Annotated in this window: 62 protein-coding genes and 1 pseudogene; 21 read left to right on the top strand and 42 right to left on the bottom strand. The window is 71.1% G+C overall.

Annotated elements, in window-relative coordinates:
- Positions 1–4: 4 nt before the first annotated feature.
- Both BM204_RS23585 and BM204_RS22380 read left to right on the top strand, forming a co-directional pair.
- Positions 5–355 (top strand): annotated as a pseudogene (locus tag BM204_RS23585) (HNH endonuclease); the annotation flags it as partial.
- A gap of 235 nt (positions 356–590) precedes the next feature.
- Positions 591–1151, top strand: coding sequence for an AAA family ATPase (locus BM204_RS22380; RefSeq protein ID WP_143099851.1), 561 nt, complete (start codon positions 591–593; stop codon positions 1149–1151).
- Positions 1152–1531: 380 nt separating this feature from the next.
- Here the strand turns inward: BM204_RS22380 and BM204_RS20065 are convergent, their stop codons facing one another.
- The 30 genes from BM204_RS20065 to BM204_RS19920 all read right to left on the bottom strand — a co-directional run bounded on the left by BM204_RS20065 (position 1532) and on the right by BM204_RS19920 (position 24697).
- Positions 1532–1828, bottom strand: a complete 297-nt coding sequence (locus tag BM204_RS20065; protein ID WP_143099850.1) for a hypothetical protein — start codon at positions 1826–1828, stop codon at positions 1532–1534.
- Positions 1825–3876, bottom strand: a complete 2052-nt coding sequence (gene flhA / locus BM204_RS20060; RefSeq protein WP_091117142.1) for a flagellar biosynthesis protein FlhA — start codon at positions 3874–3876, stop codon at positions 1825–1827. Before flhA ends, BM204_RS20065 begins: the two co-directional genes overlap by 4 nt.
- A 76-nt stretch (positions 3877–3952) precedes the next feature.
- Complete coding sequence (locus BM204_RS20055) at positions 3953–5101, bottom strand: EscU/YscU/HrcU family type III secretion system export apparatus switch protein (protein ID WP_091117141.1); 1149 nt, start codon at positions 5099–5101, stop codon at positions 3953–3955.
- 13 nt (positions 5102–5114) lie between these two features.
- Positions 5115–5882 (bottom strand): flagellar biosynthetic protein FliR, encoded by a 768-nt coding sequence (locus BM204_RS20050; protein ID WP_091117139.1) that lies wholly within the window; start codon positions 5880–5882, stop codon positions 5115–5117.
- Positions 5882–6151 carry a flagellar biosynthesis protein FliQ gene (gene fliQ / locus BM204_RS20045; protein WP_091117138.1) on the bottom strand — a complete coding sequence of 90 codons (270 nt, stop codon included), beginning with the start codon at positions 6149–6151 and terminating at the stop codon, positions 5882–5884. The genes BM204_RS20050 and fliQ overlap by 1 nt, the downstream gene beginning before the upstream one ends.
- Positions 6152–6157: 6 nt before the next feature.
- Entirely contained in the window at positions 6158–7090 is a 933-nt protein-coding gene (fliP, locus tag BM204_RS20040; protein WP_246166564.1) for a flagellar type III secretion system pore protein FliP, read from the bottom strand.
- The gene (locus BM204_RS20035; RefSeq protein ID WP_091117136.1) at positions 7087–7635 is read right to left on the bottom strand and encodes a flagellar biosynthetic protein FliO; all 549 of its coding nucleotides are present in this window, start codon (positions 7633–7635) and stop codon (positions 7087–7089) included. The genes fliP and BM204_RS20035 overlap by 4 nt, the downstream gene beginning before the upstream one ends.
- Before the next feature lie 3 nt (positions 7636–7638).
- The gene (gene fliN, locus BM204_RS20030; RefSeq protein ID WP_091117135.1) at positions 7639–8472 is read right to left on the bottom strand and encodes a flagellar motor switch protein FliN; all 834 of its coding nucleotides are present in this window, start codon (positions 8470–8472) and stop codon (positions 7639–7641) included.
- A complete protein-coding gene (locus BM204_RS20025) occupies positions 8469–9431 on the bottom strand; it encodes a flagellar motor switch protein FliM (protein ID WP_246166567.1) in 963 nt (320 codons plus the stop codon). Before BM204_RS20025 ends, fliN begins: the two co-directional genes overlap by 4 nt.
- Positions 9432–9548: 117 nt before the next feature.
- The gene (locus BM204_RS20020) at positions 9549–9998 is read right to left on the bottom strand and encodes a flagellar basal body-associated FliL family protein (RefSeq protein WP_091117130.1); all 450 of its coding nucleotides are present in this window, start codon (positions 9996–9998) and stop codon (positions 9549–9551) included.
- Entirely contained in the window at positions 9995–10882 is an 888-nt protein-coding gene (locus tag BM204_RS20015; protein WP_091117128.1) for an OmpA/MotB family protein, read from the bottom strand. The genes BM204_RS20020 and BM204_RS20015 overlap by 4 nt, the downstream gene beginning before the upstream one ends.
- A gap of 1 nt (position 10883) precedes the next feature.
- Positions 10884–11651: a motility protein A gene (locus BM204_RS20010; RefSeq protein WP_091117126.1), complete on the bottom strand. Its 768-nt coding sequence runs from the start codon at positions 11649–11651 to the stop codon at positions 10884–10886.
- A complete protein-coding gene (locus tag BM204_RS20005) occupies positions 11651–12013 on the bottom strand; it encodes a flagellar FlbD family protein (protein WP_091117123.1) in 363 nt (120 codons plus the stop codon). Before BM204_RS20005 ends, BM204_RS20010 begins: the two co-directional genes overlap by 1 nt.
- A 147-nt stretch (positions 12014–12160) precedes the next feature.
- Positions 12161–13015, bottom strand: coding sequence for a flagellar hook-basal body complex protein (locus BM204_RS20000; protein WP_091117122.1), 855 nt, complete (start codon positions 13013–13015; stop codon positions 12161–12163).
- Between the two features lie 19 nt (positions 13016–13034).
- Positions 13035–13499, bottom strand: a complete 465-nt coding sequence (locus BM204_RS19995; RefSeq protein ID WP_170259292.1) for a flagellar hook assembly protein FlgD — start codon at positions 13497–13499, stop codon at positions 13035–13037.
- A 37-nt stretch (positions 13500–13536) separates the two neighbouring features.
- Positions 13537–14769, bottom strand: a complete 1233-nt coding sequence (locus tag BM204_RS19990; RefSeq protein ID WP_170259293.1) for a flagellar hook-length control protein FliK — start codon at positions 14767–14769, stop codon at positions 13537–13539.
- 14 nt (positions 14770–14783) lie between these two features.
- On the bottom strand, positions 14784–15764 hold the full coding sequence (locus tag BM204_RS19985; protein ID WP_091117158.1) for a transglycosylase SLT domain-containing protein: 981 nt from the start codon (positions 15762–15764) through the stop codon (positions 14784–14786).
- Complete coding sequence (locus tag BM204_RS19980) at positions 15761–16204, bottom strand: flagellar FliJ family protein (RefSeq protein ID WP_170259294.1); 444 nt, start codon at positions 16202–16204, stop codon at positions 15761–15763. Before BM204_RS19980 ends, BM204_RS19985 begins: the two co-directional genes overlap by 4 nt.
- On the bottom strand, positions 16201–17508 hold the full coding sequence (locus BM204_RS19975) for a FliI/YscN family ATPase (RefSeq protein WP_218031362.1): 1308 nt from the start codon (positions 17506–17508) through the stop codon (positions 16201–16203). The genes BM204_RS19980 and BM204_RS19975 overlap by 4 nt, the downstream gene beginning before the upstream one ends.
- Entirely contained in the window at positions 17505–18230 is a 726-nt protein-coding gene (locus BM204_RS19970) for a FliH/SctL family protein (protein WP_170259295.1), read from the bottom strand. The genes BM204_RS19975 and BM204_RS19970 overlap by 4 nt, the downstream gene beginning before the upstream one ends.
- Positions 18214–19227: a flagellar motor switch protein FliG gene (fliG, locus tag BM204_RS19965; RefSeq protein WP_091117113.1), complete on the bottom strand. Its 1014-nt coding sequence runs from the start codon at positions 19225–19227 to the stop codon at positions 18214–18216. The genes BM204_RS19970 and fliG overlap by 17 nt, the downstream gene beginning before the upstream one ends.
- Positions 19227–20807: a flagellar basal-body MS-ring/collar protein FliF gene (gene fliF / locus BM204_RS19960; RefSeq protein WP_091117111.1), complete on the bottom strand. Its 1581-nt coding sequence runs from the start codon at positions 20805–20807 to the stop codon at positions 19227–19229. Before fliF ends, fliG begins: the two co-directional genes overlap by 1 nt.
- Positions 20807–21145 (bottom strand): flagellar hook-basal body complex protein FliE, encoded by a 339-nt coding sequence (gene fliE / locus BM204_RS19955; RefSeq protein WP_091117155.1) that lies wholly within the window; start codon positions 21143–21145, stop codon positions 20807–20809. Before fliE ends, fliF begins: the two co-directional genes overlap by 1 nt.
- The gene (locus tag BM204_RS19950; protein ID WP_091117109.1) at positions 21145–21537 is read right to left on the bottom strand and encodes a flagellar basal body rod protein FlgC; all 393 of its coding nucleotides are present in this window, start codon (positions 21535–21537) and stop codon (positions 21145–21147) included. The genes fliE and BM204_RS19950 overlap by 1 nt, the downstream gene beginning before the upstream one ends.
- Positions 21537–21896, bottom strand: coding sequence for a flagellar basal body rod protein FlgB (locus BM204_RS19945; protein WP_246166569.1), 360 nt, complete (start codon positions 21894–21896; stop codon positions 21537–21539). The genes BM204_RS19950 and BM204_RS19945 overlap by 1 nt, the downstream gene beginning before the upstream one ends.
- A 144-nt stretch (positions 21897–22040) precedes the next feature.
- Entirely contained in the window at positions 22041–22529 is a 489-nt protein-coding gene (locus BM204_RS19940; RefSeq protein ID WP_091117107.1) for a hypothetical protein, read from the bottom strand.
- A 4-nt stretch (positions 22530–22533) separates the two neighbouring features.
- A complete protein-coding gene (locus tag BM204_RS19935; protein ID WP_091117105.1) occupies positions 22534–22896 on the bottom strand; it encodes a response regulator in 363 nt (120 codons plus the stop codon).
- Entirely contained in the window at positions 22893–23390 is a 498-nt protein-coding gene (locus tag BM204_RS19930) for a chemotaxis protein CheX (RefSeq protein WP_091117103.1), read from the bottom strand. The genes BM204_RS19935 and BM204_RS19930 overlap by 4 nt, the downstream gene beginning before the upstream one ends.
- Positions 23387–23770 carry a response regulator gene (locus tag BM204_RS19925; protein WP_091117101.1) on the bottom strand — a complete coding sequence of 128 codons (384 nt, stop codon included), beginning with the start codon at positions 23768–23770 and terminating at the stop codon, positions 23387–23389. The genes BM204_RS19930 and BM204_RS19925 overlap by 4 nt, the downstream gene beginning before the upstream one ends.
- A 72-nt stretch (positions 23771–23842) precedes the next feature.
- Positions 23843–24697, bottom strand: coding sequence for a CheR family methyltransferase (locus tag BM204_RS19920; RefSeq protein WP_091117099.1), 855 nt, complete (start codon positions 24695–24697; stop codon positions 23843–23845).
- A 45-nt stretch (positions 24698–24742) separates the two neighbouring features.
- Here BM204_RS19920 and BM204_RS19915 point away from each other — a divergent pair, with 45 nt between their 5' ends.
- Entirely contained in the window at positions 24743–25840 is a 1098-nt protein-coding gene (locus tag BM204_RS19915; RefSeq protein WP_439895899.1) for a protein-glutamate methylesterase/protein-glutamine glutaminase, read from the top strand.
- On the opposite strand, the gene BM204_RS19910 is transcribed toward BM204_RS19915, so the two are convergent.
- The 5 genes from BM204_RS19910 to BM204_RS19890 form a co-directional block, all read right to left on the bottom strand.
- Complete coding sequence (locus BM204_RS19910; RefSeq protein ID WP_143099849.1) at positions 25830–26150, bottom strand: hypothetical protein; 321 nt, start codon at positions 26148–26150, stop codon at positions 25830–25832. The genes BM204_RS19915 and BM204_RS19910 overlap by 11 nt on opposite strands.
- Positions 26151–26181: 31 nt before the next feature.
- The gene (locus tag BM204_RS19905; RefSeq protein ID WP_091117093.1) at positions 26182–26562 is read right to left on the bottom strand and encodes a flagellar export chaperone FliS; all 381 of its coding nucleotides are present in this window, start codon (positions 26560–26562) and stop codon (positions 26182–26184) included.
- Between the two features lie 66 nt (positions 26563–26628).
- Complete coding sequence (fliD, locus tag BM204_RS19900) at positions 26629–27969, bottom strand: flagellar filament capping protein FliD (protein ID WP_091117091.1); 1341 nt, start codon at positions 27967–27969, stop codon at positions 26629–26631.
- A 130-nt stretch (positions 27970–28099) separates the two neighbouring features.
- Positions 28100–29227 (bottom strand): flagellin N-terminal helical domain-containing protein, encoded by a 1128-nt coding sequence (locus BM204_RS19895; protein ID WP_091117088.1) that lies wholly within the window; start codon positions 29225–29227, stop codon positions 28100–28102.
- A gap of 191 nt (positions 29228–29418) precedes the next feature.
- Positions 29419–30264, bottom strand: a complete 846-nt coding sequence (locus tag BM204_RS19890; protein ID WP_246166573.1) for a sigma-70 family RNA polymerase sigma factor — start codon at positions 30262–30264, stop codon at positions 29419–29421.
- A 260-nt stretch (positions 30265–30524) separates the two neighbouring features.
- Between BM204_RS19890 and flgN the strand changes: the two genes are divergently transcribed.
- The 11 genes from flgN (at position 30525) to BM204_RS19835 (ending at position 41513) form a co-directional block, all read left to right on the top strand.
- On the top strand, positions 30525–31001 hold the full coding sequence (flgN, locus tag BM204_RS19885; protein WP_091117087.1) for a flagellar export chaperone FlgN: 477 nt from the start codon (positions 30525–30527) through the stop codon (positions 30999–31001).
- Position 31002: 1 nt separating this feature from the next.
- The gene (gene flgK, locus BM204_RS19880; protein ID WP_170259296.1) at positions 31003–32397 is read left to right on the top strand and encodes a flagellar hook-associated protein FlgK; all 1395 of its coding nucleotides are present in this window, start codon (positions 31003–31005) and stop codon (positions 32395–32397) included.
- Positions 32397–33287 (top strand): flagellin N-terminal helical domain-containing protein, encoded by an 891-nt coding sequence (locus tag BM204_RS19875; RefSeq protein WP_091117082.1) that lies wholly within the window; start codon positions 32397–32399, stop codon positions 33285–33287. The genes flgK and BM204_RS19875 overlap by 1 nt, the downstream gene beginning before the upstream one ends.
- Positions 33288–33319: 32 nt before the next feature.
- Entirely contained in the window at positions 33320–33736 is a 417-nt protein-coding gene (gene fliW, locus BM204_RS19870) for a flagellar assembly protein FliW (RefSeq protein WP_091117080.1), read from the top strand.
- 106 nt (positions 33737–33842) lie between these two features.
- Positions 33843–34079, top strand: a complete 237-nt coding sequence (gene csrA / locus BM204_RS19865; protein WP_091117148.1) for a carbon storage regulator CsrA — start codon at positions 33843–33845, stop codon at positions 34077–34079.
- Positions 34080–34181: 102 nt separating this feature from the next.
- Entirely contained in the window at positions 34182–36380 is a 2199-nt protein-coding gene (locus tag BM204_RS19860; RefSeq protein ID WP_091117078.1) for a chemotaxis protein CheA, read from the top strand.
- Positions 36377–36907: a chemotaxis protein CheW gene (locus BM204_RS19855; protein WP_246166575.1), complete on the top strand. Its 531-nt coding sequence runs from the start codon at positions 36377–36379 to the stop codon at positions 36905–36907. The genes BM204_RS19860 and BM204_RS19855 overlap by 4 nt, the downstream gene beginning before the upstream one ends.
- A gap of 5 nt (positions 36908–36912) precedes the next feature.
- Complete coding sequence (locus BM204_RS19850; RefSeq protein ID WP_143099848.1) at positions 36913–37809, top strand: nitrogen regulation protein NR(II); 897 nt, start codon at positions 36913–36915, stop codon at positions 37807–37809.
- Positions 37703–39283: a methyl-accepting chemotaxis protein gene (locus BM204_RS19845; protein ID WP_091117073.1), complete on the top strand. Its 1581-nt coding sequence runs from the start codon at positions 37703–37705 to the stop codon at positions 39281–39283. Before BM204_RS19850 ends, BM204_RS19845 begins: the two co-directional genes overlap by 107 nt.
- Before the next feature lie 251 nt (positions 39284–39534).
- On the top strand, positions 39535–41073 hold the full coding sequence (locus BM204_RS19840; protein WP_091117071.1) for an MDR family MFS transporter: 1539 nt from the start codon (positions 39535–39537) through the stop codon (positions 41071–41073).
- A complete protein-coding gene (locus BM204_RS19835) occupies positions 41070–41513 on the top strand; it encodes a MarR family winged helix-turn-helix transcriptional regulator (RefSeq protein ID WP_091117069.1) in 444 nt (147 codons plus the stop codon). The genes BM204_RS19840 and BM204_RS19835 overlap by 4 nt, the downstream gene beginning before the upstream one ends.
- On the opposite strand, the gene BM204_RS19830 is transcribed toward BM204_RS19835, so the two are convergent.
- Genes BM204_RS19830 through BM204_RS19820 form a run of 3 tightly spaced genes read right to left on the bottom strand, consistent with a single transcriptional unit; the run spans position 41497 to position 45148 of the window.
- On the bottom strand, positions 41497–43086 hold the full coding sequence (locus BM204_RS19830; protein WP_091117067.1) for a glycoside hydrolase family 13 protein: 1590 nt from the start codon (positions 43084–43086) through the stop codon (positions 41497–41499). The genes BM204_RS19835 and BM204_RS19830 overlap by 17 nt on opposite strands.
- Entirely contained in the window at positions 43083–43829 is a 747-nt protein-coding gene (locus BM204_RS19825; RefSeq protein WP_091117065.1) for a hypothetical protein, read from the bottom strand. Before BM204_RS19825 ends, BM204_RS19830 begins: the two co-directional genes overlap by 4 nt.
- The gene (locus BM204_RS19820) at positions 43826–45148 is read right to left on the bottom strand and encodes a cryptochrome/photolyase family protein (RefSeq protein ID WP_091117062.1); all 1323 of its coding nucleotides are present in this window, start codon (positions 45146–45148) and stop codon (positions 43826–43828) included. The genes BM204_RS19825 and BM204_RS19820 overlap by 4 nt, the downstream gene beginning before the upstream one ends.
- 61 nt (positions 45149–45209) lie before the next feature.
- Between BM204_RS19820 and BM204_RS19815 the strand changes: the two genes are divergently transcribed.
- A complete protein-coding gene (locus BM204_RS19815; RefSeq protein ID WP_091117060.1) occupies positions 45210–45896 on the top strand; it encodes an iron-dependent transcriptional repressor DtxR in 687 nt (228 codons plus the stop codon).
- A 193-nt stretch (positions 45897–46089) separates the two neighbouring features.
- Positions 46090–46455 carry a hypothetical protein gene (locus BM204_RS19810; RefSeq protein WP_091117057.1) on the top strand — a complete coding sequence of 122 codons (366 nt, stop codon included), beginning with the start codon at positions 46090–46092 and terminating at the stop codon, positions 46453–46455.
- On the opposite strand, the gene BM204_RS19805 is transcribed toward BM204_RS19810, so the two are convergent.
- Positions 46448–47287: a Sir2 family NAD-dependent protein deacetylase gene (locus BM204_RS19805; RefSeq protein ID WP_091117055.1), complete on the bottom strand. Its 840-nt coding sequence runs from the start codon at positions 47285–47287 to the stop codon at positions 46448–46450. The genes BM204_RS19810 and BM204_RS19805 overlap by 8 nt on opposite strands.
- Complete coding sequence (locus BM204_RS19800) at positions 47284–47553, bottom strand: DUF2277 domain-containing protein (protein WP_091117053.1); 270 nt, start codon at positions 47551–47553, stop codon at positions 47284–47286. The genes BM204_RS19805 and BM204_RS19800 overlap by 4 nt, the downstream gene beginning before the upstream one ends.
- Positions 47554–47603: 50 nt before the next feature.
- Here BM204_RS19800 and BM204_RS19795 point away from each other — a divergent pair, with 50 nt between their 5' ends.
- Positions 47604–48782, top strand: coding sequence for a saccharopine dehydrogenase family protein (locus tag BM204_RS19795; protein WP_091117051.1), 1179 nt, complete (start codon positions 47604–47606; stop codon positions 48780–48782).
- 11 nt (positions 48783–48793) lie between these two features.
- Here the strand turns inward: BM204_RS19795 and BM204_RS19790 are convergent, their stop codons facing one another.
- Positions 48794–49996: a YibE/F family protein gene (locus BM204_RS19790; RefSeq protein WP_091117049.1), complete on the bottom strand. Its 1203-nt coding sequence runs from the start codon at positions 49994–49996 to the stop codon at positions 48794–48796.
- A 70-nt stretch (positions 49997–50066) separates the two neighbouring features.
- The gene (locus BM204_RS19785; protein WP_091117047.1) at positions 50067–50567 is read right to left on the bottom strand and encodes a hypothetical protein; all 501 of its coding nucleotides are present in this window, start codon (positions 50565–50567) and stop codon (positions 50067–50069) included.
- A gap of 700 nt (positions 50568–51267) precedes the next feature.
- On the opposite strand from BM204_RS19785, the gene BM204_RS23035 reads away from it, so the two are divergent.
- The 4 genes from BM204_RS23035 to BM204_RS23030 form a co-directional block, all read left to right on the top strand.
- Positions 51268–51453, top strand: a complete 186-nt coding sequence (locus tag BM204_RS23035) for a hypothetical protein (protein WP_218031403.1) — start codon at positions 51268–51270, stop codon at positions 51451–51453.
- Complete coding sequence (locus BM204_RS19775; protein ID WP_091117042.1) at positions 51446–51625, top strand: hypothetical protein; 180 nt, start codon at positions 51446–51448, stop codon at positions 51623–51625. The genes BM204_RS23035 and BM204_RS19775 overlap by 8 nt, the downstream gene beginning before the upstream one ends.
- Positions 51626–51819: 194 nt before the next feature.
- A complete protein-coding gene (locus BM204_RS23680) occupies positions 51820–52218 on the top strand; it encodes a transposase (protein ID WP_174813050.1) in 399 nt (132 codons plus the stop codon).
- On the top strand, positions 52215–52423 hold a 209-nt coding region (locus BM204_RS23030), incomplete at its 3' end, for a hypothetical protein (protein WP_439895898.1). The genes BM204_RS23680 and BM204_RS23030, both read left to right, overlap by 4 nt.

Raw genomic sequence — 52423 nt, 5'->3', positions numbered from 1 at the left:
CGTGATGACCGACCGCACCCTCTTCGACACCTCCCACGAAGCAGCCCACCTGCCCGGCTACGGCCCCGTCCCCGCCTCCTGGGCCAGGGCCTTGACCCACGACGCCCTGGACGGTGCCCAGCTCTGGGTCCGTCGGCTCTACACCACCCCCGGCACCGGGTGCCTGGTCGCGATGGACTCCCAGGCCCGCCTCGCACCGAAAGGACTCGCGAGGTTCATCGCCCGTCGCGACATGGACCTGTGCCGCACCCCCTGGTGCGGTGCCCCGCTCGCCCAGACCGACCACATCACCGACTGGGCTGAGGGCGGCCCCACCACCGTGACCAACACCCAGGGCCTCTGCACCAGGTGCAACCTCGCCAAACAAGCCCTCGGCTGGCGCGCCAGGACCCTGCCCGGCACCGGACGCACCAGGCGCCACACCGTCGCCACCACCACCCCAACCGGGCACACCTACCAATCCCGCGCCCCAGCACCACCCGGCCACATCGACATCGGCACACCCCGCGAGCAGCTCCTCCACGACCTCATCGCCGGAGGTTCATCAGGCCTGCGCGTAGGCGCGCGGTCTCGTCGTAGAGTCGCTCGTCGTGAGCCGCCTCCTCCACCTCAACGGCCCGCCCGGCATCGGGAAGTCCACGCTGGCCAGGCTCTACGTGGCCGACCACTCAGGCGTCCTGAACTGCGACATCGACGTTCTCCGGACCCTCGTCGGTGGCTGGGAGAGCGACTTCGGCGAGGCCGGTGCGCTCATCCGGCCCGCGGCGCTGGCCATGATCGAGGCCTACCTCGCCCGCGGCCACGACGTGGTGCTCCCCCAGATGTTGACCAACCCCACCGAGCTGGCGCGGTTCGAGGCGAGCGCCACCGCCGTCGGCGCGCAGTTCGTCGAACGCTTCCTCATGGACACGCCTGCGGCCTCCGTGGCGCGGTTCCACCGCCGCGGGGCGGATCCAGGGGCGGAGGCGCACGACCCGTGGCACGACCAGATCCGGGTGATCGTGGCAACGAACGGCGGGGACGAGGCGCTGACCCGGTCCCACGAGGCGCTCGAACGCCTCCTGCCGCAGCGCCCCGCCGCGGTCGTGATCGCCAGCGCCGACGGCGAGGTGGCTGAGACCTACCGCTCGCTTCTCGAGTCCCTGGGCTGAACCGCAGGACCTGGGCTGGGCAGCGAGCGTAGGAGCCGGCGGAGGTACAGCGAAGGCAACGACAGCGGCCGCGACGTCGTCATGAAGCCGAGCCGTCGCACCCCGGTCGGCGACCAGCCACCAGCTCGACCCCGGCGTTGTCGTGATGCCGAATCTTGCGCTGACGCTACTCGTGACCGGCCCCGGTGAAAAACCTCTTGAACCGCGAGCCCCGCCGACCTACCGTTGTGGCACACGGGAAAAGGAGGTGGTCCAAAGAATGATTTCTTTGAGGACGCGTGAGGTGGCTGCCCGCTAGCAGCCATGCACCATGTCGGGCCGGAATGCCCGACCTGCTGCTGGCGAATTCCTAGCAGCTACCCGACCCGCAGGTGATCCGGCTACACGTCCGCCGGAGCGGTCTCTCCGGAGGCCACGCCTGCGGGTCGTCCCATGTCCGAACCAGGTGGCTGCCCGCCACCAGCTCGTACGTCGGACCCGGGCGCCGGTGCCTCTGCCGGCCCCCAGGTCACCAGCGAGCCGACCATCGACAGGGCGGCCCAGGTGACGACCACGGCCGCCAGGTAGCGGATGACGGCGACGTCGAAGGGCACGGTCCCGGTCATGGCGGTATGCCACAGGGCCGGTGAGGCCAGCACACCTGCCGCGACCAGAACGGGCAGGGAGAGCAGTCTCATGCGGTCACTTCCATCATGCGCTCACCGGTCACGATGCCGACCGACCGGATCTGCGCGTTGCCGTTGAGCTCGGAGTAGGACAGGACGGGGAGCCGGTCGACCGCCAAGGTGACCATCCGGTGCACGGCCGCCCGGACCTGCGGGGCGCACACGAGCACCGGACGGATGTTGCGGTTCTCCGCGTCGACCAGCAGCTGCGACAGCGAGCCGAGCACGGCCTGGGCGGTGGCCGGGTCGAGCACCACGGTCATGCCGCTCTCGGTGGGCCGCAGCGACTCGAGGATGCGCTGCTCGAGCTGCGGCTCGAAGGAGATGACGTGCAGGGCGCCGTCGACGATGTGGGGAGCGACGATCGCCGGACCGAGTGCGGCGCGCACGGCGTGGACGAGGCTGTCGAGGTCCTTGCCGTAGGGGGCGCGTAGCGAGAGTGCCTCATAGATCCGGACCAGGTCGCGCACCGAGACCCCCTCGTCGAGGAGCGCCTGGAGCACCTGCTGCACCTCGCCGAGGCTCAGCAGGGCTGGCGTCAGCTCGTCGACGACCACGGGGTGGGTGCGCTTGACGACGTCGGTCAGCAGCCGCACGTCCTCGCGTCCCAGCAGCCGCGACGCGTGGACGGTCACGATCTCTGCGAGGTGCGTCGTGATCACCGCCGACCGGTCGACGACGGTCGCGCCGCTGAGCTCGGCCTGGCCGCGCAGGTCGGCGGCGATCCAGGTGGCGTCGAGGCCGAAGACGGGCTCGCGGGTCGGCGTACCGGGCAGGGAGCCGAGGTGGTCGCCGATGGCCAGGACTGTGCCTGGCGGTGCCTCGCCGCGGGCGACCTCGATGCCGAAGACCTTGACGACGTAGGTGTTCATCGGCAGCTCGAGGTTGTCGCGGGTGCGCACCGGCGGGATCACGATGCCGATCTCGGTGGCGATCTTGCGGCGTAGTGCCTTGACCCGCTCCAGCAGGTCACCGCCGGCGCCGGCGTCGACGAGGTCGATGATGTCGGCCGACAGCTCCAGACCGAGGGGGTCCACCCGGATCTCGGCGGCGAGGTGCTCGGGGGAGTCGTTGGACGGGCCGGCCGCCTCCAGCGCGTGGGTGGTCACCGTGGCGTCGTCGGAGTCCTGCTCGACGCGGGTGGAGATCAGCAGCAGCACACCGCCGGTGAGGATGAACGGGATCTTGGGCAGGCCCGGGATCAGGCAGAGCGCGAGCGCGGCGATGCCGGCGATCCGCAGCGGCAGCTGCCGTGCGGTGACCTGCCGGATGATGTCGGAGCCCATGTCCTGGTCGCCGACGCCACGGGTGACGATCAGCCCGGTCGCGACCGAGAGCAGCAGGGCCGGGATCTGGGAGACCAGGCCGTCGCCCACCGTGAGCAGGCTGTAGGTCGAGACGGCGTCGCCCGGGCTCATCCCCTTCTGGGTCATCCCGATGGCGAAGCCGCCGATCAGGTTGACCATCGTGATGATGATGGCGGCGATCGCGTCGCCCTTGACGAACTTGGACGCGCCGTCCATCGAGCCGTAGAAGTCGGCCTCGGCGTGCACCTCGGAGCGGCGCCGTCGTGCCTCGTCCTCGTCGATCAGTCCCGAGTTGAGGTCGGCGTCGATGGCCATCTGCTTGCCGGGCATCGCGTCGAGGGTGAAGCGGGCGCCGACCTCGGCCACGCGGCCGGCGCCGTTGGTGATGACGACGAACTGGATGATCAGCAGGATCACGAAGATGATCAGCCCGACGATCAACGAGCCACCGACCACGAAGTGGCCGAAGGTGTCGATCACCTTGCCGGCGTAGCCGTCGAGCAGCACCAGGCGGGTGGCGCTGACGTTGAGCGCGAGGCGGAAGAGCGTCATCACCAGGAGCACGGCGGGGAACGCCGCGAAGTCCAGGGGCCTCGTCACGTACATCGCGGTGAGGAGGATCAGCAGCGCGCCAGTGATGTTGACGGCGATCAGCAGGTCGAGGATGACGGCCGGCAGCGGGATCACCAGCATGACCACGATCATCACGATGCCGACCGGCACCCCGAGCTGGGTCAGTCGCTTGAGGGGCATCGGGTGCGCCTTTCAGGGTCGGCTGCGGATCCCGCCGTCCCTGGCGCAGCGCGACACCGTCCTGGCGTCGCAGTGCCTATCGGGTGGCGAGCACGGGACCTGAGGGGATCCGGCGGCGACCCGCGACGGGCACCGGCTCGAGGTCGGTCTCGTGGCGCGGGCTGCGGTGGGTGCCGCCGACGCGGCCGGTGTTGCGGCGGCTGATCACGAAGGCGAGGACCTGGGCGACGGCAGAGAAGAGCTCTGCGGGGATCTCCTGGCCGACCTGGGTGGAGGAGTAGAGCGCGCGGGCGAGGGGAACGTCCTGCACCAGGGGCACGTCGTGCTCGCCGGCCAGCTCGCGGATCCGGGCCGCGATCGTCCCGGCCCCGCGGGCCACGACGGTGGGCGCGCCAGCCTCGGCGTCGTAGCGCAGGGCCACGGCGACGTGGGTGGGGTTGACCAGCACCACGTCGGCGGAGAGCACGTCGGCCATCATCCGGCTGCGGGCCATCGCCAGCTGGCGCGAGCGGATCGCGCCCTTGAGCATCGGGTCGCCCTCCTGCTGCTTGTGCTCCTGCTTGACCTCCTCCTTGGTCATGCGGGTCTGCTTGCCGATCCGGCGCCGGTTCATCGCGTAGTCGGCGCCGGCCATGACCAGCCCCGCGACCGCGACGTTGCGGATCAGCGACAGCGCCTCGGCACCGGTCTGGCGGAGCATGAAGTCGATCGGCACCATGCCGCCGATCAGCGGCATCATCGAGGTGATGGCGCCCTTGACGAGCACGGCGACGAGAGCGCACTTGAGCAGCATCTTGGCGCCCTCCCAGAGCGCCTGGATGCCGAAGATGCGCTTGGCGCCCTTGATCGGGTCGAGCTTGGACCACTTGGGCTGGACGGTCTTGGTGGCCAGGAAGAAACCACCTTGCGCGAGCGCGGAGCTGACCCCGACGACCATGACGGCAGCTCCCAGCAGGACCAGGGCCTTGAACGCGTGGGCGGACCCCTGCCCGAGGAGCTGGAGCGCCTCGGAGGCGGTGGGGTCCTCGATCGTGCGCAGGGAGTCGATCATCAGGCCCTTGATCGCGTCGAACTCGCGGCTCATCATCGCCGGCATCGCCAGCCCGGCCAGGAGCATCGCGGCCCACGCCCCCAGCTCCTGGGTGCGGGGGACCTGCCCCTCCTTGCGGGACTCCTTGCGCTTCTTGGCCGTGGGCTTCTCGGTCTTCTCGTCACCGCTGCTCACTCATCCCACCTCCTCAGGATCCGCCGGCCATGGCGTCCATGGCCTGGAGCGCCATGTCGACCATCGTGCGCATGACGCCTGGCAGGACCGGGAAGGAGAGCCCGACCAGGAGCAGGGTGAGCCCGATCTTGGCCGGGAACATCACGTTGATCGCCTGGAGCTGCGGCGCGATCTTGGTCAGCAGGGCCAGGCCCAGGTCGGAGATGAAGAGCACCGCGATCATCGGTAGCGCGATCTGCACCGCGGTCACGAAGAACATCAGGAACGCCTTCGTCAGGACGCTGGCCGAGCCGTCGACCTCCGGAGTCTCGCCGATCGGCAGCAGCTCGAAGGTGCGCAGCAGACCGCCGATGACCAGCAGGTGCCCGCCGCTGGCGAAGAGCAGCATCGTGGCCAGCATCTGGTGGAAGGTCCCGAAGACGGAGTTCATGTTCATCCCGAGCGGGTCGAAGCCCTGGGCGAGGGAGAAGCCCCCGAAGACGTCGACCAGGCTGCCGGCGGCGGCGATCGCGCCCAGCAGCATCGAGGTCACGAAGCCCATCGAGATGCCGATCAGCGCCTGCGTCAGCACCGTCAGGAGCAGGCTCGGGCCGTCGAGCGGGATCTCGGACTCGGCCAGCACGGGTGCGACCGCGAAGCAGAGCCCCAACGACAGCACGACCTTCGCCATCGCCGGCACCGCCCGCGAGGAGAACGGGGGCACGACCGCGAGCCAGGCGACCACCCGCACCGACGCCAGCAGGAAGGCGACCAGCGGCTCGCCGGCGAAGGTGAGGGTCATCAGCCGAGGAGCGCCGGGATGCGCTCGTAGAGCTGCGTCGTGAACGTCATCAGCGTGTGCAGCATCCAGTTGCCGCTGATCAGCAGGGCGACGCCCACGCCGACCAGCTTGGGCACGAACGCGAGGGTGAACTCCTGGATCTGGGTCATCGACTGGAAGAGCGAGACGGTGAACCCGATGACCAGGGCGGTCGCGAGGACGGGGGCGGAGAGCTTGAGCGCGACCATCATGGTCTGCATGGCGATCTCGATGATCTCGGTGTCGGTCATCGGCTGCTACCCGTAGCTCGCCACGAGCGACTTGATGACGAGTCCCCAGCCGTCGACCAGCACGAACAGCAACAGCTTGAACGGCAGCGACACCATCACCGGCGGCATCATCATCATGCCGAGTGCCATCAGCGCCCCGGAAACGACGATGTCGATGACCAGGAACGGGATGAAGATGATGAACCCGATGATGAACGCCTGCTTGAGCTCGCTCAGCACGAACGCCGGCACCAGGGTCGAGAGGCCCACCTCGTCGCGGTTGTCGGGCAGCTCGCGGTCGGCGACGTTGGTGAGCAGCGTCAGCTCCTCGTCACCGGTCTGGTCGAGCATGAACTCGCGCAGCGGCACGATGCCGTCGTCGAAGGCCTGCGTCGTGGTCTTGTCGCCGTCGAGGTAGGGCTGCACGCCGACGTCGTTCATCTCCGAGAGCACCGGGCCCATGATGAACAGACTGAGGAAGAGTGCCAGCCCGGCGAGCACCTGGTTGGGCGGGGTCTGCTGGAGGCCGAGCGCGTTGCGGGTCAGCCCGAGCACCACCAGGATCTTGGTGAAGCTGGTGCAGGTGAGCAGGATCGCGGGCAGCAGCGACAGGAACGTCAGTGCCACCAGCAGCACCACCGACGTGCTCGGCTTGTCGGTGAGACCGCCGAAGTCCACGGTCACCGAGCCCGGGTCCCCCTGGGCGCCGGTCGGACCTGTCGGCCCCTGCGGGCCGTCCACGCCGGGCCCGTTGGTCGGCCGGTCGGTGGGCCCGTTGGTGGGAGCATCGGACGGGGTCGGCGTCTCCTGGAGGCGTACGCCGGAGGCCGCGTTCGTCGCGCCGTGGGCGGCGCTCGCCGAGGCGGGTGCGCTCAGGCCGAGCCAGATCGTCACTCCCAGGGCCAGCAGCACGAGCACCCTCCCCAGGGCTCGTCCTGTCCTGCCCCCCGGCCGACTCACGATGCTCTCCTCGAGAGGGCTTGGAGTGCTTGGCGCCAGGTCTGGGGCGAGAGCACGGAGCCGGCGAGGGCGCCGTGGGCGGGCACGGACACGGCCGCAGGATCGGCGCGGCGGGGTGCACGGCTGCGGGGAGCCGCGTGGCGACCGGCGGGCGCAGGCGTCGCGGCCGCAGGCGCGTCCTCCAGCTGGTCGTGCAGGAGCGCCGCGAAGCCGGGGGCCGAGGCGCTGGGTGCGCTCACCAGGTGCGCGATCGGGGCCATCTCGACCTCGCTGTGGCGGTCGGTGTCGCCGAGGCCCTCGAGCTCGTCAGGGTCCAGCTCAGCGAGCACGCGCACCTGCTGCTCGGTCGTGCCGAGGACCAGCACCCGGGACCCGATCGTGACGACGGTGACCGACGAGGTGCGGCTGAGGGCCTGGCGGTGCAGGACGCGGACCGGTGAGCCGGCACGGCCCTTGAAGCGCCGGGCCCCGAGGCGAGCGGTGAGCAGGAGCAACCCCAGCACCACGGCCAGGGAGAAGACGAGTCGGACGACGAGCTCGGTCATAGGTCAGCTCGCGGCCTGGTCGTCGAGGATCTCGGTGACGCGCAGGCCGAAGTCCTCGTCGACGACGACGACCTCGCCGCGGGCGATGAGCCGGCCGTTGACCAGCAGGTCGGCGGGGCTCCCGGCGGCCCGGTCGAGCTCGAGGACCGCTCCCGGAGCGAGGGCGAGCAGGTCGCGCACGGCCATGCGGGTGCGGCCGAGCTCGACGGTGACCTCCATGTCCACGCCGTGCAGCATCTCGATGCCGCGGTGGACCAGTGGGATCACGCCGGAGCCGGAGCCGGAGCCGGAGCCGCTGATCCCGCCGAGCGCCGTGGCGCCGAGGTCCCGCACGGATGCCGCCTCGCCGGTGGCCGCACCGGACGCCACCGGTGCGGCCCCCGCCGAGGTCCCACCCGCGGCCGCTCCGGGCGCCAGGAGGGCGTCGGGCAGGAGGAGTGCTGCAGCGATGCCGCTGCCGATCAGGGGCACGACGGTGAAGGGACCACCGAGGTCGGCGACGACCAGGGTGAGCTCGACCTGGGTGGCGGCCTGCGCCGAGGCGCCGAGGACGGCGGCAACGGCGTCGAGCGCCGGCTGCACTGCAGCGGCGAGGTCGAGCCCGCCGAGCGGGCTTGCCTCGAGCGCAGCGACGAGCTCGTCGCCCACCAGGACCGCGATCCGGCCACCGGCGACCGCGGCGACGGCCGCGCCGGCGAACGAGGAGACCACGTGCTCGGTGCCCGGCTGGGCGCCGCCGGCCACGAGCGGGGTCGCAGCGGGCAGGACCTCGGCCGCAGCCTCGCCGGCAGCGATCGCCAGGTCGTTCGGGTCGGAGGGGAGAGGGGAGGTGGTCATGAGGTCTCCTTCGGGGTGCTCACGATCAGGGCGGCCAGGCGCGGGCCCTGGGCGCCGGCGGTCGCATGGGCGAACGTAGTGTCCTCGACGGTGACGTCGAGGGGTGCGGAGGCCGGGTGGGCGAGGCGGAGGACGTCCCCGGGGCGGAGGTCGGTGAGGACGGCAGGGTCGACGCTCGTCGAACGGAAGCGCACGGTGACGTCGACGGGAACGGTCTGGAACTGCTCCTGGAGCAGGGCTGCTGCCTGGGCGCGCTGGGCGCGCTCGCGGTTGGAGACGGGAGCCGGGGCGGCGGCGGCGGTCAGGTGCGGCAGCAGGCCGCTGAACGGCAGGCACACGGTCATCCGGTGCGCCCGGTCGTCGATGCGCAGCTCGAGTCGCATCACGACCATCACGTCCGCGGCACCGGCCACCTGCGCGAACTGGGGGCTGTACTCCACACCGACCACGGTCGGCTCGAGACCGACGATGCCCGACAGCGAGTAGCGCATCTCGGCGAGCAGCCGGTCGATGAGGCCGCGGATGACGCCGCTCTCGATCTCGGTCAGGGGCCGCTGGGGCTGATCGCCCGAGCCGGGGCCGCCGAGCATGTGGTCGACGCAGGACATCGTGGCGTCCAGCGGGATCTCGAGCACCCCGACCCCGGGCATCGGGTCCGCGGAGAACTTGGTCATGTAGGTCGCGGCGCCGAGCGAGTCGACGTACTCCGCATAGCTGCGCTGGTCGATGCCGACCACCGACACCGCGCACACGCTGCGCAGGGCGGAGGTGAAGACGGTCGTGGCCTGGCGGGCGAAGCCGTCGAAGCCCAGCTGGAGGATGCGTTGGTGCTCGCGGGACAGCTGGATCGGTCGCCGGAAGTCGTAGGCAACGGGGTCCGCTGTCCGGGTACGACGCCGCCCGCGACCGCTCGCGGTGCCCGTGCGGGGCTGGGCGATGGTCGACGGCGGCAGGCTCACGTGAGGGGGATCGGCCCCCTGCTGGTGCACCTGAGCGAAACGCCCGTGACGGCTCCCGGTGGACCCGGGGTGGATCCCCCGGGGTGGATCCCCGGGGTGGATCCGGGCGATCGGCGACTACTGGGTCACGAACTCGGTGAAGTAGACCCCCATCACCTCCCCGTGGTAGCTCTCCTCGAGCGCGTGACTGAGCTCCTTCTTGAGCTTGTGGCGTCCGGCCGGCTTGGTCAGCTCCTCGGCGCTCCGCCCGCTGAAGATCTCGATGACCGCGTCCAGCGCCTTGCTGCCGTCGAGCTCCTCGGCGCCCTCGATCAGCTGCAGGGCCACGCCGATGCGCAGGTAGTGGCTCTCCGCGAGGTTGATCTGCACCGGCTCGAGGACCAGGACCTCACCCGGCACGGCTTCCGGTTCGGCCTCGCCGGAGGGTCGCAGCAGGAAGAACCACGCGGCGCCGCCCAGCAGGGCGAGCACCAGCACGATCAGCAGGATCTTCTTCTTCCCGCCCCCCTTCGCCTTCTCGTCGTCGGAAGCCGTGTCGCTCGGAGCCGGAGCCGTCTTGGTGCTCATGAGCCGTCTCCTTCCCGTGCGGCCGCCACGTCGTCCAGCATCGCCCGGGTCTCGGGCGGCAGCGACGAGAGGACGACCACGTCGACCCGCTTGTTGACCTCCTGCGAGCCCGGCAGGTCTGGGTCGACCAGGGGCTTCTCGTGGCCGTAGGCGGCCAGCATCAGCCGACTGCCGGGCAGGCCACCCACCTCGTCCAGCCGACGCAGCACCGTCAGGGCCCGGGCCGCCGAGAGGTCCCAGTCGGTGGCGAAGTACTTCGGCCTCACCTTCACCTGGTTGGTGTGACCGTCGACCTGCAGCGGCTCGTCGACGCCGGCCAGGACATCGGCCAGCGTGTCCACGACGTCACGGCCGCGGGTGCTCAGCGTGGCGAGGTCCGCCTCGAACACGACGTGGCGCGAGACCAGGCTCAGCACCAGGCCGCGCTCGTCGTAGGAAACCTGCACGTCGTCGGCCAGCCCCTTCTTGCGCAGGGCTCTCAGCACCTGCTCCTGGAGCTCCTCGAACCGGGTCACCTCGGCTTCGGCGTCCTGGCGCCGGCGTACGGCGTCCTGCATCGCCTCGGCCACCCCGTTGGAGGTCGACGCGAGCTCGACCTCGCTCAGCTCCTGAAAGTTGAGCGCGGGTGCCACCGGTGCCATCGAGGTCGTCCCGGCCTGGTCCAGGATGGAGGACGAGCCGTCCAGCACGGAGGTCGACTGGCCGAAGCCGGCCGCGAGTCCGTCCTTGAGTGCGTTGAACTTCCTCTGGTCGACCTGGCTCATGGCGAACAGCACGATGAAGAGCACCATCAGCAGGGTCACCATGTCGGCGTAGGTCACCAGCCAGCGCTCGTGGTTCTCGTGCTCCTCCGGCTCCTCGTGCCGGCGTCGCCTTGTCGACATCTCAGGCCGCCTCGGGGACCGTCTGACCCACGGGCAGCAGCGAGGTGAGCTTCTGCGCGATGACTCTCGGGTTGGAGCCGGCCTGGATCGCGGCGACGCCCTCGATGACGATCTCCATGCGGGCGGCCTCGAGCTCGCTGAGCCGCTTGAGGCGACTGCCCAGCGGCAGCCAGATGACGTTGGCGGACATGACGCCCCACAGGGTGGCGATGAAGGCCGCAGCGATCAGATGTCCTAGCTCCTCGGGCTTCGCGAGGTTCTCCAGGACGTGCACCAGGCCCATGACCGTCCCGATGATGCCGATGGTCGGGGCGTAGGCGCCGGCGTCGGCGAAGAACTTGGCGGACTGCTTGTCGGAGCGCTTCTTGGCGATCATCTCCGACTCGAGGATCTCGCGGACCTCGTCGGGGTCGGTGCCGTCGATGGCCAGCGTCACGCCCTTGACGAGGAACTCGTCGTCGATGTCCTTGAGCGAGTCCTCCAGGGCCAGCAGCCCCTCGCGGCGAGCCCGCTCAGCGAGCTGGACCACGGCTGGGACCACGTCCGAGGCCGGCGTGATGTTGCCGGTGAACGCGCGCTTGAGGGCGGCCATCGAGTTCTTGGCGTCCTGCATCGTGCCGCCGGCGAGCGTCACGAGCATGGTGGTGCCGAAGACGAGGAGCAGCGGCGCCGGGAGCATGAGGCTCATTGGGTTGCCGCCCTCCATGATCTGGGAGGCGAAGACGACGCCGAAGCCGACGCCGATGCCGATGGGGGTCGCGAGGTCCATCAGAACTTCCCCTCCGACCGGTTCTCGTGCACGTGCAAGGAGGGGTGGGGGGTGACGGACGCGAGCCGGGGCACGCTGTCCGCAGGGGGAGGGACGTCCTGGCGGGTGCGGGCCGCCTCGGGAGACACCCGGTCGTCGTCCGGCCAGACGTCCACCTCGCCGACCTGCACGTGGGCGCTGAGGGCGATGACCTCGGCACGGTGGTGACGGATCGCGTTGATGACGGCGTGGAGGCCCTCCGCGACGACGTACTTGGAGCCGTCGATGAGGGTGATCACCGTGTCGGGCGTGCTGTCGACGCGTTCGATCAGCTCGGAGTTGAGCGCGAACGCGGAGCCGGAGAGACGGGTCAGCAAGATCATGGGGGGAGCACCATCCTTAGTGCGGGTGTTCGACGGCCATCCGTGGCGGTCAGAGGTCTCATCGGTAGGGGAGGTATAGACCTGAGGGATCCGTACGACGGGCTGCGCGGCAGCGACTCGGGCAGCCCGACGCACGGACGTCTGCTGCTACCTCTTGATGTTGACCAGGTCCTCGAGGACCTGGTCGGAGGTCGTGATCACGCGCGAGCTGGCCTGGAAGCCACGCTGGGCGAGGATCAGGTTGGTGAACTCCGCGGCCAGGTCGACGTTGGACATCTCCAGGGCGCCGCCGATCAGGGTGCCGCGCTGGCCGGCGCCGGGGATGTCGATCTCCGCAGTGCCGGAGTTGGCGGACTCCCGGAACGACGTCTCGCCGACCCGCTCGAGGCCGTTGGGGTTGTTGAAGTCGGCCAGGGCCAGCTGGGCCATGTCGCGCTGCACGCCGTCGGAGAAGACGCCGCGGATCTTGCCGTCGGTGCCGATCGCGTAGGACGTGAGCTCGGTGCCGACGGGCACGGCCGGGGTGAGCCCGGCGGTGTCCAGCGTGACGTTGACCAGGCCGCCGGTGGCCACCCCCGCCGCATCGAGCGCGTAGCCCTGGACCCGGGCGCCCGCGGGGCTGACGAGCGCGCCGGTCTCGTCGAAGGTGAAGGCACCGGCGCGGGTGAAGATCTGCTGGTTGCCGTCCTGGAGGACGAACATGCCGTCACCCTGGATCATCAGGTCGGTGGCACGACCGGTCATCTGGGCCGACCCCTGGAGCAGGTTGGAGGCGACCGCGGCGACCTGCACGCCGAGGCCGACCTGGATCGAGTTGGTGCCGCCCTGGCTGGCGCTGGCGCCGGAGGCACCGGTGAGCATCTGGCTCAGCGTGTCCTGGAAGACGACGGTGCTGGACTTGAAGCCGATCGTGTTGGCATTGGCGATGTTGTTGCCGGTGACGTCGAGCATGGTCTGGTTGACGCGAAGGCCGCTGATGCCGGCGAAGAGTGAGCGAAGCATGGGATGTCCTCTCGGGCCCTCAGAGGGCCGGAACTGCCAGGGATGGGATCGTGGGGGTGGTCGGGGTGGTCGGGGTGGTCGGGGTGGTCGTGGTGCCGTCGGTGACGGACTGGACCTGGAAGATGGGGACCTCGACGCCACCGACGTCGAGGACCGGGCCTGAGGGTCCGAAGGTCACGCCGCTGACGAGGCCGCTCCCCTCGGTGCCGTCGCCCAGGGTGTAGGTGACCTGGCGGCCGACGAGCTGGGCGCCACCGAAGGCCATCTGGGCCCCGAGCAGGGCGCCGGTCTGGTCGGCGACGGACTGCATCTTCTCGAGAGCGGTGAACTGGGCCGACTGCGACAGGAACTCGCTGGTGTCGCTCGGGTTCATCGGGTCCTGGTAGCGCAGCTGGGCCACCAGGAGCTGCAGGAACATCTCCTTGTCGGCCGAGCCCGTGCCCGTCGTGGACGTGCTGGCGAGCATGCCTGTGGGCGGCGCCATGGTTTCGATTGCCGGGATGGACAACGCGTTCCTCCTCCTAGATGGACACGTCCAGGCCCGAGGGCCCGCGTGACGTGCGCAGCTCGACCGGTCTCGACGGGGTCGTCGGGTCCGGGCTGCCATCCCTGGCGGTGGTGTCCTCACGCGTCCGTGCGTGGTGATCGTGGCCGAACCCTCGTGGGGGCCCGGAGTCGCCGGCGCCGGGGCGGTCGCTCCCCGAGGGGACCTGCTCCCCAGCGGCGCGGGCGTAGGCGGCCGCGGTGTCGTCGCGGCTGGTGCTGCGGTCGAGCAGGCCACCCAGCCCGCTCGTCCCGGCGGCACCCAGGTCGCGGATGGTGACGGTGGCGTCGGCGCCGCCCAGCTCCAGGAGTCGGCGCAGGTCGGGGGAGCTGTGGAGCAGGGCGTCGCGCGCCTCCTGGCCGGCCGCCAGGCTCACCCGCACCGTTCCGGCGCGCACCGTGAGGGTCACCCGGACCTCGCCGAGCGAGCCGGGGTCGAGGCGCAGCGTCAGGTGGTGGGTGCCGGGGCCCGAAGAGGCGAGCCGAGTGACCTCGGGGAAGACCTGGCGCGTGACTGCTGCGGTGGCGGGTGGAGCGGCAGGTCGTTCGGCCGAGGCCCCTGCCGTCGGGCTGGTGCCCGTGACGCCGGCCGCTGCTGCTGCGCCGGGGTCGGCGGTCGGCGTGGGGGTGCTGGCCGAGTCGGCGCGTTGTTGCACGGTGGCGGGGGCCGGGGACGCCGAGTCGGCGCGTTGTTGCACGGTGGCTTCCGTCCTGGCCGTGCTCGTGGCCTCGGCCGCAGCGGCGGGTGCGTCTGCGGCGTCGCCCTCGGGTCGTCGTACGACGTCGGGGGTGGGGGTGGCCGGGTCCGTGACGAGCGGCTCGGGCGTGAGCGCCGAGTCGGCGCGTTGTCGCACGAGCGCGTCGGCCGTGCCGGTCGAGGTGGTCACCGGGCCGGTGGGCGCCGGCAGTGAGATCGCAAGCGGGACAGGCAGGCGACCGGCGAGCAGGACCGGCGGCATCGTCGTGCAACATTGCGCCGACTCGGCCTTGTCCTCTTCGGCAGGCTCGGTGGTGTCGTCGGGCGTCGGCTCGGCGGTGACACTCGGCGTCGGCTCGACGGGGGTGCCGGCGTCCGCGACGAGCGCTGCCACGAGAGCGCCGAAGCCCAGCCCCTCGGGCGTGGCCGCCGTGGTGGCCGCAGCACCGGCACCTGCGGCGCCGGGGGCGCCGGGGGCGCCGGGGGCGCCGGGGGCGACGACGGGGGGCGACATCGGGGCGATCGTCATCAGGCTGCCTCCAGCATCGACATGACGGAGCGCACGTAGTTCTGCGTCTCGGGGTAGGGCGGGATGCCGTCGTAGCGCAGCACCGCGCCGGGTCCGGCGTTGTAGGCCGCAAGTGCGAGGGGGGTGGAGCCGAAGCGGTCGAGCAGGTCGCGCAGCAGGCGGGCGGCGCCGTCGACGGCCTGCGTGGGGTCGAAGGAGTTGGTGACGCCGAGGCCCTGGGCGGTGCGGGGCATGAGCTGCATGAGGCCCTGGGCGCCGGCTGGGCTGACGGCGGTCGGGTCATAGCCCGACTCCTGCCTGGCCACGGCGGAGAGCAGGGCGGGTGAGACGCCGTACTTCTGCGCGGCGCCGTTGAAGAGCTCGGCGAACGGGACGCCACCGACAGCACCGCCCGTCGGTGCTCCGGCGCGGCTGACCGGAGCCGCCCCGCCCTCGGGCAGGATCCGGCGGATCGCCACGGGGGTCTCGTAGACGTCGATGACACGCACGTCGAGCCCGGTGCGCGGTGCCTCGATCATCTGGTTGTTGCCGATGTAGATGCTCACGTGGCTTACCGGCGACTTGAAGGCCAGGATGTCGCCCGGCTGGGCTTCCGCGAGCGATGCGACGGGTCGACCGGCGGTGGCCTGCTGGTAGGAGACGCGGGGGATGTCGATGCCGAGGTTCTTGTAGACGAGCTGGATCATCCCCGAGCAGTCGAGGCCCTTCTGCGGGTCGGTGCCGCCCCAGAGGTAGGGGACGCCGAGGTACTTGCGGGCCTCGGCGACGACGGCCTCCCCACCGACGCCCGCGCCAGCCGTGCCACCCGTGGTCGGTGCGGTGCTGGAGAGCGGGGGCGTGGTCGTCATGCCGGCCAGTGCCGCGGTGCCGGCGGTGGCGAGCGCGCCGCTGAAGGCGGTCGAGGCGGGCCTCGGCGGGGCGAGCAGCGCGAGCTGGCTCTGGATCATCGAGATCCGGCTGGTGACGTCGGAGACGCTCATGAGCGCCCCCCCGCCGTACGACGGAGCCACAGGCGCCCGGCGACCTCGTCGAGCTCGCGTGCCTCGTCGTGCGCGTCGACGGCCCGGCGCTCGTCGACGCGGCTCTCGAGGAGGTTGTCGACGGCCGAGAGGCGGGTCTTGTGCGAATGCCAGTGCGCGTCCGCGCTGGAGCGTACGACGGCGGCCTGGTCGGCCTCGCCCCGTCGATGGCTCGCGGCGTCGGTGAGCGCGGCGAGCGACGCGCGCAGCGCGACGAACTGCGCGGCATCGGTGACGACCCGGCTGCCGTGCTCGCGCACGCTCTGCTCCAGGTCGGCCACGGCCTGCTCGTGTTGGCGCTGCTCGACGATCGCCTGCTGCAGCCCGAGGCGGCTGTCGCGCTCGCGGACTGCCCGGACGCGCGACACGGCCTGCAGCCCGCGGTCCTCGGCGGCGCTCACGGTGCCACCAGTCCCTGGAGGCGCGCCCAGGTCTCGTCGAGCGGGGTGGCGGCGTCCATCGGCTGGCGCAGGAAGTCGTTGATCTCCGGCATCCGGGCGATGGCCGCGTCGGCGTCGGGGTCGGTGCCCGAGACGTAGGCACCGATCTCGACCAGCTCGCGGACCGAGCGGTGGGCGGCGAGCATCCGGCGCAGCTGGATCGCGGCCTCGCGCTGCTCGGGCGTCGTGACCGCGGAGGTCACCCGCGAGATCGACTCGAGCACGTCGATGCTCGGGAAGTGCCCGGCCGTCGCGAGACGACGGGTGAGCACGACGTGGCCGTCGAGGATCGAGCGGGCGGTGTCGCCGATGGGGTCCTGCATGTCGTCGCCCTCCACCAGCACGGTGTAGAGCCCGGTGATCGAGCCCGTGGGCGAGGTCCCGGCTCGCTCGAGCAGGCGGGGGAGCAGGGCGAAGACGCTGGGCGGGTAGCCGCGGGTCGCGGGCGGCTCGCCAGCCGAGAGGCCGATCTCACGCTGGGCCATCGCGACGCGGGTCAGGCTGTCCATCATCAGCAGCACGTGCTTGCCGTCGTCGCGGAACCACTCCGCGATCCGCGTCGCCACGAAGGCCGCGCGCAGGCGCTCGACGGGCGGCGCGTCCGAGGTGGCGACGACGACGACGGAACGGGCCAGGCCTTCGGGGCCCAGGTCGTTCTCGATGAACTCGCGCACCTCGCGGCCACGCTCGCCGACCAGGGCGATGACGGAGACCTCGGCCTCGGTGCCGCGGGCGATCATCGACAGCAGGCTGGACTTGCCGACCCCGGAGCCGGCCATGATCCCGAGCCGCTGCCCGGTGCCGCAGGGCACCAGCGAGTCGAGGGCCCGCACACCGAGCCCGAGCTGGCGGTCGATGCGGGGGCGGGCGAGGGCGTCGGGCGCTGCCTGCTCGACCCGTACGACGGGCAGGTCGCCGAGGGCGGGTCCCCCGTCGATCGGGCGACCGAGACCGTCGAGGACCCGGCCACGCAGCCGGTCGCCGACGTGGATCTGCAGGGGACCGCCGGTGTGGCGGACAGGGGCGCCGACCTCGAGCCCCGCGGTGTGACCGAGCGGGAGGCAGACGAGCCCTGTGGTGCTGCTGGCGGCGACCTCGGCGAGCACCGGGGTGGGCGCCAGGATCTCGAGCAGGTCGCCCACGGCGGCGCGCAGGCCGGTGACCCGCAGGTGCAGGCCGACCATCTCGCTGACGCGGCCCAGCCGCAGGGGAAGCATCGAGGCGCGGGCGCGATCGACGAGCCCGGCGTCCAGGAGCGCGGTCACGACAGCACCTCGCGGAGCCGCGCGAGGGCGGTCTCGATGCACAGGTCGACCACGTGGTCGTCGGCCTCGATGACCGCGTCACCGGGCTGCAGCGAAGGATCGCCCACCACGCGCACGCCCTGCTCCGAGAGCTCTCGGACGGCGGCCGCGTCGGTGACCGACGGGTGCAGGCGCAGCGTCACGGGCAGGCCCGCCGGCAGCACCGACAGCGCGCGCCGCACGACGTCCCCGCCGAGGTCGGGGGACAGTCGCAGCTCGTGCTGGACGAGGGCCTCGGTGAGCTCACGGGCAAGCAGGAGTGCCTGGTCCTCGACCCGGGCGCTGACCGCGGCGAGCGTGTGCTGGAGCGAGGCGGCGGCCCGGGTGAGAGCCTCGACCGCGGCGCGGTGCTCCGTCTCGCGGTGTGCCTCGGCGATGCAGCGCTGCTCCTCGGCCACCGTGGTGACGGCGGCCGCCTCGACGGCGGCCTCGCGCCGGCCCTCGGCCCACCCCACGGCGTACCCCTGGCTGCGGGCGGCCGTGCGGGTGCTCTCGGCGAGACCGGACAGGACCTGCTCGGTGACCGCGTCGCCGAGGACCGAGCGGTCCCCGAAGCGGGTCCACGAGCCCGAGCGCAGCTCGGGGGTGCCCATCGAGCTGGCCGCGTCGGCGCTCGCGCCGCGCAGGACCGCGGCCCCGGCGCCCGGCCCCGTGTCAGGGCGGGCCTCAGTCGACGAACTCATCGTCATTCCCTCGCCGGACCATGATCTGGCCCTGCTCCTCGAGCTGTCGGATGGTGCGGATGATGGCCTGCTGGGCCTCTTCCACCTGGGTCAGACGCACGGGCCCGAGCAGCTCGATCTCCTCGACCAGCGTGACGCCGGCGCGCTCGGACAGGTTGCTGGTGATCTTGTCTCGCACCTGGTCCGCGACACCCTTGAGCGCGAGCGCGAGCTCGGATGTGTCGACCTGGCGCAGCACTTGCTGGATCGACCGGTCGTCGAGGTCGACGATGTCCTCGAACATGAACATCCGGCTCTTGACCTCGTTGGCCAGGGCGGCGTCGAGGCTCTCGAGCCCCTCGACGATCTGGCGCTCGGTCGAGCGGTCGGAGCGGTTGATGATGTTGACCAGGGGGTCTAGGCCGCCGACGCGTGAGAGGTCGGACGGCTGGAGCATCGAGGAGAGCTTGCGCTCCAGGGTCGCCTCGACCGCGCGCACGATGTCGGGTGAGGTGCGGTCCATGACGGCGATCCGGTGGGCGACCTTGGCCTGCTGCTCGGGCGGGAGGCCGGAGAGCAGCAGCGAGGCCTTGTCGGGCGTCATGTGGGCGAGTACCAGGGCGATCACCTGCGGGTGCTCGTCGACGATGAAGGAGCGCAGCTGCGCCGGGTCCGCGCGGTGCAGGAACTGGAAGGGCATCTGCACGGCGGCCGCGTTGAGCCGCTCCATGATCTCCGCGGCGCGCTCGCTGCCGAGCGACTGCTCGAGGAGCTGCTGGGCGAAGGCGAGGCCACCCTGCGCGATGTGGGCCCGGGCGGTCATCAGGTCGCGGAACTCGGTGAGCACCGACTCGGTCTCGCCACCGCTGATGGAGTCGAGGCGGGCGATCTCGGCGGAGATCGCCTCGACCTCGCTGTCGTCGAGCTTGCTCATGACAGCGGCCGCCCGGTCGCGACCGAGCTGGACCAGCAGGATGGCGGCCTTGCGCACGCCGAGGCCGGCGAGGGTCGTGGTCATCAGGGACGCTCCACGAGCCAGCCGCGCAGCAGGGCCGCGACGTCCTCGGGCTGACGCTCGACCAGGGAGTTGAGCTCCTCGCGCAGCTCCAGGGTCTGGTCGTGCTCGGCCTGCTCCAGGGCGAGCGCCGCCGGCGGCATCTCCAGCGCCGAGGTGCGGGCCGAGGACTCCTGGCGCAGCTGCTCGACGACGTACGTCGTGGCCTTGTCGCGTGCCTTGGCCCGCTTGCGTCCGGTGATCCAGGCCAGCAGCAGCATCAGCACGACCAGCACGCCGAGGCCGATGTTGCGGTAGAGCGTGGTCTGCTCTGCCTTGGTGTTCGCAGCAGCCGCGGCCTTCAGCTCCTCGGCCGCCGCCAGCTCGGCGGTGCGGTCGAAGGGCAGCGAGGTGACCTGGACGGTGTCGCCGCGCTTGCGGTTGATCCCGACGCCGGCAGCGACCAGGTCCTGGATGTCGGTGGGCGAGATCTGCTTGGTGGTGGCGGTGTCCAGCACGACGCTGACGTGCATCGAGCGGATCGAGCCCGGCGAGGTCTCGCGGCGCTCGACGGTGCTGTCGACTGCGTTGTCCTCCGCCGACTGCTCCTTGACATAGCTCGAGGCGTCGCCGCCCGAAGCGGTGGTGTCCATCTGGCCGTCCGGGCCGACGACGCCGCCCACCTGGGTGGTGGCGTCCGGGCCGGTGTAGGTCTCGCTGCTGCTGCTCGCGGAGAGCGGCGGGGTGTCGTCGTCGACGGAGAAGTCGGTCGTCTCGACCACCGACTGGTCGAAGTCGAGGTCGGTCGTCACCTGCACGGTGGAGTTGCCCACGCCGACCACCCGGTCGAGCATGGACTGGAGCTGGCCGTGCAGCTGGTCCTGCATCGCCTCGGTCTGCTGGGTGCGGGTGCTCGAGGCCGCCGCGGCCGAGCCGTCGGGGGCGGAGAGCACGAGTCCCGTGGAGTCCGCGACCGTCACCTTCGTCGGGTCGAGGCCGTCGATGCTGGAGGCGACGAGGTGGACGACGGCCTGGACCTGGTCGGCGCCCAGGGTCGTGCCCGGGCGGGTGGCCACGAGGACCGAGGCCGTGGCCGGGTCCTGCTCGTCGGCGAAGACCTGCTGGGGCGGCAGCGCAAGGTGGACGACCGCGGTCTCGACGTCGTCGATCGCCTCGATCGTGCGGGAGAGCTCGCCCTCCATGGCCCGCTTGAAGTCGGTCTGCTCCTGGAACTGCGAGGTGGACAGGCCCTGGCTGTCGAGCAGCGAGTAGCCGTCGTCGCTGCTGGTCGGCAGGCCCTCACCGCTCAGGTCGATGCGGGTCGAGTAGACCAGGTCGCGCGGCACCATCACGGTGCCGCCGCCGCCGCCGAGCTCGTAGGGGACGCCGCTGGTCTCGAGCTGGTCGATGACCGCGGAGGCATCAGCGGAGGAGAGGTTGGAGTAGAGCGGCGCCATGCTGGGCGTGGCGGCCCACTTGAAGACCATGAAGCCGGCGAGCAGGAGCGCGGCGGTGCCGAGCACGGCCATGGCCTTCTGGCCGGTGGTGAATGTCGCGAAGGTGCGCTGGTACCTGGCCAGCGTGCGACCGAGCTGCTGCTTCATCAGACCTGCATCCGCATGATCTCGGTGAACGCCTCGACGGCCTTGTTGCGGACGGCGACGGTCATCTGGGTGGTCACGGTGGCCTCGGTGGCCGCGATCGTGTAGTCGTGCAGGTTCTGGAGGTCACCCGTGGCGGCCTTGACGGCCAGCTGGTCGCTGCGGTCCTGCACGCCCTCGAGGCGGTCGAGCCCGTCGAGCACCAGGTCGCCGAAGGAGGCGCCCTGGACGCCAGCGGCGCTGCCGGCCCCACCGACCCCGCCGGATCCGGCGGGGGTGCTGGGGACCTGCGGGGCGACGTACGGCGTGAAGCCCATCGCCTCGATGCCGGAGACACTCATCATCGACCCCCGATCGACAGGGCGCTGGAGTAGGTCTCCTGCGCGTACTTGGTGATCTGCACCGAGGCCTGGTAGCCGCGCTGGGCCATGATCAGCTGGCTCATCTGGCTCGACATGTCCACGGCAGGTGCCCGGACGTTGCCGTCGGCGTCGGCGAGCGGGTGGTCCGGGTCGTTGACGACCATGCCGGCCGCGTCGCTGAGGGCGATGCCGGAGACCTGGACGCCGCCGCCGGGACGTGGGGCGGCGGTGACCATCTGGGCCTGAAAGGCGTTCTCGCTGGTCGCCACGACGGTGTTGACGTTGGCGATGTTGTTGGCCAGCGAGTCGAGCCACGTCTGGTGCATGCCGAGGCTGGAGCCGGCGATGCCGAGCAGGTCGAAGGCGCCCATCACGCACCGGCCGAGATCCGCAGGATGTCGAAGCGGTCGCTGACCGCTCGCGTCATCATCTGGTACTGGAACTGCGACTGCATCGCGGCGACCGTCTCCTTGCGGAGGTCGACGCTGTTGCCGTCCGGCCCCACCGGGGTGTCGGTGGGCGTCGTGGCCACCCCGACCTGGCTGGGGTCACCCGACGTGATCGCGGAGCGCAGCGAGCTCTCGAAGTCGACGCTGGTGGCCCGGAAGCCGGGGGTGTCGATGTTGGCGATGTTGTCGGCGATCACGCGCTGACGCATCGACAGGCCGTCGAGTGCGGCGCCGAGGACCGAGGAGACGGCATCGGACGCGGAGAAGGCGGGGACGGACACAGCGAGCCTCTCGAGGTGGTCGAGTGGGTGCCGGTCCGTCGGCGTGGGGCGGGGCGAGCGATCCGTGCTCGCAGGGTTGATCGGTCCCGGGGTGGGGGACCTGAGGGAATCCGTGAAGATCCCGTGAGGGCCCAGACCGGGGGCTCAGCAGAGGACGATCGAGAGCCGTCCCGTGCCATAGCCCGCGATCTCCACGGCGAGGTCCTCGCGACGGCCCAGCGTCAGCGTCCTGACCCGTACGTCGGGTGGGAGCGGCGGGCCGGCCGGGTGCAGGTCGTAGAGCTTGACGTGCGGTGCGTCGTCGACGTTGAAGAGCGAGGCCGCGATGTTGAGCACCTCGTAGAGGTTGTCGCGCAGCGTCTCGTCGAGGGCCCCCTCCTCGAGCGCGGCGTCGGCGCTGCTGGGAGGCATGAGGGCCAGGGCCGCGGCGGCCCGGGCGGAGAACCCGAGGTCGCAGGCGATGACGGCCCGCAGCTGCAGCGAGTCGTCGGTGTAGAGCGCGACGCTCGCGGGCGTCGCGGGTCCGGGAGCGAGGGGACCGATGGGGCTGAGCGTCACGTCCTTGCCGAGGAGCCCGACCAACAGATCGCGCACGTCCTTGGTCACCGGCAGGTGCGTGTCGGTCGTCGTCATCGGTCTAGAGCCCGATGCCCGCGAGGGCCTCGCCGAACGCCTCGGGCGTGAAGGGCTTGGCGATCAGGAACGCGGCGCCGGCCTGCGCGGCGCGGGCGCGCATCTCCTCCGACCCCTCGGAGGTGACGAAGCCGAAGGCGACCTGGGAGCCGGAGGCGCGCAGGCTGGTGAGGACGTCGATGCCGTTCATCTCCGGCATGTTCCAGTCCGACAGCACCAGGTCGGGTGCCTCGCTGCGCACGAGGTCGAGCGCCTCCTGACCGTCCTGGGCCTCGACGATGTCGTGACCGCCGCGGCCGGCCTGACGCAGGGTGCGGATGACGATCTGGCGCATCACGCGGCTGTCGTCGGCGACGAGGATCTTCATGCTGACTCCTGCTTGTCGGTGGCGCGGGCGGGGACGTCTCGCCGGGCGAGCACGGAGACGCGGAGGGGGGACCCGGCCCAGGTGAGGTCCAGGCAGGAGACCTCGGTCAGGTCGGAGGGCGAGGCGATCGTGCCCCGGGCGACCAGCGGGAGCGACAGGGCGCTCGGCCCCGGCATCAGGCTCTTGACGTTGCCGCCGATCATGTTGACCAGCTCGCCGACCGCGTCGGCGACGTCCTCGGTGCTGAGGTCCTCACCGGGCGCGAGGCCCAGCATCCGCTCGGTCGCGGTCTGGGCGACCACGTCGGGGATCTCGACGGTCACGACGCCGTTCCAGGCGCCGGTCACGCTGGTGGCTGCGGACCAGGTCACCCCGTCGCCCAGCCCGGTGTCCGGAAGGGCGGGCAGGAGCGGGTCCTCGGGGCCGAGGAACGCCGACCAGACCTCGTCGACGACGGCGTGCAGGTCGGTGTAGGTGGGGCCTTCGAGGATCATGCCGGCACCTCCGCCACCAGGAGGCCGAGGAGCTCGAGCTTGTCGACTATCGCGTCGGGGGTGAACGGCTTGATGACGTACTCGTGGGCACCGGCGGCGAGGGCGCGCACGATCTGACCGTGCTCGCTCTCGGTCGTGACCATCATCAAGGTGACGTCGCGCCAGCGCGGGTCGTCGCGGACTCGCTGCACGAATTGGTAGCCGTCCATCACCGGCATGTTCCAGTCGATCAGGCACAGATCGGGCACCAAGCCGCCCTCCATGTGGTCGAGCGCGGCCTGGCCGTGCTCGGCCTCGGTCGTGTCGTAGCCGAGGTCCGTGACGATGCGTCGCAAGATCGAGCGCATGGCTCGGGAATCGTCGATGATCAGCGCGTGCATGGGGTCAGGCTCCTGTCGGGGTTGCCGTGGGGGTGGCGGCGGTCGTGTCGGTGGCGAAGGGGATCCGGAGGGTCATACGGCTGCCCTCGTCGGTGCGGTGAGTCCGAAGGCCCCTGCCGCTGGGACCGGGCGGTGCACCTGCACGCGGCCGACGGCCTCGCGCTCCCAGCTGTCGGTGAGGTCGAGCGTCGTCTCGGACGAGCCGAGCAGGAGCGAGCCCCCAGGGGCGACCCGCGCGTGCACCCGGCGCAGGATGTCCCGCTTGGTGTCGAGGTCGAAGTAGATGAGGACGTTGCGCAGGAAGACGATGTCGAACGTCGGCAGCGGCGGGAACGTCGTGGCCAGGTTGAGGTGCTGGGTGGTGACGATGCGCCGCAGGTCGGCGGAGACCTCCCACTCGCTGCCGACCCGGGTGAAGTAGCGCACCAGGTGGGTGGCCGGCAGGCCGCGGTTCATCTCCACCTGGCTGTAGCGCCCGGCCTTGACCCGTCCGAGCATCGCCGTGGACACGTCGGTGGCGAGGATCTCGGCGGTCCAGCCGAGGGGCAGGTGCTGGTCGAGCAGCATCGAGAGGCTGTAGGCCTCCTGACCGCTCGAGCAGGCCGCGGACCAGATGGAGATCTTGCGCGTGGCCTGCCGCGCGGCGATGGCCTGCGGCAGGAGCACGTCGGTGAAGGCCTGGTAGGGCGCGTTGTCGCGGAACCAGGATGTCTCGTTGATGGTCAGGGCGTCGATCGCCTTGCGGCGCTCGGCGGCATCGGTCATCAGGCGACTCACGTAGACGTCGACGTCGGAGTCCCCCGCCTCACGAGCGAGGGGGAGGAGTCGTGCCTCGACGAGGTACTCCTTGCCCTGCTCATAGAGCATGGAGGTCTCCCGACGGACGAGGTCGGCCACGTAGTGGAAGCTGGACTCTGCGATGCTCACGAGCCACCCATCGGGATCCGCTCGACCATCCTGAGACGTATCGGGGTGGGAGTTGGGTGTTGTCCTCAGTCGGAGCACCGGTGGGCCGATCTGCCCCTCGTGATCAGAGTTCTGGTAGTCGACGACTCATCCGTGCTGCGCCGCCTCATCACCTCGGTGCTGTCGCAGGACCCCGCCATCGAGGTCGTGGGAGCCGCGCGCGACGGGCTCGAGGCGATCGAGATGGTCGATGCCCTGTTGCCCGACGCGGTGACCCTGGACGTGGAGATGCCTCGCCTCGACGGGCTCGGTGCCCTGGCGGTCATCCATCCGCGCCACCCCCGGCTGCCGATCATCATGTTCTCCACACTCACCGAGCGCGGTGCCGCGAGCACGCTCGAGGCCCTCTCCAACGGCGCTTCCGACTATGTGACCAAGCCGAGCAACACCGGCTCCATGGCCGAGTCGATGACCGAGGTGCGCGAGCAGCTCGTGCCGCGCATCAAGGCGCTGGCCGGCGTGCGCCGGGTCGGCGCCGCGCGCCCCGTCGTACGACGTCAGCCGGTGCCGCGCCACGCGCCGTGCCGGCTGCTGGTGATCGCCAGCTCGACCGGTGGTCCCGACGCGCTGGCCCAGGTGCTGGGCGCCCTGCCGGGCGACTTTCCCGTGCCGGTGCTCGTGGCCCAGCACATGCCACCGGTCTTCACGACCATGTTCGCCGCCCGGCTCGACCGGGTCTCCGCCCTGTCCGTGCGCGAGGCCGTCGACGGCGACCTCGTCGTGGCCGGCCAGGTGCTCGTCGCTCCGGGGGACCGGCACCTGCGCATCTCGCGGGTCGCAGGCATGGTCCGGGCCCGGCTCGACGACGGGCCGAAGGAGAACTTCTGCCGGCCGGCGGCTGACCCGCTCTTCCGCTCCGCCGCCGAAACGTTCGGAGACGGGGTCGGCGCGCTGGTGCTGACCGGCATGGGTCACGACGGTCTCGCCGGCTGCCGTGAGATCGCGGAGCACCAGGGCCGGATCCTCGTCCAGGACGAGGCGAGCTCGGTCGTGTGGGGGATGCCGGGCGCCGTGGCCAACGCGGGCCTGGCCGACGAGGTTGTGCCGCTCGGCGAGATCGCCCAGCGGCTCACGTCCCTGATGGCCGGCATGCTCAGGCGCTGATGTCGAAGTAGACCGGCCGGCTCCGGTCGCGCGTCGACACCCGACCGACGTTCTCGGCGAGTGCCTGCTGGCGGCCCGTCGCGCCGAGGCGTTCGGTCAGGCTCACCAGCAGCTCCTGCTGGCGGGTCAGGAGCTCGGTCGCTCGCCCGCGCAGGTCCTCGGGGACCGGGCCGGCGAGGCTCGGGACCTCCCACCCGTCGGTGCGCAGCAGGCCGTCGGTGGCGAAGGCCCGCTCGGCGCGCATCACGTCGAGCTCGAGGCGGTCCAGCTCCAGCTGCCAGCTCTCGAAGTGCGTGTCGATCTGGCGCACGATTCCTCCGCGGTCGACGAACACGACGACCTCACCCCGCCAGGACGGACTGCTGGGCGGCCTGGCACCAGGTGGCGCACAGGTCCATGACCAGGTGCAGGCACCCCTCGGTGATCGCGGGATCCTTGCTGATGTTGGCGCGGATGAGCTGGGTGTGGACGAAGTCGTAGATCGAGGCCAGGCCCGGTCCGCCCTCGAAGTCGTCGACGCGCAGGCTGCTGCGCAGCTCGAAGACGATCTCCTGGGCGTGGATCAGCTGGCGGTTGGCTTCCTCGATCGAGCCCTCGCGCTGCGCCTCGAGCCCACGACGTACGTCGAGGACGAGGCGCTCGCAGAGCATCACGAGGAGTCGGGCAGGGCTGGCGGTCGCGACCGATGCATCCATGTATGCGGCGCGCGCTGTGGTGTTCATGGGGTTGCCTTCCTTAGCGTTCCCGTGCGGACAGGTGGAGCGGTGGTGCGGTGGTGCCGTCTGAGGTCAGCCGGAGCTGTTGGTGGGCAGCGAGGAGAGCTGCCCGGCCAGCCACGAGGACTGGCTCGACATCTGGTTGAGTGCCGTCTCCAGCGCGGTGAACTGGCGGGTGAGGGAGATGCGCCTCAGCTCGAGGCGCTGGTCCCAGTCCTCGATGCTGTCCTTCATCCGGGTGATCCCGGAGTTGCGGCCGGTGATGGCGGCGGTCAGCGTCCCGTCGATCGGGTCGCTGGCACCCTTGGTCACGGTGGCGACGCGCTCGGCGAAGCCACCACCGGCCGTGGTGAACTGCTCGGCGACCCCGGCGGGGTCGGCGGCGTAGGCGCCGGCGAAGGTGGCCGAGTCGAAGGTGAGCTTCCCGAAGCGGTCGACCTCGATGCCGAGGTCGGCCATCGAGGAACCATCGGTGGGGAACACGCTGTCGAGGACCGTGCTGCGCAGGGACCGCACGTTGGCGTCGCCCATGAGGGGGCCCTTGGCCTTGGTCGCGGAGCCCGAGGCGGACTGCGTGTCGATGTCGGTGAGCAGAGCGTTGACGGCGTCGACCAGGGCCTTGACCGAGTTGCTGACGCCGGCGGCGTCGCGCGTGACGCTGATCGTCGAGACCGTGCCGATGGTCGTGTCCGGAGCGACCGTCAGGGTCAGGCCGGGCACCACGTCGGTGAAGGTGTTGGTGGTCGAGCCGACCGAGATGCCGGCGCCGATGTCGATGGCGGCGTCCGTGCCGCTGCGCACCGTGGCGCCGCCAAGCAACGGGCTGAGGTCCTGGGCGGTGAGCGTGAAGTCCTGGGCTGCTCCCGTGGCCGACGACTCGACCAGCAGCCGGTACTGGCCGTCGGAGACGCGGACGGCTGCTGCGCGCAGGCCGGTCGCGTTGTCGGGATCGTTGATGGCGGCGACCAGGCCGGCGAGCGTGCCGTCCCCGGAGTCGATGTCGACGGGGGAGCCGTCGAAGCGGTCGAGCCGCACGATGTTCGAGGCGCCGGTGACCTGGTCGGTCAGCGCGGCCGAGGTCGCGAAGCCCAGCTGGTGGGTCTTGGCGACGGCGGTCACGGTCACGGTCAGGTTGGTGGGCGCGAGGTTGCTCCCGGTGGTCACCTTGACGTCGCTGTCCGACGAGGACGAGACGAGCGGTGCCCAGGCGGCGGGCTTCGCCAGCGCCTCTGCCCTGCTGGACAGGACGGCGACCTTGGTGTTGAGCGTCTGGAGCGTGGTGACGAGCGACTGCTCCGTCGCGACGCGAGTCTTGAGCCGACTCTGCGGGATCGCCTCCAGCTGCATGAGCTGGTCGATGATGCTGGCGGTGTCGAGGCCGCTGGAGAGGCCGCTGATGCTGGTGGTAGCCACGATGTCCTCCTGCCCTGCAGATGTGGCGTTCCGGGTGGGGGCGAGCTGGGGGGGTGCCCGCCCTCACCCGGACGATGGATGGTGCGGTGCTGCCGCAGAGGCCCCGGACCGATGGTCCGGGGCCGTGCGATCAGCCTCGCAGCAGGCTCAGGACGCTCTGCGGGGCAGAGTTGGCCTGGGCGAGCATCGCGGTGCCGGCCTGCGACAGGATCTGCGCCCGGGTGAACTGCATCATCTCCTGGGCCATGTCGGTGTCGCGGATCCGGCTCTCGGCGGCCGAGGTGTTCTCGATGGCCACGTTGAGGTTGTTGATGGTGTGCTCGAACCGGTTCTGCACCGAGCCCAGGTTGGCGCGAGCGGTGGAGACCGCCTTGATCTGCGTGTCGATGGCGTCGATCGCGTTGCGGGCGTTGGAGGCGGTGTTGAACGAGATGCCACCGGCGACGGCCGCGCCCGCAGCACCACCGGTGCCCGGGGCGGTCGTGGCCAGCGTGCCGCCGTTGGTGGCGTTGACGACGAGCTCGTTGTCCTGGTTGACCGTCGCCCGGAAGCTGGCGGCGAAGCCGGAGTCGCCGTTGAGCTTGTCCGCGACCTGGTGGACGGTGTCGAGGCTGCCGGCCGCGCCCATGGCGACCGTGGACGTCGCAGCGACGCCCGTGGTCGTGAACGTCCAGTTGCCCGTGACCGCGGTCGGCGTGACCACGGCGTACTCGTTGCCGCCACCCGTGGAGAGGGCGGTGGCGACCGCGGCGACGTCGGCGGTGTCGAAGTTGAACGAGATGGTGTTGTCGCCCGACGAGGAGCCGGCACCGACCTGGAACTCCAGGGTGTTGGCCGAGCCGTCGAGGAGCTTGGTGCCGTTGAAGTTGGTGGCACCCGAGATCCGCGTCAGCTCCGACTGGAGCTGCGTGGCCTCGCCGGCGATCGCGGTGCGGGCGTCGGCGTTGTTCGTGTCGTTACCGGCCTGGACGGCCAGGTCACGCATGCGCTGGAGGACCGAGTGGACCTCGGTCAGCGCGCCTTCCGCGGTCTGCACGACCGAGATGCCGTCCTGGGCGTTGCGGACGGCGACCTTGAGACCGCCGGCCTGCGAGCGCAGGCCCTCGGAGATGGCCAGGCCGGCAGCGTCGTCGGCGGCACGGTTGATGCGGAAGCCGCTGGACAGCTTCTCGAGTGACTTGGACATCTGCCCCTGGGTGACCGACAGGTTGCGGTACGAGTTGAAGGCGTCGATGTTCTGGTTGATGCGAAGGCTCATGATGTTCCCTCCTGGTATGAGTCCTACTGGAGTCCGTCCGTGGACTCCGTGGCATCCAGATCGACCCCCGCCCCCCGGGCCTGAGGAAAACCCCTACCGATTATTGGCCGGCCCGCAACGAGCACCGGCCCGCGCCTCGGAATCGAGGAGCGGGCCGGGTCGGTGAGTGAGCCGGTGGGCAGGAGGTGCGGTCAGCCGGTGGCGTCGAGGCGCTGCTTCAGGCCGCCGCGCTGGGGGCCGGCAGCGTGGCGCTCGACCACGGCGGCGAAGTAGCCGTCGCGACGACGGGCCGCGCATCCTTCGGGGCGCGGGTGGGGGGCCACCAGGGCCGGGTCGAGCGCGGTGTTGAGGGCGTCGCGGAGCAGGACCAGGGCCTCGGCCCGGATCTGCGAGACCCGCGACTCCGACACGTCGAGCTCGGCGGCGATCTCGGCCATGGGGCGCTCGGCGAGGAAGTACTCGGTCACCACGACCCGCAGCCGATCGGGCAGCTCGTCGATGGCCTCGACGAGGTACTGCAGGCGCTCGCGGTGCTCGAGCATGTCCTCGGGCCCGGCCGTCGGGCTGACCAGGGTGTCGACGAGGCCGGCCTCGGTCGTGCCCTGGAGCGAGAGCACGTTGGCCCGGGCGATGTCCTCGTCGTTGCCCTCCACCTCGGCGATCGGGATGCCGAGGGCCGAGGCGACCTCGGCGTTGGAGGCGCTGCGGCCGAGGGCGACGGCCAGCTGCGCGCGGGTGGAGTCCAGGTCCCGGCTGCGACGGCGCACGGCGCGCGACGCCCAGTCGATGCCCCGCAGCTCGTCGAGGATCGCGCCCCGGATGCGGGTGGCGGCGTAGCGGACGAAGGGGACACCACGGTCCGCCTCGAACGCTCGCGACGCCTTGACCAGGGCCATCATGCCGGCCGAGCTCAGGTCCTCGCGGTTCACGTGGGACGGCACGCGTGACATCGTCTCGCGGACGATGTGACCGACGAGGGCGATGTTCTCGACGGCAAGGGCGTCGGCTGCTTCGTAGCTGGCTGTTGTCTGGCTCACATGCTCATCCTGACCCTGCGTGGAGGATGAAGGAAGTGTGAAGACGGGCATGAAGGTCGTGACGACCGGGCCCACCCGGAGTGGCCCGATATGACTAGGAGCCACCCCAGAAACGGGCTCTTAGTAGTACATCGGCACTGGTTTCGTGCCCCCCACGCACTGGTGAGGCCGATCCGGGGAAGTCCTCAGACCTGGCGGGGAGGCAGCCGATAGGAGTGCTGTCGGACTCCGCTACAGGTGAGGAAGGAGGCGCGGTCGCGATGGAAAAGCTCTCCTTGATCCTCTGGCGTGAGCGTGAGCTGCTCGGACTGCTGCTCTACAAGCTGGAGGTGGAGCAGATGGTGCTGGCCAACGCCCGTTCGCACTGGCTGATGCGTGCCGCCCAGGAGGTGGAGTCGGTGCTGGAGCTGCTGCGCGAGACCGAGGTCCTGCGCGCGGTCGCCGCCGACGAGGCGGCTGCCGCCTCCGGGCTGTCCTCCCGCCCGTCGCTGCGCGCCCTCGCCGAGTCGGTCGACGAGCCCTGGCGCTCGATCCTCATCGACCACCGTGATGCTTTCGTGAAGATGACGGCCGAGGTGGAGGCGCTCGCCGACACCAATCGTGACCTCATCACCAGCGGCTATCGGGCCGCCCGTGAGGCGCTCCTGACCATCGGTGACGCCACCGACAGCTACAGCCCGGACGGGTCCGCAGTCGTCAGTGCGCCGGCCCGGCGGCTGGTCGATCGGAGGCTGTGACGTGGCCGGGACCCTGTCCTCGCTCAACACGGCGCTGACCGCGCTGCGCTTCAACCGCGTCGCCATGGACGTGGCGGCCAACAACATCGCCAACGCGACCACCGAGGGCTACGCCCGGCGGCGGGTCGGGGGCGAAGCCATCGGTGCCCCGGTCCAGCCGGCCATGTGGTCGCGCTACGACGGCGTCGGTGGTGGGGTCGCGACCGGCGCGACCGAGCGCATGGTCGACAGCTTCCTCGACGCCCGCGCGCGCCGGGAGCACGGCGCCCAGAGCTATCTCGACGTGCGCGCCGGTGTGCTTCAGCGGGTCGAGAGCGGCATCGGCGAGCCCGGGGATAACGGGGTGGCCGCCGCGATGGCGGACTTCCGCTCGAGCTGGCACGACCTGGCCAACAACCCCGGGGGTGACGCCGCCCGCGGCCAGCTGCTCGCCCGCGCCGAGACCCTCGCCGGGGCGCTGCGCAACCAGGCCACCAACATCGCCTCCGAGCAGTCCGACCAGCGCTTCCGCCTGCAGGCGATGGTGAGCGAGGTCAACACCGTCGCCTCCGACCTCGCCTCGACCAACGCCAACGTCGCGGTCGCCAAGCTCAACGGCACCGACGCCGGCACCCTGCTCGACCAGCGCGACCAGCTCGCGCTCCGGCTCTCCGAGCTCACCGGCTCCGTCGCCACCGTGCGCACCGACGGCGGGCTCGACGTCACGGTCGGCGGGGTCGCCCTGGTGACAGGCAAGGACGCGGGCGCCTTCGTCATCTCCGGTGGCGTGACCCCGAGCGGCGGCGACGACGGTCAGCCCGTCGGCTTCACCGTCGTCACGGGCGCCACGAGCGTCCCCGTGCCGACCGGGCTGCGGGGCGAGGTCGGCGCCGTCGCCGACCTGCTGACCACGACGCTCCCGGCGTACGCCGACGGGCTGAGCGCCGTCGCCCGCACCCTGGCCGACACGGTCAACGCCCAGCACGCGGCCGGCTACGACCTCGGCGGGACCGCCGGTCAGCCACTCTTCTCCTACAACGCGGCCGATGCGGCCGGCACGATCACGGTCGCGCTGACCGACCCGGCCTCGGTGGCCGCGTCGGGCATCACCGGCGGAGGGCTCGACGGGTCCAACGCCGACCTGCTCGGGGTGACCGGTCCCGCGGACGGCGACTACCAACGCCTCGTCAACGGCTTCGGCACCGAGGTGGCCTCGGTGCAGCGGCTCGCGGTCTCGCAGAGCCTCCTGACCAACCAGGTCGACGGCGCCCGCGAGCAGCTCTCGGGGGTCAACCTCGACGAGGAGACGGTCTCCATGCTCCAGGCCCAACGCGCCTACGAGGCGGCCTCACGCGTCATGAGCGTCATGGACTCCGTGCTCGACACCCTCATCAACAGGACAGGACTGCTGCGCTGATGACCACCATGCGCGTCACCCAGAACATGCTCAGCGACCGCTCGGTCGGCTCGCTGCAGCTCGGCCTCTCCCGGCTGGCCAAGGTGCAGGAGCAGATCTCCACCGGGAGGGTGCTCAACCGTCCCTCCGACTCGCCCACGCAGACCACCGCCGCCATGCGGATGCGCTCCTCGATCGCCGACCAGACGCAGTTCGTCCGCAACGCCGAGGACGGCGTCGGCTGGCTCGGCGTCGTCGACGCGACCCTGGGCGGCATGACCGACCAGGTACGTCGGGCGCGCGAGCTCGGCCTCCAGGGCGCGAGCTCCGGCACCACCTCGCAGGCCGCCCGCGAGGCCCTTGCCACGGAGGTCGAGCAGATCCGAGACGGTCTCGTCTCGGCCGGCAACACCACCTACCTCGGCCGCCCGATCTTCGGGGGCGTGACCTCCGGGTCGTCGGCCTTCGACGCCTCGGGTGCCTTCGTGGGGGTGCCGGGGGCGGTCAACCGCACCATCGCCGACGGCGTGAAGGTGCGGGTCGACGTGCTCGGCACCGACGTCGTGGGCCCCGACGGTGCGTCGCTCTTCGACGACCTCGACGCGCTGGTCCTCGCGCTGCGCACCGGTGACACGCCTGGGATCCGTTCGGGTCTGGGTGCCCTGGAGGGCCGGCTGGAGGACCTGGGCTCGGCCCGGGCCACCGCGGGTGCCCGCTACTCCCGGATCGAGCAGGCCGCCCAGCGCGGCCGCGACGCGGTCCTGGACCTCACGACCTCACTCTCCGAGGTGGAGAACACCGACCTGCCCCGGGCGATGGTCGACCTGAGGATGCAGGAGGTCGCCTACCAGGCGGCCCTCGCCGCGACGGCCCGCGTCATGCAGCCGAGCCTGTTGGACTTTCTGCGATGATCCGGAGTGCTGCCACCGCCCTCAGGAGACCCATGCCCGACATCCCCGTGATCGAGCTCGTCCAGCCGCTGCCGGGCTTCCCGGACCTGCGGCAGTTCGCGCTCGTGCAGCTCGACAGCGTCGGCGGGTCCGAGGCCGGGTCCGGCGCCGCGAGCGTGCTCTGTGCCCTGCGCTCCTTGGAGGACCCGGACCTGAGGTTCCTCGTGCTGCCGCCGTCGGCGTTCTTCCCTGACTACGCCCCCGTCGTCGACGACGCGACCGTCGCCGAGCTGGAGATCACCTCCGCCGACGACGTGCTCGTGCTGGTCGTGCTCAACGCCGGTGACTCGCTGGGAAGCACCACCGCCAACCTGGCCGCCCCCGTGCTGGTCAACACCGTCACCCGCAAGGCGCGCCAGGTCATCCTCGACGACCCGGCGCTCTCCGTCAGCACCCCGCTGCTCGGCTGATCCGGCCCGTCATCCGGCCCGTCATCCGGCCCGGGACGCGCCCGGTGACGCACGGCGGTGCGGGACGTGCCCGCCGTACGCCCGGCTGAGCGGTAGCGTGGGCGCCATGCTGGTACTGAGTCGCCGCGCCGGAGAGAGCGTCGTCGTCGGGGACAACGTGACCATCACGATCCTTGAGGTCCGAGGCGACGTCGTGCGCGTCGGGATCGACGCGCCCCGCTCGGTCGCGGTCCACCGCGCCGAGCTGCTCGAGGCCCTGGAGTCCAGCAACCGCGACGCCGCGTCGCCCAGCGAGCAGGCCGTCGCGTCGCTCGCCGAGGCGCTGCGCAACCGTCCGGAGTAGACCAGCCCGGCCCTCCGTCCGAGGGCCGCCCCGGATCGCTCAACTCCCCGCTGCCGGGGCCGATGGGACCTCCAACGCGCTCCGAGCGCAGGGGGAGGACCCATGAACGACGACGCCGAGATCATCCAGGAGTTCCTCGTGGAGAGCCACGAGAACCTGGACCACCTCGACCGTGACCTGGTGGAGCTCGAGCGCTCCCCGGGATCGCGTGAGCTCCTCTCCAGCGTCTTCCGCACCATCCACACGATCAAGGGGACCAGCGGCTTCCTGGCGTTCCACCGCCTCGAGAGCCTGACCCACGTCGGTGAGAACCTGCTGTCCCAGTTGCGCGACGGCAAGATGACGATGGACGTCGAGGTCACCCATGTCCTGCTGTCGATGGTCGACACGGTCCGGGCCCTCCTGGAGGGGGTCGAGCGCAACGGGCTCGACACCGACCCGACCGTGGACGTCGACGTGGTCGTCGCCGCCCTGCAGCGGGTCCTCGACGGCGAGGCCGCTCCGGCCCCCGTCGCCGAGCTGACCCCGGAGCCTGAGCCCGTCGTCGAGCTGACCCCGGAGCCTGAGCCCGAGGTGGTCGAGGACCGCCTGCCGCTGGTGGCTGCCGAGCCGGCCGCTGCCCCGGCCCCTGCCCCCGCCGTGGCGGAGGAGCCGGCGGACGGAACCGAGAAGCGGGGGGTCGTGGACTCCTCGGTACGGGTCGACATCGAGCTCCTCGACAGCCTCGTCCAGCTCGTGGGCGAGCTCGTCCTGACCCGCAACCAGATCCTCCAGCGTGCCGAGGCCTCCGACGACATCGAGCTCGTCCGCGCCGCGCAACGACTGAACCTCGTGGCCAGCGAGCTCCAGGAGGACGTCATGCGCACGCGCATGCAGCCCATGGCCCAGGTCTGGTCGAAGATGCCGCGCATCGTTCGGGACCTCGCCCACCAGCTCGGTCGCGAGGTCGAGCTCGAGATGGAGGGCCACGACACCGAGCTGGACCGCTCGCTGCTCGAGGCGCTCAAGGGCCCCCTCGCGCACCTGGTCCGCAACGCACTCGACCACGGCCTCGAGCCGCGCGACGTACGGGTGGCGGCCGGCAAGTCACCCGCGGGGCGCCTGCACCTGCGCGCCTACCACGAGAGCGGCCAGGTGGTCGTCGAGATCGACGACGACGGGGCCGGCATCGACCCGGTCAAGATCGGCGAGGCGGCGGTGTCGCGCGGCGTCATCACCCGGGAGGCGTTCGCCCGCATGGAGCCCCGCGAGGTGCTCGACCTGATCTTCCGCGCCGGCTTCTCCACCGCGGCCGCGGTCACCAACGTCTCCGGACGAGGTGTCGGCATGGACGTCGTACGCACCAATATCGAGCGCATCGGCGGCAGCGTCGACATCCTCAGCACCGTCGGAGCGGGCACCACCTGCCGCGTGCGGATCCCGCTCACGCTGGCCATCATCCCGGCCCTCGTCGTCGCCGAGGGCGGCGAGCGCTACGCCATCCCGCAGGCCAACCTCGTCGAGCTCGTGCGCCTCGAGGGCCAGGACCTGCGCGACAGCGTGGAGACGTTGGCCGGCGCCCCTGTCCTGCGTCTGCGCGGTCGGCTGCTGCCGCTGGTCTCGCTCGGTGAGACCCTCACCGGGCAGCGCCCGGAGACCGACGCCCTCACGGTCGTGGTCGTGCAGGCCGACGACATCCGCTTCGGGCTCTGTGTCGCCGAGGTGCACGACACCCAGGAGATCGTGGTCAAGCCCATCGGTCGCCAGCTCAAGGCGCTGCCCGTCTACGCCGGCGCGACGATCATGGGCGACGGCCAGGTGGCGCTGATCCTCGACGTGGGCGGCATCGCCCGCGTCCGGGCGCTGACGCCCACCGAGTTCACCGACACCTCGACCGTGAGCGCTGACGTCGGCAGCCAGGCGCTCCTGGTGCTGGAGGTCGCCAACGGCCGCCGGGCAGCCCTGCCGCTGACCGCGGTCTCGCGGTTGGAGGAGTTCGACTCCTCCCGCATCGAGCGCTCCGGCTCCAGCGAGGTCGTCCAGTACCGCGACGGGATCCTCCGGCTCCTCCGACTCGCTCCAGCCATCGGCCTTCAGGACACCCCCGGTGAGCGCGAGCAGATCTCCGTGGTCGTCCACGAGGAGAACGGTCGCCGGGTCGGGATCGTCATCGACCGGGTGCTCGACGTGGTCGACGAGGCCATCGTCACCACCGATGTGGGCCGGCGCGCCGGCGTGCTGGGCTCGGCAGTCGTGCAGGACCGAGTGACCGACCTGGTCGACCTGGACGCCGTCGTACGACCTCTGGAGCTGATCTCATGACTGCCACGAGCACGACCCGCGCGGTCATGGCGCCCGGCCAGCAGTGCTGCACGTTCTGGGTCGACGGACTGTTCCTGGGCGTGCCGGTCGAGCAGGTGCAGGAGGTGCTGCGCTACCAGCGGATGACCGCCGTGCCACGCGCGCCGCAGGCCGTGCACGGCCTCATCAACCTGCGAGGACAGATCGTCACCGCCCTGGACCTGCGCTGCCGTCTCGGGCTGCCGCCCCGTCCTGAGGGCGAGCTGCCCGCCAACGTCATCGTGCGCAGCCGTGGCGAGGTGGTTTCCCTCCTCGTCGACGACATCGGCGACGTGATCGACATCGCAGGGGCCGAGCTCCAGCCCACCCCGGCCAACTTGCCGGGCAGCATCCAGGACGTCGTGCGCGGCGTGATGCCGCTCGACGGATCGATCCTCCTCGTCGTCGATGCCGACCGCGCGGTCGACGTGAGCACCGCCCCCGAGACTCCCGCTCCTGCCCTCTCCCCAGCTATCGCTACCAACACCACACCCGGAGGAACACCGTGACCGAGATGGACACCAGGCCCAGCGTCAACGGCCGCAGCAAGCCCAGGGCCGCGGCGGCCCCCCAGGGGGTGGACCTCAGGTCGCTGCCCGGCGTGCTCGACGCGATCCCGACCCGCGTCATGCTCTGCGACCTCGACCTCAACATCACCTACGCCAACGACGCCACCCGCGAGGGTCTGCTGCGCCTCGCCGACTGGATCCCGATCTCGATCGACGAGATCGTCGGCGCCAACATCGACATCTTCCACCAGCGCCCGCAGCACCAGCGCCAGCTCCTGCGCGACGGCAGCGACCTCCCACGGCGCGCCAACATCCAGGTGGGTCCCGAGACCCTCGACCTGACGGTGCACGCGATCCGCGACGAGAACGGCCAGTACGTCGGCGCGATGGCCACGTGGGACAACATCACCGACAAGCTCGCTGCCGAGCAACGGCTCGCCGAGTCCGTCAGCGACTCCGGAGCGGTCAACAAGGTGCTGGCGGGGCTCAGCGCCGCCAGCTCGGTGGACCAGGCGGTGCAGATCGCCCTGGACACGGTGCGTGCGGAGTTCGGGTGGGCCTACGGGTCCTACTGGGCGATCGACTCCTCGGACAACACGTTGAAGTTCCGCGTCGAATCGGGTGATGCCGGCGCCGAGTTCCGCAGGGTGACCCTCGAGGCGTCGTTCGCCCGCGGGGTCGGCCTGTCGGGTCGCGCCTGGGCCAACGAGGACCTGTTCTTCACCCAGGACATCGGGGAGATGACCGACTGCGTGCGGGCTCCGGTCGCCCAGCGGGTCGGGGTCAAGTCCGGCTGTGTTGACCTTGAGCCCGAGCGTCGAGCGTCTCGACGCGCTCCGCAACGTGGGTCGTCTCGTCTCCGGTGCGCTGGAGCGGCTCGCCCAGGAGAACGAGGCACGTGAGTCCGTGGCGGACAACGCCGCGGTCAACAAGGTGCTGGCCAGCCTCAGCGCTGCCAGCTCGGTGGACCAGGCGGTGCAGATCGCCCTGGACACGGTGCGTGCGGAGTTCGGGTGGGCCTACGGGTCCTACTGGGCGATCGACTCCTCGGACAACGTGTTGAAGTTCCGCGTCGAGTCGGGTGATGCCGGCGCCGAGTTCCGTCGGGTGACCCTCGAGGCGTCGTTCGCCCGGGGGGTCGGCCTGTCGGGTCGCACCTGGGCCAACGAGGACCTGTTCTTCATCCAGGACATCGGGGAGATGACCGACTGCGTGCGGGCTCCGGTCGCCCAGCGGGTCGGGGTCAAGTCCGGCGTGTGCTTCCCGGTGATGATCGGGGGCAAGGTCGTGGCGACGATGGACTTCTTCGCCACCGAGACCCTGAGCCCGAGCGTCGAGCGTCTCGACGCGCTGCGCAACGTGGGTCGCCTGGTGTCGTCTGCTCTCGAGCGCATCGAGAAGGAGAGCCTGGAGCGGGCCTCGGCGGCCGAGATGGCTGCGAAGGTCGACATCGTGCTGGCCGTCGTGCGCGCCGCCAGTGCGGGTGACCTCACGCAGGAGCTCGACGTGACCGGCGACGACGCGGTGGGCCAGCTTGCTGGCGGCCTCAGCTCGCTCATCAGGACGCTGCGGGAGAGCATGATCAACATCGGTCAGACCGCCGACTCGCTCGCGGTCGCCTCCGAGCAGCTGACGATCCTCTCGCAGGGCATGGGGGAGGGCGCGACGCTTACCTCCGACCGTGCCGCGAGCGCCTCGGGCGCCTCGGTCGAGGTGTCGGCCAGCATCCAGACCGTGGCCAGTGCCGCGGAGCAGATGACGGCCAGCATCCGCGAGATCGCCCAGAATGCCACCGAGGCAGCCTCGGTCGCCACCGGAGCGGTCGGCGTGGCCAGCTCGGCCCAGGGCACCGTGGCCAATCTCGGTGAGTCCAGCGCCGAGATCGGTCAGGTCATCAAGGTGATCACCTCGATCGCCCAGCAGACCAACCTGCTCGCGCTCAACGCCACCATCGAGGCGGCCCGGGCCGGTGACGCCGGCAAGGGCTTCGCGGTGGTCGCCAGCGAGGTCAAGGAGCTGGCCAAGGAGACCGCGCGGGCCACGGAGGACATCGGTCAGAAGATCGTCGCCATCCAGGGTGACACCCAGGGTGCCGTCTCGGCGATCAGCGAGATCGCCGAGGTGATCGGCCGGATCAACGACATCCAGACGACCATCGCCTCGGCGGTCGAGGAGCAGACGGCCACGACCAACGAGATCGCCCGTAGCGTCACGGAGGCGGCTGCCGGCGCCAACGAGATCGCCGCGGACGTCACCCAGGTCGCGAGCGCCGCCGACGACACCCGCCAGGGTGCGCAGAACACGCTCCAGTCGGCCACCGACCTGGCCACGATGGCCACGGAGCTCAAGGAGCTGGTCAGCCGCTTCACCGTCTAGCAGGTCGAGTCGGCGCGACATCGCAGAGATCTGCGACATCGCGCCGACTCGGCATGCGACATCGCGCCGACTCGGCATGGGGGGCGCGGGTGGGGTGGGACACATCTGGTTGCCGGGAGCAACGAACTGGGAATATGGTTGCGGAAGTCAACCTTCTAGTGATCATGAATCGAGCTTCCGTGTCGCAGGTCGTCACCCCGTCCGCATCAGGGCCGTCCGCATCAGGGCCCAGCGCCGAGCAGGCGGGGCAGATGACGCACCGCGAGATCCTCGAGGCCCTCAGTGGTCTCCTGCTGGCGATGTTCGTCGCGATGCTCTCCAGCACCGTCGTCACCAACGCCCTGCCACGGATCATCACCGACCTCGAGGGCAGCCAGACCGGCTACACGTGGGTCGTGGTGTCGACGCTGCTCGCCATGACCGCCACGACCCCGCTGTGGGGCAAGCTCGCCGACCTGTTCAGCAAGAAGCTGCTCGTCCAGTCGGCGCTGGTGATCTACTCCGTCGGCTCGCTGGTCGCGGCCTTCGCGCCCAACATGGGGGTGCTCATCGGCGCCCGCGTCGTCCAGGGGATCGGCGTCGGTGGTCTCACCGCGTTGGTCCAGGTCGTCATCGCGACGATGGTCAGCCCCCGGGAGCGCGGCCGCTACTCCGGCTACATCGGCGCCGTCTTCGCGCTCGCCACGGTCAGCGGCCCGCTCATCGGCGGCCTGATCGTGGACAGCCCGCTGGGCTGGCGCGGCTGCTTCTTCGTCGGTCTGCCGGTCGCGGCGCTGGCCTTCGTGGTCCTGCAGCGCACGCTGCATCTGCCCGTCACCCGGCGCGACGTCAGCATCGACTACCTCGGCGCGACCCTGATCGTCGCCGGCGTCTCCATCCTGCTGATCTGGGTCTCCCTCGCGGGCCAGCAGTTCGCCTGGGCCTCCGCCACCACCGCGGTGATGCTCATCGGCGGCGCCGCCGTGATCGCCGCGGCCCTCTGGGTCGAGGGGCGCGTCGCCCAGGACCCGATCATCCCGCTGCGCCTCTTCAAGGACCGTACGACGGCACTCGCCACGGGTGCCTCCGTCATGGTCGGCATCGCGATGTTCGGGGCGACGGTCTACCTCTCCCAGTACTTCCAGCTGGCCCGTGGGATGAGCCCCACCGACGCCGGACTGATGTCGATCGCGATGGTCGGCGGCCTGCTGGTCTCCTCGATCCTCTCGGGTCGCATCATCACTCGCACCGGTCTGTGGAAGCGCTGGCTGGTCGGCGGGATGGTCCTGGTCATCGTCGGCCTCGCGCTGCTGGGCCAGATCGACGAGAAGACCGACCTGGTCCTGGTCGGCGCCTCCATGGCGCTGGTCGGCCTGGGCCTCGGCGCCACCATGCAGAACCTCGTGCTCGCCGTGCAGAACAACACCCGCATCGAGGACATGGGCGCCGCCAGCTCCGTCGTCGCCTTCTTCCGCTCGATGGGTGGCTCGATCGGGGTCTCTGCCCTGGGTGCGCTGCTCGCTTCGCAGGTCGCCACCAGCGTCCGCGACGGTCTCGACTCGATGGGCGTCCCCTCCACCTCGCACCGCAGCCACACGATCCCGGACCTGAGCACCCTCCCGGCGCCGGTCCGCGCGCTCTACGAGTCGTCCTTCGGTGACGCGGTCGGCCACCTGTTCCTGGTCTCCGCCCCGTTCGCGGTCGTCGCGCTGGTCTGCGTGCTGTTCATCAAGGAGGTGCCGTTGCGCACCACCAACTACGTCCCCGACGAGGACCGCGAGGGCGCCGACACCGCTACGGTTCAGGCATGAACCGCGCCGACTCACTGCGTCAGCTCGAGCAGGAGGTCGGCGTCCTGGTGCGCCGCGTCAAGCGGGTGATCGGGGTGCGGGCCCGGTTGGTGCACGAGGAGATGCAGCCGTCGTCGTACCTGATGCTGGCCTACCTCGCGGAGCACGGCCCGACCCGTTCCTCGGCGATGGCCGAGATCTTCGCGATCGACAAGGGCGCGATCAGCCGCCAGGTCCAGCACCTCGTGGACCTCGGTCTCGTCGACCGGTCCCAGGACCCGGAGGACGGCCGCGCCTCGTTGCTCTCCGCCAGCGACGACGCCCGGCGTCGGCTGGCCGACGTCGCGGAGCATCGTCGCAAGTGGCTCGACGAGCAGCTGGGCGACTGGTCGGCGGCCGAGCTCGCCGACTTCGTCGAGGAGCTCGGCCGCTACAACCAGGCACTCAGCCAGTCGGAGTGAGCCAGACCGCGGTGTCGGCGGGCAGGTCCTCGCCGACCGGGCCGCTGGCCGCCACCAGGGTGCCTGCCGGCAGGGGCGCCGGTGACGCACCGCAGTTGAGGACGATCGTCAGGTCGCCGCGCACCACGGTCAGCACGTCGCCTGAGACCTCGACGCTCACCTCGCTGGGTGCGTCGGTCAGGCTCCGCCGCGCTGCCAGCGCCCCACGGTAGAACTCCAGCGTCGAACCCTCGACACCCTGCTGTGCCGCGACGGTGAGCGACGCCCAGGCGTCCGGCTGCGGCAGCCAGGGCTGTCCCGTCCCGGGTCCGAAGCCGTACGGCGGGTGGTCGCCCGACCAGGGCATCGGCACGCGGCAGCCGTCCCGACCGGGCTGGCCGGTGCGGAACCACGACGGGTCCTGCCGGTCGTCGGGGGCGACGTCGACCTCCTCGAGCCCGAGCTCCTCGCCCTGGTAGAGGTAGGCCGAGCCGGGCAGCCCGAGCGAGACCAGCGTCGCGGCGCGGGCCCGCGCACGGCCGGTCTCGCCGCCGCCGTAGCGCGTGGCGTGGCGGTGGACGTCGTGGTTGCTGAGCACCCACGTGGGCGCCCCGCCGACCGCCGTCATCGCGGGCAGGGTCGTCGTGACGACCGCGGCGAACGCGGCGGCCGACCACGACGCCATCACCCAGTCGAAGTTGAAGGCCTGGTGCAGCTCGTCGGAGCGGACGTAGCGGGCATTGGCCTCGACGGTCGTGGTCCATGCCTCGGCCACGGCCATCCGGTCGCCGTCGTAGTCCGCGAGCACCGCGTGCCACTGCCGGTAGACGTCGTGAACCTCGGGCTGGTCCCACATGGGCTCGTCGTCCTCGTGCCCGCCGACCTCGAAGATGTCGCTCGCCTCGCCGACCAGGCGCTGGTCGCGCAGGCTCGCCTCCTTGAGCAGTCCGTGCGCGACGTCGACGCGGAACCCGTCGACGGAGCGGTCGAGCCAGAAGCGCAGCACGTCGAGGAACATCTGAGCGACCTCGGGGTTGCGCCAGTCGAGGTCGGGCTGGCTGGTGTCGAAGAGGTGGAGGTACCACTGGTCGGTATGGCCCACGCGGGTCCAGGCCGGTCCACCGAACACCGAGCGCCAGTTGTTGGGTGGCTCGCTCGCGTCGGTGCCGCGGCCGGTGCGGAAGAGGTAGCGCGCACGCTCGGGGCTGCCGGGCTCGGCCGCCAGCGCCGCCTGGAACCACACGTGGTCGCCGGAGGTGTGGTTGGGGACCAGGTCGACGATCACCCTGAGCCCGAGGTCGTGGGCCGTCGCGATCAGGTCGTCGGCGTCGGAGAGCGAGCCGAAGAGCGGGTCGACGTCGGTGTAGTCGGCGACGTCGTAGCCGTGGTCGTGCTGGGGCGAGCGGTAGAACGGCGTCAGCCACACCGCGTCGACACCGAGGTCGCGGAGGTAGGGCAGCCGGGAGGTGATCCCGGGCAGGTCGCCGACCCCGTCGCCGTCGCCGTCGGCGAAGCTGCGGACGTAGACCTGGTAGACGACCGCGTGGCGCCACCACTCCGTCCCCACCGTGCCGATGCCTGAGGCGCCGCTCATGCGAAGGCCGCCGCGTCGACAGCGATCCAGAGGTGCTCGGCGGTGCCGACCACCCGGCCGTCCCTGTCGTAGAGGGTCGCGGCCGTGAAGGTCTTGCGGCCGTCCTGGCCGCGCGAGCTGCCGATCACCACGTGGGGTTCTCCGATCCTCGGTCGTGCGTCGATCCTGGCGGTCATGGAGCCCAGCACCATCAGCCGCTCGCCGAAGTCGGCACCCCAGGCGCCGACGCAGTCGAGGGCGGCCCAGGTCGCGGGCAGGGAAGCGACGTCCTCGCCTTCGATCATGAGCGGGTCGGCGGTGCTGGCGTGCGGCCTCCAGGTGGCTGCCGCACGGGTGAAGCCGTCGACGTCGTCGACACGGCCCGGGAAGATCCGCAGGCCGTCTCCTTCAGCGCGTGCGGTGCCGCACGCGAAGCAGGTGGCGAAGGGGTGGTGGACCAGGCCGGGATAGCGGGTCTCCGCGGCGCGCGCCTCCTCGAGCCCGACCGGCTCCACCGGGGTGAGCGGGCGCTGGTCGAGGCGGGCCCGCACGGCCGGCCGGCCGTCGTACGACGCCACGGTCCAGCCGTCGTCCTGGCTCACCGGCATCGGGGTGTCGAGGGGCGGGGGCTGGCGCAACGAGACGGTCACCGTGGCGCCCTCGGTCTGCCCGTTGACGAGCATGGCCAGGGCGCCCGCGGTCCAGCCGCCGTTGCCTGACGAGGGGGGTCCACAGAAGCGGCTCGGCACGACGAGGTCGGTCATCGGATCTCCTCCCAGCGCGCGAGCGCCTCCTGGCGTTCGGCGCCGTGGTCGACGAGCGGCGACGGGTAGTCGACGCGGTCGCGGTCGTCGGCGCTCGGGTCGTGCGGGTCCGCGACGTCGGCGAGCTCGGGCACCCACCGACGCACGTAGTCGCCGCGTGGGTCGAACTTCTTGCCCTGGCTGGTCGGGTTGAAGACCCGGAAGTAGGGCGACGCGTCGGTGCCGCTGCCCGCGGTCCACTGCCAGCCGTGCTGGTTGGAGGCCAGGTCTGCGTCGACGAGCCGCTCCATGAAGTGCCGCGCCCCGTGCTGCCACTCCAGGTGCAGGTCCTTGACCAGGAAGCTGGCCACGATCATCCGCACCCGGTTGTGCATCCAGCCGGTCGCGCGGAGCTGGCGCATCCCCGCGTCGACGACCGGGAAGCCGGTGCGACCCTCGCGCCACGCGTCGAGCTGCGCGCCCGGCTCGTCGTAGCGCATCCGGGCATAGTCGGGTCGCAGGTAGTCGCGCGCCGTGTGCGGCTGGGCCGCGAGCACGTCGGCGTAGAACTCCCGCCACGCCAGCTCCTTGCGGTAGGTCGCGGCGCCGGCGCTGCGCAGCGGCGCGAGGTCGGCGAGCATCGAGCGGGGGTGGATCTCGCCCCACTTGAGGTGCACCGACATCCGCGAGGTGCCCTCGACGCCCGGCTTGTCGCGATCCTCGTCGTAGTCCGCGACCCGGTCGAGGAAGTCGCTCCAGCGGGCGTGCGCTGCGGCCTCGCCGGCCTCCGGCAGCTCTACGCCCTCAGGCGCGGTGTCGTCGGGGAGGTCGACGGTGTCCTCGACGCGCAGCCAGGTGACGTCGCTCGGGGCGTCGACCGCGCCGCGCCAACCGTGGTCGGCCCAGGCCCTGGAGAAGGGCGTGTAGACCTTGTAGGGCGCCCCACTGCCGTTGGTGACGCGGCCGGGGGCCACGGCGTACGGCGACCCGGTGCGCTCCAGCTCGATCCCGGCGTCGGCCAGGGCGGCCTCGACCCGTAGGTCGCGATCATGGCCGTAGGGACCGAAGTCGGCCGCGACGTGGACCCGCGCGGCCCCGACCTCGCGCGCGGCCCGCACCACCTGGCTCACGGGGTCGCCGTGGAGCACGCACAGCGGCAGGTCCTCGGCGAGGGAGCGCAGCGAGGCGCCCAGGTAGGCGCGGCGCACGGCACCCGCGGGGTCCCACAGGGCGGGGTCGAGCACGAAGAGGGGGAGGACGTCACCGTCGGCGACCGCCGCGACGAGCGCGGGATTGTCACGGAGGCGGAGGTCGCGGCGGAACCACATCACGGAAGGCATCGCCTCCAGCCTGCCAGGCCGGGGAGACGGGAGTAGGGAAGGCATGGGTAAGAATGGGCGGGTGAGCGACCTGATCGACACCACCGAGATGTACCTCCGGACCATCTATGAGCTGGTCGAGGAGGGCATCGTGCCGTTGCGCGCACGCATCGCCGAGCGTCTCCACCAGAGCGGACCCACCGTCTCGCAGACCGTCGCCCGCATGGAGCGCGACGGGCTGCTCACCGTCGAGGGCGACCGACACCTCGAGCTCACCGAGGTCGGACTCCAGCTCGCGACGCGAGTGATGCGCAAGCACCGGCTGGCCGAGCGTCTGCTCATCGACGTCATCGGGCTCGACTGGGAGCTCGTGCACGAGGAGGCCTGCCGCTGGGAGCACGTGATGTCGGAGACCGTCGAGCGCCGGCTCCTCGAGCTGCTCGACCACCCGACCGAGTCGCCCTACGGCAACCCGATCCCCGGCCTCGAGGAGCTCGGTCAGAGCTCCGGCGGAGAGGATTTCATGGACGGGCTCGAGTCCCTGTCCCAGGCGGCCGGGCCCGAGGAGGTCCGCGTGCTGGTGCGCCGCATCTCCGAGGAGACGCAGAAGGACGAGCCCCTGATGAGCGCCATGCGGCGCGTCGGGGCCATCCCCGACAAGACCGTCACGATCATCGCGACGGGCGAGGGCGTCCTCGTCGGCTCGGGCGGCGAGACCGCCGAGATCGCGCACGACGCGGCCGATCACATCTTCGTCCGGCGCCTCTGATCGCCGGTTCCGCGTTGTTTCGCGGGTCTGGCCAGGTGGAGGGACTTTAATCCCCCTTGTTCGACAGCAGGGCGTGGCACTTGAGGTTTATGCCCCCGGGATAGACCATTGGTCTCGAGACCGTAACCGCGTCGCATCGTCGCGCGTTCTCAGGGGGAGTGGCCGGGGGGCCTCTCCCAGAGGAGGTAGCACCATGGAGTTGATCGCCGTCCCCATCAATGCGCGGGCGCTGTCCAAGTGCGTGTGCGTCGAGGTGCTGCACAGCGAGACGCGTCTCGAGCGCGGGCTCGACCACGACGAGTCGGTCATCATCCTCGACGCCGACGGCGGCTTCCACGCGGCCGTCGTCGACGAGGTGGGCTTCACCCTGGAGGACACCACCTACCGGCTGCGCATGGGTGTCCGCCTGCCGGCCGACCTCGCCGCCCAGCGACTCTCGGGCTCGCCGATGTCGGTGGAGCGCAGCCAGGTGCACGAGGTGGCCGACTTGCTGGGCGAGGTGCGGAACCGCGCCTCGGACACCCCCGAGGGCCTCGTCGACATCCAGTTCGTCAGCTGATCGCGACCAGTCCTTCGAGGAAGTCGCTGCACCCGACCTCGAGCTTGTACGTCGCCTGGTCGTCGCCGCGGGTCTCTCCCCGGTTGACGATCACCACCGCCACCCCCAGCTTGGTCGCCCGGCGGACGAACCGGAAGCCGCTCATCACGGTCAGGCTGGACCCCGCGACCAGCAGCACCCCGCCGGTGTCGGCCAGGGCGTCGACGGCGGCGTAGCAGCGCTCGACGCGGGGCCCCGGCACGTTCTCGCCGAAGAACACCACGTCCGGCTTGAGGACCCCCTTGCAGTCGACGCAGCCGGGCACCACGAAGCCCGCGGTCTCCTCGAGGTCCACGTCACCGTCCGGACGGGTCTCGACGCTCGAGTGCCGCTCGTCGAAGCCCGGGTTCAGGGCCGCCAGTCGCTCGTGCAGCGACCGGCGAGAAGTGGTCTCCCGGCAGGAGAGGCAGATGACGTCGGCGATCCGGCCGTGGAGCGCGACCAACCGCCGTGACCCGGCCGCCTCGTGCAGGCCGTCGACGTTCTGGGTGATCAGCAGGCTCGGGTCGAGAGCCGTGAGTGCCCGGTGGCCGGCGTTGGGCTCGGCGCGCCGCATGCGGCCCCAGCCCAGGTGGCTGCGCGCCCAGTAACGTTGCTGAGCCTCCGGGCCGGAGACGAACTCCTGGTAGGTCATGGGCGTCCGCGACGGGGAGCCCGGCCCGCGGTAGTCGGGGATCCCGGAGTCGGTGGACAGCCCGGCCCCGGTGAGCACGACCAGGGTGCGGCCGACGAGCAGGGCGAGCGCGGCGTCTCGGTGGTCGACCGAGACCTGGGTGTCCGGGGTCTGGCTCACCGGGCGTAGCGGAGCTCGGCTCGGGCTCGGGCCTTCGCGCCCTCGACGTCGCGGTCCTTCGGTGGAGCGGTCGTGATCAGGTCGTCGAGGAGGTGCTGGGTGAGGTGCGCGATCTCGCGCACTGCCTGGTCGAAGGCGGCCTGGTTGGCCTGCGACGGCTTGGCGGTGCCGCTGACCTTCCGGACGTACTGCAGCGCGGCGGCCGTGACCTCGACGCGCGTGGCCGGGGGCTCGAAGTTGTTGAGCGGGCGGATGTTGCGGCACATGCGACGAGACTACGTCGCAGCACGACGTGCGGGGGTGCCACGATGACTCCATGGATGACACCTCCCGCGAGTTCGACCTGGTCCTCTTCGGGGCCACCGGCTTCACCGGCGGCCTGACCGCCGCCTACCTCGCCGAGCACGGCCCGACCGGACTGCGCTGGGCCCTGGTCGGGCGCAGCAAGGAGAAGCTCGAGCGCGTGCGAGCTCACCTGGCGGCCGACCGGCCCGAGCTGGCTGACCTCCCGCTGCTCGTGGCCGACGCGTCCGACCCGGCCTCGCTGGCCGACGTCGCAGGGCGCACCAAGGTCGTCATCACCACCGTCGGCCCCTACCTCACCCACGGTGAGCCGCTCGTCGCCGCGTGCGCCGAGGCCGGCACCGACTACGTCGACCTCACCGGTGAGCCGGAGTTCGTCGACCGGATGTACGTCGCGCACCACGCGACCGCCGTCGCCTCCGGGGCCCGGCTGGTGCACGCTTGCGGCTTCGACTCCATCCCGCACGACCTGGGCGCGATGTACACCGTGCAGCAGCTCGCCGCGTCCGGGCCGGTCTCCGTGCGCGGCGTGGTCCGCGCGAGCGGCATGTTCTCCGGCGGCACCTTCCACTCCGCGATGACCGCGATGTCGCGACCCCAGCAGATGAAGGAGGCCTCCACCGCCCGTCGCCGCGTCGAGCCGGAGCCGGCCGACGGACGCTCCTCGCGCTCGGTCGGAGGCAAGCCCCACCGCGACAAGCAGCTCGGCTTCTGGCTGCTGCCGATGCCGACGATCGACCCGTTCGTCGTCCAGCGCTCGGGGGCTGCCCTGGCGTCGTACGGGCCGAAGTTCCGCTACACCCACTACGCCGGCACCAAGACGCTCCACTATGCCGCGGGCGGTGCCGCCGGGGTCGGCGTGATCGCGCTGGCCGCGCAGGTCAAGCCGCTGCGCAACCTGATGCTGGGCCGGGTCAAGCAGGGCGAGGGCCCCGACGCGGCCAAGCGCGAGAAGTCGTGGTTCACCGTCGACTTCATCGGTGAAGGCGACGGTCGCACCATCCACACCCGCGTCTCCGGGGGTGACCCGGGCTACGGGGAGACCGCCAAGATGCTCGCCGAGGCGGCGCTGTGCCTGGTCCTCGACGACAACCCGACCACCTCCGGCCAGGTCACCACGGCCCAGGCGATGGGCGACAACCTCCTCGCCCGCCTCCACGCCCAGGGCATCACGTTCGAGGCGCTGGCCTGACCTGGCCTGACTCAGGGTCGGCGTGCCCGAGGCACCGTGAGGGCGGCGATGAACGTCGTGATCGGCACGGCGAGCACGAGGCCGATGCTGCTGGTGAGCGAGCGCACGATCTCCTCGGCGATCTCCTCGGTGCCGATCAGGTCGGTCATCGGCCGGTCGTAGAGCTGGAGCACGAGCAGCAGCGTGAGCGCGGTGCCGGCATAGGCGAAGACGATCGTGTAGATCGTGGAGGCGATGTGGTCGCGCCCGATCCGCATGCCGCTGGTGAAGATCTCGGTGCGGCTCATCGACGGCGACGCGGCGCGCAGCTCCCAGACGGCCGACGACTGGGTGATGGTCACGTCGTTGAGCACGCCCAGCCCGGCGATGATCACCGCTGCCGTCAGCAGGCCCTGGAAGTTGATCTCGCTGGCGAACGTCGTGAGGAAGCCGCCGCCCTCGTCGGCGATGCCCGACAGGTGTGTCGAATGCACCGCCCACCAGCCGACCACGGCGGTGATCGCGAGGCCGGCCAGGGTGCCGGCGAGCGCGGTGCTGGTGCGGATCGAGAAGCCGTGTGTCGTGTAGAGGACGACGAACATGATCGCGGTGGCCGCGACGAGCGCGACGGGGATGCCGGGCTCGCCGGTGAGCAGGGCCGGGACCGCGAAGCCGAGCACCACGACGCCGGCGAACGCCAGGCCCAGCAGCGCCATCAGTCCGCGCAGCCGGGCGATGCCCAGCACGACCACGACGAAGAGGATGCTCAGGATCCACAGCGGACCGGAGCGCTCGGTGCCGAAGTAGCCGAACTGGCCCTCTCCGTCCTGCGGCTGGCGGACCAGCTCGATCCGGTCGCCGGGGTCGAGACCGGAGTCGCTGATCTGCGGGGGCACGTTGACGAGCACCTGGGTGCCCTCGCTCGCCCCCTCGTCGACGATCGCGCGGATCCGCCCGCAGGCCTGCGCCGCCGGGTCGGCGTCGGCGTCGGGTGCGCACGCGGGCTCGACCTCCCGCACCACCGCCTCCGGGAAGGTCACCCCCTCGGCCGCGAAGCCCACCGACCCCTGGAGCTCGTCGGCGGCGTCGCTGTCCGGCCAGAGCAGCACCAGCCCCGCGAGCGTGACGACGGCGACGAGGGCCAGGGCAGTCAGGAGCACCAGGCGCGGGGTCCGGTCGACCTCGAAGTCGCCTTCACCGCCGGCTCGATGGGAATGACCGTGTCCGTGGCCCATGGGTCTCCTGGCGTCGTCCGTGCTGGGGCGGCGTCAGGCTATCGGTCGCCGATGGCGACCCGGGACGCGGTCAGCCGGCGCTGCCGCTGCCGCAGGTGGTGAGGCCGAGGGCGTCGAACGCCTCGTTGGTCGCGCCTCCGTCGATCTCGAAGAGGGCGGCGGGATCGGCCGTGATGGCGTCGAGGTTGACCTGCTGCTCGGCGAGGACGGCGTCGTAGTCGGCGGCGAGGTCCTCGGGAGGGGTCAGGACGACCAGCTCGTCCTGGAGCTCCTGGACCAGGGGCAGGAAGTCGGTGGTGACCGTGGTGGGGTCGGCGGGGTCGAGGGTGGCCCCGACGGCGTTGATGTCGGGGTAGAGGCCGGCGCACACCGCGTTGGCGTCGGCCACGAATGTGTCAGTGGTGTCGGCGGTGTCCTCAGTCGGCTCGTCCGCCTCGTCCGTGGTCTCGGAGGTCGTGGAGGTCTCGCCCGCGTCGTCGCCGCCGCAGGCGGAGAGCCCGCCTGCGAGCACGAGGGCGAGGAGGGCCGCCGCGGTGAGCTGGAGCGGACGGGGGAGAGGGTGGTGTCGCATGAGGGCTCCTGGGTGGGGGGCGCACGCAGGTGCGCGGGAGGCAGCGGCCTGAGCCGTCGAGGGTCGCGTGAGCCTAGCGACCCGGTCTCCCGGCCGTGGGGCTTCTCGTCACCTCATCGATCAGGCTCGACCTCGTCTACGCGGACTTCGCCGTCTGAGCCGGCTGTCCAGATGAACGCGACTGCACGGGCGCGTTGACCTGCACACGACACGGTGGTGCCCCAGGCAAGAGTCGAACTTGCGACCTCTCGCTTGTCCGCAGTGCGTTTCAGTACGTCTCATCTCGGGTCATGGCGAATCAGTGCCGTTGAGGCTCAAAGTAGGTAACAAAGTAGGTAACTCGGCCGGGTCAGAGGTGGATCGCGCGGTCGGACTTGTCGCCCTCGAAATAGACCCACGCGGTCCTCACCGGGTCGGAGTGCCGAGATGGAACAGGGTCGCAATCCGCGCGGCGGAGCGTGTGCGGGATCGCCCCAGGAGAAGCCGGCGCCGCCGAGGACTCGCGCACGGGTCTGTTGCTGTTCGGCCAGGCCCACAATGCGCGGCGTGTGTAGCGCAATGCGCCACAATCGGGGTGTGTTGGTGGAGTTGTGGTGGGACCCGGGACGCCGCTCACATCCGTAGCCGTTCGACCCGCTGTCCCGGCGCGACGGACATCGAGCCGGAGTGGACTTTGCAGGCGGCGGCCGATCCCGCCCTGGTGGCCCGCAACCCTGACCCCAAGAGCAAGGCGGCCTACACACGGCTCATCGGCTACTCGCCGGCCGCGGGCTTCGTCCTCACCGTGATCATCGACCCGCACGACCTCTCCGGCGTGACTGCCTGGAAGACCCGCGGCGTTGACCTGCGGGACTACCTCGATCGAAAGGACACAACTGATGACTAACCCCGAGCAGGTGGCGCGCCGCACGCGCCACGATGCGATCCTCGCGGAAGTCGCCGGTGAAGAAGCCGAGGCCGCAGAGGCTGAAGCGGTCGAGAAGACCGCCGCGCTGGACGTACCGATGCACCTGCGCATCGACAGTGAGCTAGACGCAGCAACTGCGTCAGAGGGCTAGCGACGAGCACATCCCTACCTCCGCGCTGGTGCGACGCCTGTTGCGCCAAGCCATGCAGCAGGGCTCCCCTGTGCGTCAGAGTTGAGTGAGACACCTCCTCTGAGTTCGTTCCCTTGCACGGGGTGAGAAGCGAGACGAGCACGATGACGATGACGACGGCCGATGTGGCTGGCAGCAGTAGCGATGATGGGGTCATGGGACCCAGGGCTAATCGACCGAAACGGCGTAGCTTCTCCGCGGAGTACAAGGCGCAGATTCTCGCCGAGTACGAGGCAGCTGATCGTGGTGTGCGCGGGAGCATCCTGCGTCGCGAAGGCCTGTACTCCTCGCACATCATCGAGTGGCGCAGGGCCGCCCAGGCGGGTGCCGCCGCCGGGCTCGCCCCGGCGACCCGGGACCGGCGTGAGCGTGAACGCGACCGGGAGGTCGCCCAGCTGCGGGCGCGCGCGGAGAAGGCCGAGGCTGAGCTCGCCAAGCACAAGGCGGCGCTGGACCTGATGGGAAAAGCACACGCGCTCTTGGAGACGCTCTCCGAGAGCGCGGACCTGGCCGGCCCGGTGGCCAAGGTGGACGAGAGGCGGTCGAAGCGGTGATCGTGCCGCTGGTCGCCGAGCTCGCCGCGTTGATGAGCATCGCGACAGCGTGTGCGTTGCTGGGTCGCTCGCGGGCCAGTCACTACCGCGCCGAGGCCGAAGCTCTGCGGCGTGCGGGGTTGCCGTTCGGGCCCGAACCCGCACCCGTGCGTGGACCGCGGCCGACGCCGCCGAACGCGCTCACCGACGCTGAACGCCAGCGGGT

Origin of the sequence: Nocardioides psychrotolerans (genome assembly GCF_900113685.1) — a bacterium.
GTDB lineage: Bacteria > Actinomycetota > Actinomycetes > Propionibacteriales > Nocardioidaceae > Nocardioides > Nocardioides psychrotolerans.
The sequence above is the reverse complement of the archived record's forward strand: the minus strand, read 5'-3'. Positions and strand labels throughout refer to the sequence as shown.

Coding starts and splice junctions, on each gene's coding strand:
- BM204_RS20065 (WP_143099850.1), bottom strand. CDS start 1,828: ATGAGACTGCTCTCCCTGCCCGTTCTGGTCGCGGCAGGTGTGCTGGCC.
- flhA (WP_091117142.1), bottom strand. CDS start 3,876: ATGCCCCTCAAGCGACTGACCCAGCTCGGGGTGCCGGTCGGCATCGTG.
- BM204_RS20050 (WP_091117139.1), bottom strand. CDS start 5,882: ATGACCCTCACCTTCGCCGGCGAGCCGCTGGTCGCCTTCCTGCTGGCG.
- fliQ (WP_091117138.1), bottom strand. CDS start 6,151: ATGACCGACACCGAGATCATCGAGATCGCCATGCAGACCATGATGGTC.
- BM204_RS20035 (WP_091117136.1), bottom strand. CDS start 7,635: ATGACCGAGCTCGTCGTCCGACTCGTCTTCTCCCTGGCCGTGGTGCTG.
- fliN (WP_091117135.1), bottom strand. CDS start 8,472: ATGACCACCTCCCCTCTCCCCTCCGACCCGAACGACCTGGCGATCGCT.
- BM204_RS20020 (WP_091117130.1), bottom strand. CDS start 9,998: ATGAGCACCAAGACGGCTCCGGCTCCGAGCGACACGGCTTCCGACGAC.
- BM204_RS20015 (WP_091117128.1), bottom strand. CDS start 10,882: ATGTCGACAAGGCGACGCCGGCACGAGGAGCCGGAGGAGCACGAGAAC.
- BM204_RS20010 (WP_091117126.1), bottom strand. CDS start 11,651: ATGGACCTCGCGACCCCCATCGGCATCGGCGTCGGCTTCGGCGTCGTC.
- BM204_RS20005 (WP_091117123.1), bottom strand. CDS start 12,013: ATGATCTTGCTGACCCGTCTCTCCGGCTCCGCGTTCGCGCTCAACTCC.
- BM204_RS20000 (WP_091117122.1), bottom strand. CDS start 13,015: ATGCTTCGCTCACTCTTCGCCGGCATCAGCGGCCTTCGCGTCAACCAG.
- BM204_RS19995 (WP_170259292.1), bottom strand. CDS start 13,499: ATGGCGCCGCCCACAGGCATGCTCGCCAGCACGTCCACGACGGGCACG.
- BM204_RS19990 (WP_170259293.1), bottom strand. CDS start 14,769: ATGTCGCCCCCCGTCGTCGCCCCCGGCGCCCCCGGCGCCCCCGGCGCC.
- BM204_RS19985 (WP_091117158.1), bottom strand. CDS start 15,764: ATGAGCGTCTCCGACGTCACCAGCCGGATCTCGATGATCCAGAGCCAG.
- BM204_RS19970 (WP_170259295.1), bottom strand. CDS start 18,230: ATGAGTTCGTCGACTGAGGCCCGCCCTGACACGGGGCCGGGCGCCGGG.
- fliG (WP_091117113.1), bottom strand. CDS start 19,227: ATGACCACGACCCTCGCCGGCCTCGGCGTGCGCAAGGCCGCCATCCTG.
- fliF (WP_091117111.1), bottom strand. CDS start 20,807: ATGAAGCAGCAGCTCGGTCGCACGCTGGCCAGGTACCAGCGCACCTTC.
- fliE (WP_091117155.1), bottom strand. CDS start 21,145: ATGAGTGTCTCCGGCATCGAGGCGATGGGCTTCACGCCGTACGTCGCC.
- BM204_RS19950 (WP_091117109.1), bottom strand. CDS start 21,537: ATGGGCGCCTTCGACCTGCTCGGCATCGCCGGCTCCAGCCTCGGCATG.
- BM204_RS19940 (WP_091117107.1), bottom strand. CDS start 22,529: ATGACGACGACCGACACGCACCTGCCGGTGACCAAGGACGTGCGCGAT.
- BM204_RS19935 (WP_091117105.1), bottom strand. CDS start 22,896: ATGAAGATCCTCGTCGCCGACGACAGCCGCGTGATGCGCCAGATCGTC.
- BM204_RS19930 (WP_091117103.1), bottom strand. CDS start 23,390: ATGATCCTCGAAGGCCCCACCTACACCGACCTGCACGCCGTCGTCGAC.
- BM204_RS19925 (WP_091117101.1), bottom strand. CDS start 23,770: ATGCACGCGCTGATCATCGACGATTCCCGAGCCATGCGCTCGATCTTG.
- BM204_RS19905 (WP_091117093.1), bottom strand. CDS start 26,562: ATGAACACCACAGCGCGCGCCGCATACATGGATGCATCGGTCGCGACC.
- BM204_RS19895 (WP_091117088.1), bottom strand. CDS start 29,227: ATGAGCCTTCGCATCAACCAGAACATCGACGCCTTCAACTCGTACCGC.
- flgN (WP_091117087.1), top strand. CDS start 30,525: ATGGAAAAGCTCTCCTTGATCCTCTGGCGTGAGCGTGAGCTGCTCGGA.
- BM204_RS19875 (WP_091117082.1), top strand. CDS start 32,397: ATGACCACCATGCGCGTCACCCAGAACATGCTCAGCGACCGCTCGGTC.
- fliW (WP_091117080.1), top strand. CDS start 33,320: ATGCCCGACATCCCCGTGATCGAGCTCGTCCAGCCGCTGCCGGGCTTC.
- csrA (WP_091117148.1), top strand. CDS start 33,843: ATGCTGGTACTGAGTCGCCGCGCCGGAGAGAGCGTCGTCGTCGGGGAC.
- BM204_RS19860 (WP_091117078.1), top strand. CDS start 34,182: ATGAACGACGACGCCGAGATCATCCAGGAGTTCCTCGTGGAGAGCCAC.
- BM204_RS19855 (WP_246166575.1), top strand. CDS start 36,377: ATGACTGCCACGAGCACGACCCGCGCGGTCATGGCGCCCGGCCAGCAG.
- BM204_RS19850 (WP_143099848.1), top strand. CDS start 36,913: ATGGACACCAGGCCCAGCGTCAACGGCCGCAGCAAGCCCAGGGCCGCG.
- BM204_RS19840 (WP_091117071.1), top strand. CDS start 39,535: ATGACGCACCGCGAGATCCTCGAGGCCCTCAGTGGTCTCCTGCTGGCG.
- BM204_RS19835 (WP_091117069.1), top strand. CDS start 41,070: ATGAACCGCGCCGACTCACTGCGTCAGCTCGAGCAGGAGGTCGGCGTC.
- BM204_RS19830 (WP_091117067.1), bottom strand. CDS start 43,086: ATGAGCGGCGCCTCAGGCATCGGCACGGTGGGGACGGAGTGGTGGCGC.
- BM204_RS19825 (WP_091117065.1), bottom strand. CDS start 43,829: ATGACCGACCTCGTCGTGCCGAGCCGCTTCTGTGGACCCCCCTCGTCA.
- BM204_RS19820 (WP_091117062.1), bottom strand. CDS start 45,148: ATGCCTTCCGTGATGTGGTTCCGCCGCGACCTCCGCCTCCGTGACAAT.
- BM204_RS19810 (WP_091117057.1), top strand. CDS start 46,090: ATGGAGTTGATCGCCGTCCCCATCAATGCGCGGGCGCTGTCCAAGTGC.
- BM204_RS19800 (WP_091117053.1), bottom strand. CDS start 47,553: ATGTGCCGCAACATCCGCCCGCTCAACAACTTCGAGCCCCCGGCCACG.
- BM204_RS19795 (WP_091117051.1), top strand. CDS start 47,604: ATGGATGACACCTCCCGCGAGTTCGACCTGGTCCTCTTCGGGGCCACC.
- BM204_RS19790 (WP_091117049.1), bottom strand. CDS start 49,996: ATGGGCCACGGACACGGTCATTCCCATCGAGCCGGCGGTGAAGGCGAC.
- BM204_RS19785 (WP_091117047.1), bottom strand. CDS start 50,567: ATGCGACACCACCCTCTCCCCCGTCCGCTCCAGCTCACCGCGGCGGCC.
- BM204_RS19775 (WP_091117042.1), top strand. CDS start 51,446: ATGACTAACCCCGAGCAGGTGGCGCGCCGCACGCGCCACGATGCGATC.
- BM204_RS23680 (WP_174813050.1), top strand. CDS start 51,820: ATGGGACCCAGGGCTAATCGACCGAAACGGCGTAGCTTCTCCGCGGAG.